The organism is Microbacterium invictum (assembly GCF_014197265.1).
In the GTDB taxonomy this organism is placed as follows: domain Bacteria; phylum Actinomycetota; class Actinomycetes; order Actinomycetales; family Microbacteriaceae; genus Microbacterium; species Microbacterium invictum.
In genome coordinates, this window is sequence record NZ_JACIFH010000001.1 from 166,966 (window position 1) to 223,237 (window position 56,272).

54 protein-coding genes, 1 tRNA gene and 1 other RNA gene (2 of these 56 running past the window's edge) are annotated in these 56,272 nt (G+C 70.9%); 32 read left to right on the plus strand and 24 right to left on the minus strand.

All coding sequences use genetic code 11. The annotated features are described in order from the left end of the window. Positions 1-400, plus strand: the 3' portion of a protein-coding gene (locus tag BKA10_RS00855) for an ABC transporter ATP-binding protein (protein ID WP_183498081.1). 776 nt of this gene lie to the left of the window's left edge; only the last 400 of its 1,176 coding nucleotides appear in the window; its start codon lies off the left edge, out of view; it ends in the stop codon at positions 398-400. A 27-nt stretch (positions 401-427) separates the two neighbouring features. Further along, on the plus strand, positions 428-1,027 hold the full coding sequence (locus tag BKA10_RS00860; protein ID WP_183498083.1) for a GNAT family N-acetyltransferase: 600 nt from the start codon (positions 428-430) through the stop codon (positions 1,025-1,027). Here the strand turns inward: BKA10_RS00860 and cydC are convergent. From cydC to BKA10_RS00880, 4 genes are all read right to left on the minus strand, one after another. Continuing rightward, complete coding sequence (gene cydC / locus BKA10_RS00865) at positions 1,020-2,681, minus strand: thiol reductant ABC exporter subunit CydC (protein ID WP_183498085.1); 1,662 nt, start codon at positions 2,679-2,681, stop codon at positions 1,020-1,022. The two genes, BKA10_RS00860 and cydC, sit on opposite strands and share 8 nt — an antisense overlap. Further along, a complete protein-coding gene (gene cydD, locus BKA10_RS00870) occupies positions 2,678-4,300 on the minus strand; it encodes a thiol reductant ABC exporter subunit CydD (RefSeq protein ID WP_183500986.1) in 1,623 nt (540 codons plus the stop codon). The genes cydC and cydD overlap by 4 nt, the downstream gene beginning before the upstream one ends. Before the next feature lie 147 nt (positions 4,301-4,447). Further along, complete coding sequence (gene cydB, locus BKA10_RS00875; RefSeq protein WP_183498087.1) at positions 4,448-5,482, minus strand: cytochrome d ubiquinol oxidase subunit II; 1,035 nt, start codon at positions 5,480-5,482, stop codon at positions 4,448-4,450. A 9-nt stretch (positions 5,483-5,491) separates the two neighbouring features. After that, positions 5,492-6,913 carry a cytochrome ubiquinol oxidase subunit I gene (locus tag BKA10_RS00880; RefSeq protein WP_183498089.1) on the minus strand — a complete coding sequence of 474 codons (1,422 nt, stop codon included), beginning with the start codon at positions 6,911-6,913 and terminating at the stop codon, positions 5,492-5,494. A 144-nt stretch (positions 6,914-7,057) separates the two neighbouring features. On the opposite strand from BKA10_RS00880, the gene moaA reads away from it, so the two are divergent. Both moaA and fdhD read left to right on the plus strand, forming a co-directional pair. Further along, positions 7,058-8,119 carry a GTP 3',8-cyclase MoaA gene (gene moaA, locus BKA10_RS00885; protein ID WP_183498091.1) on the plus strand — a complete coding sequence of 354 codons (1,062 nt, stop codon included), beginning with the start codon at positions 7,058-7,060 and terminating at the stop codon, positions 8,117-8,119. Between the two features lies 1 nt (position 8,120). Next, positions 8,121-9,032: a formate dehydrogenase accessory sulfurtransferase FdhD gene (gene fdhD, locus BKA10_RS00890; protein ID WP_183498093.1), complete on the plus strand. Its 912-nt coding sequence runs from the start codon at positions 8,121-8,123 to the stop codon at positions 9,030-9,032. A 38-nt stretch (positions 9,033-9,070) separates the two neighbouring features. Here fdhD and BKA10_RS00895 read toward each other — a convergent pair whose 3' ends face one another. From BKA10_RS00895 to BKA10_RS00905, 3 genes are all read right to left on the minus strand, one after another. Continuing rightward, positions 9,071-9,700, minus strand: coding sequence for an ArsR family transcriptional regulator (locus BKA10_RS00895; protein ID WP_183498095.1), 630 nt, complete (start codon positions 9,698-9,700; stop codon positions 9,071-9,073). A 116-nt stretch (positions 9,701-9,816) separates the two neighbouring features. Beyond that, positions 9,817-10,848, minus strand: coding sequence for an LLM class flavin-dependent oxidoreductase (locus tag BKA10_RS00900; RefSeq protein WP_183498097.1), 1,032 nt, complete (start codon positions 10,846-10,848; stop codon positions 9,817-9,819). A gap of 159 nt (positions 10,849-11,007) precedes the next feature. Further along, the gene (locus BKA10_RS00905) at positions 11,008-11,670 is read right to left on the minus strand and encodes a TetR family transcriptional regulator (protein WP_183498099.1); all 663 of its coding nucleotides are present in this window, start codon (positions 11,668-11,670) and stop codon (positions 11,008-11,010) included. 155 nt (positions 11,671-11,825) lie between these two features. Between BKA10_RS00905 and BKA10_RS00910 the strand changes: the two genes are divergently transcribed. After that, positions 11,826-12,836, plus strand: coding sequence for an SDR family NAD(P)-dependent oxidoreductase (locus BKA10_RS00910; RefSeq protein ID WP_183498101.1), 1,011 nt, complete (start codon positions 11,826-11,828; stop codon positions 12,834-12,836). Positions 12,837-12,946: 110 nt separating this feature from the next. Then, positions 12,947-13,591: an SDR family oxidoreductase gene (locus BKA10_RS00915; RefSeq protein ID WP_183498103.1), complete on the plus strand. Its 645-nt coding sequence runs from the start codon at positions 12,947-12,949 to the stop codon at positions 13,589-13,591. Between the two features lie 43 nt (positions 13,592-13,634). Here BKA10_RS00915 and BKA10_RS00920 read toward each other — a convergent pair whose 3' ends face one another. Beyond that, on the minus strand, positions 13,635-13,934 hold the full coding sequence (locus tag BKA10_RS00920) for a hypothetical protein (RefSeq protein WP_183498105.1): 300 nt from the start codon (positions 13,932-13,934) through the stop codon (positions 13,635-13,637). A 57-nt stretch (positions 13,935-13,991) separates the two neighbouring features. Here BKA10_RS00920 and BKA10_RS00925 point away from each other — a divergent pair, with 57 nt between their 5' ends. From BKA10_RS00925 to BKA10_RS00935, 3 genes are all read left to right on the plus strand, one after another. Then, a complete protein-coding gene (locus tag BKA10_RS00925; protein ID WP_183498106.1) occupies positions 13,992-15,068 on the plus strand; it encodes a DNA glycosylase AlkZ-like family protein in 1,077 nt (358 codons plus the stop codon). 85 nt (positions 15,069-15,153) lie between these two features. After that, positions 15,154-16,080: an SDR family oxidoreductase gene (locus BKA10_RS00930; protein ID WP_183498108.1), complete on the plus strand. Its 927-nt coding sequence runs from the start codon at positions 15,154-15,156 to the stop codon at positions 16,078-16,080. Continuing rightward, entirely contained in the window at positions 16,077-16,748 is a 672-nt protein-coding gene (locus BKA10_RS00935) for an esterase/lipase family protein (protein ID WP_183498110.1), read from the plus strand. Before BKA10_RS00930 ends, BKA10_RS00935 begins: the two co-directional genes overlap by 4 nt. A gap of 17 nt (positions 16,749-16,765) precedes the next feature. Here the strand turns inward: BKA10_RS00935 and msrA are convergent, their stop codons facing one another. Beyond that, positions 16,766-17,311, minus strand: a complete 546-nt coding sequence (gene msrA, locus BKA10_RS00940) for a peptide-methionine (S)-S-oxide reductase MsrA (RefSeq protein ID WP_183498112.1) — start codon at positions 17,309-17,311, stop codon at positions 16,766-16,768. 88 nt (positions 17,312-17,399) lie between these two features. Between msrA and BKA10_RS00945 the strand changes: the two genes are divergently transcribed. Beyond that, positions 17,400-18,521: an NAD(P)-binding domain-containing protein gene (locus BKA10_RS00945; protein ID WP_183498114.1), complete on the plus strand. Its 1,122-nt coding sequence runs from the start codon at positions 17,400-17,402 to the stop codon at positions 18,519-18,521. A 12-nt stretch (positions 18,522-18,533) separates the two neighbouring features. Here the strand turns inward: BKA10_RS00945 and BKA10_RS00950 are convergent, their stop codons facing one another. Continuing rightward, complete coding sequence (locus BKA10_RS00950) at positions 18,534-19,085, minus strand: OsmC family protein (protein ID WP_183498116.1); 552 nt, start codon at positions 19,083-19,085, stop codon at positions 18,534-18,536. Between the two features lie 105 nt (positions 19,086-19,190). After that, positions 19,191-19,556: a nuclear transport factor 2 family protein gene (locus tag BKA10_RS00955; RefSeq protein WP_183498119.1), complete on the minus strand. Its 366-nt coding sequence runs from the start codon at positions 19,554-19,556 to the stop codon at positions 19,191-19,193. A gap of 60 nt (positions 19,557-19,616) precedes the next feature. On the opposite strand from BKA10_RS00955, the gene BKA10_RS00960 reads away from it, so the two are divergent. Continuing rightward, positions 19,617-20,006, plus strand: coding sequence for a DUF3054 domain-containing protein (locus tag BKA10_RS00960; protein ID WP_183498121.1), 390 nt, complete (start codon positions 19,617-19,619; stop codon positions 20,004-20,006). A 37-nt stretch (positions 20,007-20,043) separates the two neighbouring features. Continuing rightward, complete coding sequence (locus BKA10_RS00965) at positions 20,044-20,823, plus strand: isocitrate lyase/PEP mutase family protein (RefSeq protein ID WP_183498123.1); 780 nt, start codon at positions 20,044-20,046, stop codon at positions 20,821-20,823. Between the two features lie 17 nt (positions 20,824-20,840). Here the strand turns inward: BKA10_RS00965 and BKA10_RS00970 are convergent, their stop codons facing one another. Together BKA10_RS00970 and BKA10_RS00975 are read right to left on the minus strand one after the other, a co-directional pair. After that, entirely contained in the window at positions 20,841-21,737 is an 897-nt protein-coding gene (locus tag BKA10_RS00970) for an ATP-grasp domain-containing protein (RefSeq protein WP_183498125.1), read from the minus strand. 23 nt (positions 21,738-21,760) lie between these two features. Further along, a complete protein-coding gene (locus BKA10_RS00975; RefSeq protein WP_183498127.1) occupies positions 21,761-22,801 on the minus strand; it encodes a lactonase family protein in 1,041 nt (346 codons plus the stop codon). A gap of 81 nt (positions 22,802-22,882) precedes the next feature. Here BKA10_RS00975 and BKA10_RS00980 point away from each other — a divergent pair, with 81 nt between their 5' ends. The 4 genes from BKA10_RS00980 to BKA10_RS00995 all read left to right on the plus strand — a co-directional run bounded on the left by BKA10_RS00980 (position 22,883) and on the right by BKA10_RS00995 (position 26,426). Next, positions 22,883-23,779, plus strand: coding sequence for a ribokinase (locus BKA10_RS00980; protein WP_183498129.1), 897 nt, complete (start codon positions 22,883-22,885; stop codon positions 23,777-23,779). A 60-nt stretch (positions 23,780-23,839) separates the two neighbouring features. Continuing rightward, on the plus strand, positions 23,840-24,331 hold the full coding sequence (locus BKA10_RS00985) for a bifunctional nuclease family protein (protein ID WP_183498131.1): 492 nt from the start codon (positions 23,840-23,842) through the stop codon (positions 24,329-24,331). A 45-nt stretch (positions 24,332-24,376) separates the two neighbouring features. Next, entirely contained in the window at positions 24,377-25,657 is a 1,281-nt protein-coding gene (locus tag BKA10_RS00990; protein WP_183498133.1) for a M18 family aminopeptidase, read from the plus strand. Between the two features lie 373 nt (positions 25,658-26,030). Further along, positions 26,031-26,426 carry a PIN domain-containing protein gene (locus BKA10_RS00995; RefSeq protein ID WP_183498135.1) on the plus strand — a complete coding sequence of 132 codons (396 nt, stop codon included), beginning with the start codon at positions 26,031-26,033 and terminating at the stop codon, positions 26,424-26,426. Positions 26,427-26,538: 112 nt separating this feature from the next. Here the strand turns inward: BKA10_RS00995 and BKA10_RS01000 are convergent, their stop codons facing one another. Beyond that, positions 26,539-26,742, minus strand: coding sequence for a cold-shock protein (locus tag BKA10_RS01000; RefSeq protein ID WP_183498137.1), 204 nt, complete (start codon positions 26,740-26,742; stop codon positions 26,539-26,541). Positions 26,743-27,402: 660 nt separating this feature from the next. Here BKA10_RS01000 and BKA10_RS01005 point away from each other — a divergent pair. Together BKA10_RS01005 and BKA10_RS01010 are read left to right on the plus strand one after the other, a co-directional pair. Continuing rightward, a complete protein-coding gene (locus BKA10_RS01005) occupies positions 27,403-28,620 on the plus strand; it encodes an MFS transporter (protein WP_183498139.1) in 1,218 nt (405 codons plus the stop codon). Between the two features lie 4 nt (positions 28,621-28,624). Next, entirely contained in the window at positions 28,625-29,353 is a 729-nt protein-coding gene (locus BKA10_RS01010; RefSeq protein ID WP_183498141.1) for an NUDIX hydrolase, read from the plus strand. 24 nt (positions 29,354-29,377) lie between these two features. On the opposite strand, the gene BKA10_RS01015 is transcribed toward BKA10_RS01010, so the two are convergent. Then, positions 29,378-29,554, minus strand: a complete 177-nt coding sequence (locus BKA10_RS01015; RefSeq protein WP_183498142.1) for a hypothetical protein — start codon at positions 29,552-29,554, stop codon at positions 29,378-29,380. A gap of 208 nt (positions 29,555-29,762) precedes the next feature. Between BKA10_RS01015 and BKA10_RS01020 the strand changes: the two genes are divergently transcribed. Beyond that, complete coding sequence (locus BKA10_RS01020) at positions 29,763-30,593, plus strand: serine protein kinase RIO (protein ID WP_183498144.1); 831 nt, start codon at positions 29,763-29,765, stop codon at positions 30,591-30,593. Between the two features lie 12 nt (positions 30,594-30,605). Here the strand turns inward: BKA10_RS01020 and BKA10_RS01025 are convergent, their stop codons facing one another. From BKA10_RS01025 to BKA10_RS01035, 3 genes are all read right to left on the minus strand, one after another. Then, positions 30,606-30,902: a DUF503 domain-containing protein gene (locus BKA10_RS01025; protein ID WP_183498146.1), complete on the minus strand. Its 297-nt coding sequence runs from the start codon at positions 30,900-30,902 to the stop codon at positions 30,606-30,608. Positions 30,903-30,972: 70 nt separating this feature from the next. Continuing rightward, positions 30,973-31,266: a hypothetical protein gene (locus BKA10_RS01030; protein ID WP_183498148.1), complete on the minus strand. Its 294-nt coding sequence runs from the start codon at positions 31,264-31,266 to the stop codon at positions 30,973-30,975. A 62-nt stretch (positions 31,267-31,328) separates the two neighbouring features. Further along, a complete protein-coding gene (locus BKA10_RS01035; protein ID WP_183498150.1) occupies positions 31,329-31,598 on the minus strand; it encodes a hypothetical protein in 270 nt (89 codons plus the stop codon). Between the two features lie 221 nt (positions 31,599-31,819). Between BKA10_RS01035 and BKA10_RS01040 the strand changes: the two genes are divergently transcribed. From BKA10_RS01040 to BKA10_RS01060, 5 genes are all read left to right on the plus strand, one after another. Further along, positions 31,820-32,278, plus strand: a complete 459-nt coding sequence (locus BKA10_RS01040) for an LpqB family beta-propeller domain-containing protein (RefSeq protein WP_183498152.1) — start codon at positions 31,820-31,822, stop codon at positions 32,276-32,278. Continuing rightward, the gene (locus tag BKA10_RS01045; RefSeq protein WP_308221563.1) at positions 32,275-33,909 is read left to right on the plus strand and encodes a DUF5671 domain-containing protein; all 1,635 of its coding nucleotides are present in this window, start codon (positions 32,275-32,277) and stop codon (positions 33,907-33,909) included. Before BKA10_RS01040 ends, BKA10_RS01045 begins: the two co-directional genes overlap by 4 nt. A gap of 112 nt (positions 33,910-34,021) precedes the next feature. Beyond that, on the plus strand, positions 34,022-35,635 hold the full coding sequence (locus BKA10_RS01050) for an HNH endonuclease signature motif containing protein (protein WP_183498154.1): 1,614 nt from the start codon (positions 34,022-34,024) through the stop codon (positions 35,633-35,635). Between the two features lie 301 nt (positions 35,636-35,936). Further along, positions 35,937-36,446, plus strand: coding sequence for a PadR family transcriptional regulator (locus BKA10_RS01055; RefSeq protein ID WP_372491437.1), 510 nt, complete (start codon positions 35,937-35,939; stop codon positions 36,444-36,446). 67 nt (positions 36,447-36,513) lie between these two features. Next, a complete protein-coding gene (locus BKA10_RS01060; protein WP_183500988.1) occupies positions 36,514-38,163 on the plus strand; it encodes an ABC1 kinase family protein in 1,650 nt (549 codons plus the stop codon). On the opposite strand, the gene BKA10_RS01065 is transcribed toward BKA10_RS01060, so the two are convergent. From BKA10_RS01065 to BKA10_RS01085, 5 genes are all read right to left on the minus strand, one after another. Next, positions 38,147-39,163, minus strand: coding sequence for an NADP-dependent oxidoreductase (locus BKA10_RS01065; RefSeq protein WP_183498158.1), 1,017 nt, complete (start codon positions 39,161-39,163; stop codon positions 38,147-38,149). The two genes, BKA10_RS01060 and BKA10_RS01065, sit on opposite strands and share 17 nt — an antisense overlap. 292 nt (positions 39,164-39,455) lie before the next feature. Next, a tRNA-Ser gene (locus BKA10_RS01070) sits at positions 39,456-39,540 on the minus strand. 27 nt (positions 39,541-39,567) lie between these two features. Further along, positions 39,568-41,793 (minus strand): transglutaminase TgpA family protein, encoded by a 2,226-nt coding sequence (locus tag BKA10_RS01075; RefSeq protein ID WP_241740025.1) that lies wholly within the window; start codon positions 41,791-41,793, stop codon positions 39,568-39,570. Positions 41,794-41,905: 112 nt separating this feature from the next. After that, positions 41,906-43,150 (minus strand): DUF58 domain-containing protein, encoded by a 1,245-nt coding sequence (locus BKA10_RS01080; protein ID WP_183498162.1) that lies wholly within the window; start codon positions 43,148-43,150, stop codon positions 41,906-41,908. An 11-nt stretch (positions 43,151-43,161) separates the two neighbouring features. Then, positions 43,162-44,205, minus strand: a complete 1,044-nt coding sequence (locus BKA10_RS01085; RefSeq protein ID WP_241740026.1) for an AAA family ATPase — start codon at positions 44,203-44,205, stop codon at positions 43,162-43,164. A gap of 102 nt (positions 44,206-44,307) precedes the next feature. Here BKA10_RS01085 and ffs point away from each other — a divergent pair. The 8 genes from ffs to BKA10_RS01125 all read left to right on the plus strand — a co-directional run bounded on the left by ffs (position 44,308) and on the right by BKA10_RS01125 (position 55,425). Continuing rightward, an RNA gene (gene ffs / locus BKA10_RS01090) (signal recognition particle sRNA small type) lies at positions 44,308-44,404 on the plus strand. A gap of 82 nt (positions 44,405-44,486) precedes the next feature. Next, on the plus strand, positions 44,487-46,628 hold the full coding sequence (pta, locus tag BKA10_RS01095) for a phosphate acetyltransferase (protein ID WP_183498164.1): 2,142 nt from the start codon (positions 44,487-44,489) through the stop codon (positions 46,626-46,628). After that, positions 46,625-47,848 (plus strand): acetate/propionate family kinase, encoded by a 1,224-nt coding sequence (locus tag BKA10_RS01100; protein ID WP_183498166.1) that lies wholly within the window; start codon positions 46,625-46,627, stop codon positions 47,846-47,848. The genes pta and BKA10_RS01100 overlap by 4 nt, the downstream gene beginning before the upstream one ends. Before the next feature lie 63 nt (positions 47,849-47,911). Beyond that, on the plus strand, positions 47,912-48,643 hold the full coding sequence (locus BKA10_RS01105; RefSeq protein ID WP_183498168.1) for an HAD family hydrolase: 732 nt from the start codon (positions 47,912-47,914) through the stop codon (positions 48,641-48,643). Positions 48,644-48,680: 37 nt separating this feature from the next. Next, positions 48,681-51,263: a glycoside hydrolase family 65 protein gene (locus BKA10_RS01110; protein WP_183498170.1), complete on the plus strand. Its 2,583-nt coding sequence runs from the start codon at positions 48,681-48,683 to the stop codon at positions 51,261-51,263. Positions 51,264-51,310: 47 nt separating this feature from the next. After that, entirely contained in the window at positions 51,311-53,902 is a 2,592-nt protein-coding gene (locus tag BKA10_RS01115) for a DNA polymerase III subunit gamma and tau (protein WP_183498172.1), read from the plus strand. 3 nt (positions 53,903-53,905) lie between these two features. Continuing rightward, positions 53,906-54,499 (plus strand): recombination mediator RecR, encoded by a 594-nt coding sequence (recR, locus tag BKA10_RS01120; RefSeq protein ID WP_183498174.1) that lies wholly within the window; start codon positions 53,906-53,908, stop codon positions 54,497-54,499. Beyond that, positions 54,499-55,425, plus strand: coding sequence for a DMT family transporter (locus tag BKA10_RS01125; RefSeq protein WP_183498176.1), 927 nt, complete (start codon positions 54,499-54,501; stop codon positions 55,423-55,425). Before recR ends, BKA10_RS01125 begins: the two co-directional genes overlap by 1 nt. A 69-nt stretch (positions 55,426-55,494) precedes the next feature. On the opposite strand, the gene BKA10_RS01130 is transcribed toward BKA10_RS01125, so the two are convergent. After that, positions 55,495-56,272, minus strand: partial view of a threonine/serine exporter family protein gene (locus tag BKA10_RS01130; RefSeq protein WP_183498178.1) — the 3' portion only. The gene runs 620 nt beyond the window's last position; only the last 778 of its 1,398 coding nucleotides appear in the window; its start codon lies off the right edge, out of view; the stop codon is at positions 55,495-55,497.

The window sequence follows — 56,272 nt, forward strand, 5'->3', positions numbered from 1 at the left end:
TCTCGCCGGGCTCAACCGGGTCGTCGGGCAGGGCGTGCGCGGAGCGTGGACCGACGATGACCGGCGCGTAGTGCTGCCGGGTGCGACCGCGGCATCCGTCCCCGACGGAGGGGGACTGGCTGCCGTCTTCCGCCCGTCCGCGGTGTCGGTGAGCCGCGTCGACGTGCCGTCGTGGACGGCCGCGCTGCGGGTGGAGCGCGAGCGCGCGCGGGTGCCGGGGGAGTGGCTGACGCGGATCGAGCGGCTCGAGCAGACCCCGTCGGGGGTGCGTGTTCACACCGCGACCCCCGCAGTGGTGGCCGAGGTCCCGGTCGAGGATGTCGCGGAGCTGGGTCTGGCGCCGGGGGTGCCGGTGCGGTTGCGGGTCGCTGCCGAGAATGTGCGGCTGCTGGCGATCTGAAGCGCATGCCGGTGCGAGAATATACGGATGGCCCGCATTCGTCCTTTCCACGCCGGTGACGAGCCCGCGCTCGCCGAGATCTGCCTGCGCACGGCCGCCGAAGGGTCCGACGCGACCGGTCTGCTCGAGGATGACGACCTCTGGGCTCACGTGTTCGTGCTGCCGTATGCGGCGCGGCATCCGGAGTTCGCGTTCGTTGTCGAGACCGATGACGAACGCCTGGTCGGGTACATCGTCGGAGTGCCCGACACTCGCGCGTTCGAGGACTGGTTCCACGACCAGTGGTGGCCGCGGTTCGCCCACCGGTGGCCCGAGCCGGCGGAAGAGCGCAGCCGGCAGGACGGGATCGTGCGGTACGCGTACGGGCGGCGCGGCGGTGCAGAACCCTACGGCGACGACCATCCCGCGCACCTGCACATCGACCTGCTGCCCGAGGCGCAGGGCCAGGGCTGGGGGCGCGCGCTCATCACCACGCTCACCGACGCACTGCGCGCCCAGGGCGTGACCGGCGTGCATCTGGCCGCATCGGTGGGCAACACCGGGGCGATCGCGTTCTACCCGCGGGTGGGGTTCACCCCGATCCCATCCCACCCCGGCGTGCAGGCCTTCGCCCTGACGCTCACCTGAGCCGCCCTGCGTCCAGGTGCACGGTGCGGTCCACCAGCGCGCCGGGCACCGCGACGTGCGAGATGAGCACGACGGCCTGATCGTCGCCGACCGCAGTCAGCAGGTCGGTCAGCAGGGCGGTGGATGCCGCGGGGTCCACGCCGGCGGTCGGCTCGTCCAGCACGAGCACAGGGAAGCCGTGCAGCAGCGCGCGGGCCAGCGCCAGGCGCTGCGCCTGACCACCCGAGATGAGGGCGCCGCGCTCGCCCACCCGGGCATCGAGCCCGCCCCGCTCGCGCAGCCAGCCGCCGAGGCCGACGCGCTCGAGCACGGCCTCCAGCTCGGCATCGCTCGCGGTGTCGCGCGCGAACAGCAGATTCTGCCGGATGTCCTCGTCGAACAGCATCGGGTGCTGCTCGCAGAGCCCCACGACGCGGCGGACCGCATCAGGCGACACTTCACGCACATCACGGGCGCCCACACGATACGTGCCGTCCACGTCGAGGAACCGCACGAGCACGTGCGCCAGCATCGTCTTGCCGGCGCCGCTCGACCCGGTCACGAGCACACGCTCGCCGGGAGCCACATCGAAGTCGACATCGTGCAGCGCGGGAGCCGCAGCCCCCGGCCACCGCGCGCTCACACCCCGCAGGTGCAGTCCGTCGCCGAGCTCCACGGCGGCGGCATCGGCGGTCACCGACTCGTCCGGCAGCTCGGGCGGCACCCGATCCGGCAGCGCCTCGGCGATCCGCTCGGCGGCCGCCCGCACCTGCCGCCACGATGCCGCGGCGAGCGGGACGGCGGCGAACACCTCGAACACCGCCATCGGCACCAGCACCACGACGGCGAGGGCGGGGGCGGTGAGCGCACCGGCATCCACCCCCGGCACGACGGCGAGCACCGCCAGCAACGAGGCGGCACCGGCGAGCAGCGACACGACGGCGCTCGACCCCGCCTGCGCGCCCGCCCGTCGCACGACGGCGCGTCGCAGGTCGGCATCGGCCTGAGCGATGCGCGACCGGCTGGCGTCGTCCGCGCCGTACGCGACCAGCACGTCGAGGCTGCCGAGGTGGTCGAGCACAGCATCGGCCAGCCGGCCCCGCAGCGGCGCGATCGCCCGCTCCGCACGCGATCCGGCCACCCAGCCCCACCCGGTTGCGACCACTGCCGCGGCCAGGAGGCATGCGAGCAGGGTGAGCGCGGCCGGCCACCAGACGATCGCGACCAGTACGAGCGCCCCCACGGCCACAGCCGTCGACGACACGAGCGGCAGGACGACGCGCAGCGGCAGGTTCTGCAGCTCGTCGACGTCGTCCACGAGCGCGCCGAGCATCGAGCCGCGGCGCGCGCGGGCCAGGCCGTCCGGTGCCAGCGGCACGAGCCGGCGGACGAGATCCGTGCGGGTGGATGCCAGCTGCCGCAGCGCCGCATCGTGACTGGCGAGGCGCTCGGTGTACCGGAAGGCGGCCCGCGCCAGCGCGAAGGCGCGCACCCCGACGACGGCCGCCGTGATGTACATGACCAGCGGCTGCTCGCTGGCCCGCACGATGAGCCACGCGCTCACCGCGAGCAGGGCGACCGCCGAGGCCTCGGACAGGAACCCCGATGCCGCGCCCGGCCAGAACCGGCGGGGGCCGGGCATGGCGCGGCGCAGCACGTCCGCGGCGGTCGTCATGCCGGCACCTCCGCGGTGAGGCGGACCACCCGGTCGGCGATCGCGCGGGCGGTCTCGCGGTGCGACACCAGCACGACGGTCGCGCCGGCGTCGGCGAGCGAGCGCACCGACGCCCACAGATCGGCCTCGGTGCCCGCGTCGAGCGCGGCGCTGGGTTCATCCAGCGCCACCACGGGGCCCAGGCCACGCAGGTGCCGGTAGAACGCCCGGGCCACGGCGACGCGCTGCGCCTGCCCGCCCGACAGACCGGACCCCTGCACGCCGAGTTCGTGTTCCGGGGCGAGCCCGCCCACCAGGGCGAGCTCGAGGGCGCGATCGACCAGAGCCGGATCGGGCGCGAGGTCACCGAGCGTGACGTTCGCGGCGACCGTGCCGGCGATCAGGCCCGGCTGCTGTCCCGCCCAGGCGAGCCAGGTCGCAGGGGTGAGGGTCCCGGCATCCACACCATCGAAAGTCGCGGTGCCGTCGAAGCCCGCCGCGCCGAGCAGCGCGGCGAGCAGGCTCGACTTGCCGGCGCCGCTGGGCCCTTCGACGAGCGTGACCGTCCCCGGCCGGGCGGTGAACGACACCGGCGGCAGGGTGCGGTCGCCGCGACGCACGCGCACCTCGCGCATCTCGAGCACACCATCGCGCGCGGGCGGTACGGCGGGGGCGGCGACCGTCGACTGGACGCCGGCCGCGGCGTCGAGCACCGCGAAGACGTCCTCGGTCGCGGCCACCCCTTCGGCGGCTGCGTGGAACTGCACCCCGACCTGCCGCAGCGGCAGATACGCCTCGGGCGCCAGCAGCAGCACGAACAGGCCGACGAACAGGCCCAGCTCGCCGTCGAGCAGGCGGAAGCCGATCGACACGGCGATGATGGCGACGGAGATCGATGCCAGGAACTCCAGTGCGAATCCCGAGAGGAACGACACGCGCAGCACGCGCATCGTCTCGCGCCGGTACTCGGTGGTCACGCGCTCGATCGAGCGCACGGCGCGGTGCTGGCGTCCGAACACCTTCAGCGTCGACAGGCCGCGGACGGTGTCGGCGAAGCGTGCGGCGAGCTGGCCGAGCGTGGCCCACTGGCGTTGCTGCACGGCGCGTGTCGCGACTCCGATGAGCGCCATGAACAGGGGGATGAGGGGGATCGTGAGCAGCACCGTGAGCCCCGAGATCCAGTCCTGCCACCACATCACGATCACGAGGATCGGTGTGGCGATGACGGTCTGGACCAGCTGCGGCAGGTAGCGGCCGAAATACGACTCGAGGGCATCGAGTCCGCGGCCGGCGACCACGGCGAGACGGGCGCTGTTGTGCGTCGCGAGCCACCCTGGACCGAGCGTGCCGACGGCGTCGATGAGGCCGGTCCGCAGTTGGGTCTGCACGCGGGCCGCGGCGCGGGAGGCGATCGATTCGCGCACCCACAGCAGCACCGCACGAAGGGCGACGACGCCGGCGAGGGGGAACAGGATGCCGGTGAGCTCACCGCCGGCGATCGCGGTGGTCACGGCGCTCGTGAGCAGCCACGCGAAGGCGACGATCGTCAGCGTCTGGGCGAACCCGATCGCCGCGATCGCGACGAAGAAGCCGCGCGACGCCCGGGCGTAGCGCAGGAGGCGGGGGTCGACGGGCCGCATGCGCTCGCGCGCGTCCGATCTGTCCGTTGCCACCATTCGATCCTGCCCCACCTGCTGGTCCGATCGCTCATCCGGCCGGAGATGCCGGCACACCGGCATCCATCGACACGAAGCGACGGATGAAGTCCTGCCCCGTCCCCGCCGCGGTCAGTGCGCGGGGGCGGCCTCTGCCTCCTCCATGCGGGAGCGGGTCACGCGCTTGCGGAACACCCAGTAGGTCCAGCCCTGGTACAGCAGCACCAGCGGCAGGAAGATCAGGGCGGCCCAGCTCATGATCTGCAGGGTGAGGTCAGTGCTCGACGCGTTCTCGATCGTCAGGCTGTTCGCCAGGTCCGGCGACGACGGCATGACGAACGGGAACAGGGCGAGCCACAGCGTCAGCACGGCGAAGACGATCGTCACGGCGCCCGACGCGAAGGCCTTGCCGTCGCGGTCGGCCCGGTTCAGCGCGACCGATGCGAGCAGCGCCAGCGCGGCGATCACGCCGCAGGCGATGACCGCCCACAGCAGCGGCGCTTCGCGGCCGGCGGCGATCATCACCGTCCAGATCACGGTGCCGGCGGCGAACACCACGGTCGGCACGGCCAGCTTCTTGGCCAGCGACTGGGCGTCGTCGTGCACCTGCCCATCGGTCTTGAGCCCGATGAAATACACCCCGTGCAGCCAGAACAGCAGCAGCGTCGTGACGCCCACCCACAGGCCGTACGGGTTCAGCAGCGTCAGCAGCGAGCCGGTGAACTCGTGGTCGGCATCCAGCGGCACCCCCTGCACGATGTTGCCCACGGCCACGCCCCACAGCAGCGCCGGCAGGACGGAGCCCCAGAAGATCATCCGGTCGAAGCCGCGCTTCCACTTCAGCGAGTCGCGCTGATGCCGGTACTCGAACGAGACGCCGCGCGCGATGAGCGCCAGCAGGATCACGAGCAGCGCGAGGTAGAACCCGCTGAACAGCGTCGCGTACCACTCCGGGAACGCGGCGAACAGGCAGGCGCCGGCGACGATGACCCACGTCTCGTTGAGGTCCCAGACGGGCCCGATCGTGTTGATCACCTGGCGCCTGGACACCTCGTCCTTGCCGAGGAACGGGAGCGACATGCCCACGCCGAAGTCGAATCCGTCGAGGACGAAGTAGCCGACGAACAGGATGCCGACGATGAAGAACCACAGGTATGCGAGATCCATGATGTCCTCCTAGTAGACCGTCGTCGACGTCGGGCTCGGGGCGTCCGCCTCGGGCGATCCGGGTTCGGGCAGCGGAGCCGGGCCCTTCTGCGCGGCCTTCAGGATCAGCCCGAACTCCACCACCGCCAGCGCCGCGTAGATCAGCGTGAACGCGATCAGCGATATCAGCACCGTCCACCCGGGCACGCTCGGCGAGACGCCGTCCTCGGTGAGCATGAGGCTGAACACGATCCAGGGCTGGCGGCCCATCTCGGTGAACACCCATCCGACCAGACTGCCGAGCAGGGGGAGTGGCGCGGCCCAGATCGCGATCTTCCACATCCAGGGCGCGACCGGACGCTTCGCGCTCTTGCGGGTGACCCACAGCCCGGCGACGGCGATCAGCGTGGAGGCGGCGCCGAGGCCGATCATCCAGCGGAACGACCAGTACGTGACCCAGATGATGGGCATGTAGTCGAACCCCGCGCCGAACTGCTGCTCGTACAGCACCTGCAGATCGTGCAGGCCCTCCACGCAGCCGTCGAACGAGTGCGTCGACAGGAACGACAGCAGATACGGCACCCGCAGCGACCACACCTCCGCCGTACCGTCGGGTGTGCCGATCGAGAAGAGCGAGAACGAGGCATCCGCCCCGCAGGCGGTATGCCAGAGCGCTTCGGCGGCGGCCATCTTCATCGGCTGCGTGTCGACCATCACGAGGCTCAGCTGGTCGCCGGACAGGGCGGTGAGACCGAACGTGATGATCGTGAACCACAGGCCGTACTTCAGCGACGAGCGCATCGTCTCGATGTGCTGGCCCCGCGAGAGATGCCAGGCCGAGACGGCGATCACCACCGCGCCGGCGAACATGAACGCCGCGAACAGCGTGTGCGGGAAGGCCGCGAGCACGACGGGATTGGTCAGCACCGCCCAGAAGTCCGTGAGCTCGACACGGCCGGCCTCGGCGTTGATCGTGTAGCCCACCGGGTTCTGCATGAACGCGTTGGCGGCGAGGATGAAGTAGGCCGACAGGGTCGATCCGAAGGCGACGGCCCAGATGGATGCCAGGTGCAGGCGCCGCGGCAGCCGGTCCCACCCGAAGATCCACAGGCCGATGAAGGTCGCCTCGAAGAAGAACGCGAGCAGCCCCTCGAACGCGAGCGGGGCGCCGAAGATGTCGCCGACGAAGCGCGAGTACGACGACCAGTTCATGCCGAACTGGAACTCCTGCACGATGCCGGTGACCACGCCCATCGCGAAGTTGATGAGGAAGATCTTGCCGAACAGCTGCGTCAGATGCAGCCACTTGACGTTGCCGGTCCGATGCCAGACGGTCTGGAAGATCGCGACAGTGAGAGCCATCCCGAGCGTCAGCGGGACGAACAGATAGTGGTAGAGGGTCGTCAGACCGAATTGCCACCGCGCCAGCAACAGAGGATCGAGAAAATCCACCGCGTGCTCCTTTCGACTGCCTGAAGGTCACCGTACTCAACCCCGTGGAATACGGTCCGGCGAGACGGCCGTACTTAATCCTTCCCCACCTTTCCCCGGTCCGGGTCGGCCTCTTCGCCGCGTGGCGCGGGTAGCCTCGAAGGCATGGTTGCCGTCCCGCTCGTCCTCACCCGTCGTGCCGACGTGCGTGGCGACGCGGATGCCGGGGCAGGCGCGGCACTGGTCGACACGTTCGGTCGCGTGCACCGCGACCTGCGGATCTCGCTCACCGACCGCTGCTCGCTGCGCTGCACGTACTGCATGCCCGAGCAGGGTAACGAGTGGCTGGCCCGCGACAGCATCCTGTCCACCGACGAGATCGTCCGGGTCGCGCGCGTGGCGGCCGATGCCGGCATCACCACGTTCCGGCTGACGGGCGGGGAACCGCTGCTGCGCACCGACATCGTCGAGGTGGTGCGCCGGCTTGCCGAGATCGAAGGCCCCGACGGGCCCGTCGCGATCGCGATGACGACCAACGGCATCCGCTTGCCCGGCCTTCTGCCCGGGCTCGTCGAGGCGGGCCTGCAGCGGCTGAACATCTCGATCGACACGCTCGACCGCGAGCGATTCCGCGAGCTCACCCGCCGCGACCGGCTCGACGATGTGCTCGAGGGCATCGCCGCGGCCGCCGCCTCGGGCCTGCGACCGCTCAAGCTCAACGCCGTCGCCATGCGCGGCGTCAACGACACCGAGATGATCGGCCTCGTCGAATTCGCGCTCGCACACGGTGCGCAGCTGAGGTTCATCGAGCAGATGCCGCTGGATGCCGGGCACACCTGGGACCGGACGTCGATGGTCACCCGCGACGAGATCCTCGAGGACTTGGCGACCCGGTGGGACCTCACCCCGGTCCCCGGTCGCGGGGGTGCGCCGGCCGAGCTGTTCCTCCTCGACGGCGGCCCGCAGGCGGTCGGCGTCATCGCATCGGTCACCGCCCCGTTCTGCGGCGACTGCGACCGCATGCGCCTGACCGCGGACGGTCAGCTGCGCAACTGTCTGTTCTCCACCAGCGAGTACGACCTGCTGCCGGTGCTCCGCGGCGACGGCGCCGATGCCGACGTCGACCGCGTCCTGCGCGCCTGCGTGCGCGGCAAGCTGCCCGGTCATGCCATCAACGATCCGTCGTTCCTGCAGCCGGCTCGCGGAATGAACGCGATCGGCGGATGACATGGGACGACTGACGGCCCGCGCCCCCGTCGTGAAGCTCTCGCTCGACGGGGCGAGTCGCCGCCGGGCCGACACCCTCGTCGTCGAGGAGCCGCTCGAGATCCGCGTCGGAGGGCGGCCGCTGACCGTGACGATGCGCACGCCCGGTCATGACGTCGAACTGGCGGCCGGCTTCCTCGTCTCGGAGGGTGTCATCTCGCACGGCGGCCAGTTCGCCGCGGCGGTCCACTGCGGCGGCCCGGGCACCGGCGGCCCGGGAGCGACTGGGACGGATGCCGCTGGCTCAGCGGTGGCCGGCCCGAGCCTGCGCGTGCTCGGCACGGCATCCGCCGACGGCAACACCTACAACGTCCTCGATGTCACACTCGCGCCCGGCGTCGCTCCGCCGGCGGCCGACCTGGCACGCAACTTCTACACGACCAGCTCATGCGGCGTGTGCGGCAAGGCCTCGATCGAGGCCGTGGCGACGGTGTCGTCGTACGACCTGTCGACGGACACCGTCGCCGTCGACCCCGGCATGCTGGTCGATCTCCCCGATCGGCTGCGCGCCGAGCAGGCGGTGTTCGACAAGACCGGGGGACTGCACGCGGCGGGCCTTTTCGACCTCACCACGGGCGAGATGCTCGTCGTGCGCGAGGACGTGGGCCGGCACAACGCCGTGGACAAGGTGGTCGGGTGGGCGGCTCTCAGCGACCGGCTTCCGCTGCGCGGGACAGCGCTGATGGTGTCGGGTCGCGCGAGCTTCGAACTCGCGCAGAAGGCGATCATGGCGGGCATCCCGATGCTGACCGCGGTGTCGGCGCCGTCGTCGCTCGCCGTGGAGCTGGCGGCGAATGCCGGGCTCACGCTCGTCGGCTTCCTGCGCGGCGACACCATGAACGTCTACAGCGGAGCCGAGCGCATCCGGATGTGACGCACGCCGACGCCGTGGGTCAGCACCGCAGCCGCGACCTACTGGGCGGGGCGCCCCGCGTGGCTGAGCAGCACGACGCACTCGGTCGGGTCGCACGACGGGCGGATGCCCTCGACGCGCAACGGGCCCCCTGCTTCGGTCAGCACGCCCTGCATGATGCTCAGGTGCACCTGGCACAGCACCTCGAGGTGTTCGGCCTGTGCCTGTGCCTGATGACACGGCGTCAATTCGAGCGAGAGGTCATCCTCATCGACGATCGGGTCGAAGCCCGAGTCGACGAGGTCGTCGACGATGGCGTCGAGCTGGTGCAGGGCCTCGGTGTCGAGGGTGATGGGGGTGGATGCCGGCATGACGCGCCGCATGAGGTCTCCGCGCTCGGCGGCGGCACGCACGCGACGGCGCTGCACCGGACTCGATGCCGCCGTGCCGTCGGCCGCGCTGTACAGCACGCGCGGGCGACCACGCGTGGTGCGGCGCTCGGTCACCGCGACCACGTAGCCCTCGTCGATCAGTCGCTGCAGGTGCTCACGCACCGTGTTGGCGTGCAGCCCGGTCGCCTCGGTCAGCTCGGCGATCGTGCGCTGCGGCCGCTGCTGCAGCAGATGCATCAGCTCCACTCGCGAGTAACTCGAGATCGCGCTGTACCCGGTCGCCTGAGCTGTGGTCATACCTCATATTATTCACGTTTCTCACGGCGACGCACGCAAGGTTGACCTTGGTCTACAAAGCCATCGCGCAGTGCGCGGTCGATCACTGTAGGTGCACGCGCGTGGACGCTCTCGCACTATGTGGTCGGGTTGGGCTTCCAGCCCAGCGCCGGGGCCACGTGCGTGGCGAACGACTCGACGACGCGCAGGTTGAACTCGACGCCCAGCTGTGACGGGATCGTCAGCATCAGGGTGTCGGCCGACATGACGGCGGCGTCCTGTTGCAGCTGCTCGACGAGCACGTCCGGCGCCGCGGCGTAGGTCTTGCCGAAGGTGGAGCGGAAGCCGTCGATGTAGCCGATGCCGTCGCCCTCCTGGCTGTGCCCGAAGTACAGCTCGTCTTCGGCCGTCGTGATCGGGAAGACCGACCGGCTGACCGAGACCCGGGGTGCGCCGGCATGACCGGCATCCTTCCACGCGGCGCGGAACAGGTCGATCTGCTCGGCTTGGAGGATGTCGAACGGCCGGCCGTCGGCTTCGGTCACGAGCGTCGACGACATGAGGTTCAGCCCCTGGCGTCCGGCCCACTCGGCGGTCTCGCGTGAGCCCGAGCCCCACCAGATCCGCGAGCGCAAGCCGGGGGAGTGCGGCTCGATGCGCTGCAGCCCGCTGCCGCCGCCGAAGGGACTCTCGGGGTCGCGCTCGGCGATGCCCTCGCCGTCGATCGCCCGCAGGAACAGCTCGGTGTGCGCACGTGCGATGTCCGCGCCACGCGGATCGGTCGCCCCGCTGTATCCGAACGCCTCGAACCCGCGCAGCACCGTCTCGGGTGACCCGCGGCTGATGCCCAGCGCGATGCGCTGATCGGAGATCAGGTCGAGCGCGGCAGCCTCTTCGGCGAAATAGAGCGGGTTCTCGTACCGCATGTCGATGACGCCCGTGCCCATCTCGATGTGCGTGGTCGTCGCGGCGATCGCCGCCAGCAGCGGCATCGGCGAGGCCTGTTGCCGAGCGAAGTGGTGGACGCGGAAGTAGACGCCGTTGACCCCGAGATCGTCCATGCCCTGCGCCAGGTCGATGGCCTGCTTCATCGAATCACCGGCGGTGAGCTCGCGCCCGCCGCCGAGGGGACCGTAGTGGCCGAACGAGAGCGTTCCGAAACGTTGCATGCTCGATGTAACCGCCCGCCGCCGCTCTCCATTCCGCCGCATGCGTCCGCCCGTCGCCACGCCGCGAGAGAACAACGGGCGGACGAGAGAACGGGCACCACCCGTTCTCTCGGCGGCGAGGTGTTCTCTCGCGGTCGGGCGTGTCCGGCGCCCCCGATGTCAGTGCGGCAGCCGCTCGATCGCCGTGATGAACGCGTCGAGGTCGAAATCGAGCTGCTCGTGGCCGAAGTTGTCGACCCGCGCGTCGACGAGGCGGCGCAGCGCGTCGTACTCGCCGCGGGCGTCGTCGAGCGCCCGCCGCAGCTCTTCGATCTGCGGGTGGCCGCCGGTGCGTCGCCCGTTGAGGGCGTCGCGGGCGAAGCCGGTGCAGATGGTGGCCAGCAGGTGCATCGACCGGCTCACGGTCACCGGTTCATACCCGGCTGCGAGCATGCGCTCCGCAACGGCCTCGGCCGGGCCGACGAGGGTGAGGTCGCGCTGGCTCGTGAACCGGAAGTGCTCGCTCCACGCTCCGATGTCGAGCAGGCTCTCGACCATCCCGTGGGCATAGGCGCGGCAGGCGTCCTGCCAGGTGGTCCCGAGCGTGACCTCCGCGTCGCCGAATCGGCGCCGGAACGCATCGAGCGCGAGGAGTTCGAACAGGCTCTGCCGGTCGGTGACGTGATGGTTGAGAGCCTTGCGGTCGACACCGAGCGCATCGGCGAGGGACTGCATGGTGAGCGTCTCGGGGTCCATGCCGTGAGCGGCCGCGATGATCCGGTCGAGGTCCAGTCCGGCGCGCGAGCCCCGTCCGCGCCGCGGGGGCTCCGGGCGTGTCGCCATGAGCCTCACCTCCCTCGATATTCACGGTCCCGGAGCATTGAGCTCCGGCATCCGGAAGCCTAGTATTTCCCGTACGGGAATATAGTTCCCGAGCGGGAACTCTGACCCGATGAACGTACTTCCGGGCAACCCCCGGGCAACCAAGGAGGGGACTCATGGCCGACAAGGCACTCACCGCCCAGAGCACGATCGGAGAATGGCTCGACAGCGAGATCGGCGGACCGATCGTCCGCGAATTGCTGGCAGCGTCCGGCGGCAGCGCCGAATCGCTCGCGCCGGTCCGCGGCCTGCCGCTGCAGCAGCTCGTCGCCCTGAGCCAGGGCAAGATGCCGCAGGAGGTCGTCGACGGCCTCGTGCTGAAGGCGAACGGCGGCGTCATGCCCGAAGACGCCGGCGAGTCCGGCTGGGTCGAGAAGATCAACCCGGGCCGCTTCGACGGCAAGACCCTCATCGTCACCGGCGCCGCCTCGGGCATCGGCAAGGCCACCGCCTCGCGCATCGCGCGCGAGGGCGGCCGTGTCGTCGCCGTCGACGTGTCGGCCGAGCGCCTCGAGCAGCTGAAGGCCGAACTGCCCTCCGCCGAGATCATCACCGTCGTCGGCGACATCACCGCGCAGGAGTCGGTGGACGCCATCGTCGCGGCCGCCGGCGACCGGATCGACGGTCTGGCCAACGTGGCCGGCATCAACGACGACTTCTCGCCGCTGGGCGAGACCAGCGACGCGATGTGGGACCGCGTCATGGGCGTCAACGTCACCGGCGCGTTCAAGCTGACCCGGGCGGTCCTGCCGGCGATGCTCGACGCGGGCAAGGGCTCGGTCGTCAACGTCACCAGTGAGGCGGGCCTGCGCGGCAATGCATCGGGCAACGCCTACACGACCAGCAAGCACGCCGTCGTCGGCATGACCCGCAGCGCCGCGTTCATGTACGGCCCCGCCGGCATTCGCGTGAACGCCGTCGCACCCGGGGGCGTAGCCACCGGCATCCCGTTCCCTCCGAACGTGTCGGCCACGGGCTCGGCGCGGCTGCAGCCTTTCCAGTCGGCGATCCCGACGCTGGCCACGGCCGAGCAGCTGGCCGCCTCCATCACGTTCCTGCTCTCGGACGACGGCGTCAACATCAACGGCGTCATCCTCCCGAGCGACGGGGGCTGGTCGGTCCAGTAACCGGCCGACCACTGCGGGGCGTCCCGGCTTCCCCCCGGCCTGGGCGCCCCGTTTTCGTTCCCTGCGGGAGTCTGCGTAGGCTCGGGAGTCCGACCGGAAGGAACACTCCCATGGCCCGCATTCTGATCTTCGGAGGACACGGAAAAGTCGCCCTCCAGCTCGCGCCGCTGCTCGTCGAGCGGGGTGTGCACGTCACGAGCGTGATCCGCAATCCCGATCACGAGGCCGATGTCGCCGCGACCGGGGCTGTCCCGCTGGTCGCCGACGTCGAGGTGTTCGACACCGAGCAGCTGACCAACCTCGTCAGCGCCAACGACGCCATCGTGTGGACCGCGGGCGCCGGCGGCGGCGACCCCGAGCGGACGTATGCCGTCGACCGCGACGCCGCGATCCGGTCGATGGATGCCGCGGTCGCCGCCGACGTGCGACGCTACGTGATGGTGTCGTACTTCGGGGCGCGCACCGACCACGGCGTCGCGCCGGACAACTCGTTCTTCGCGTATGCCGAGGCCAAGGCCGCCGCCGACGAGCACCTGCGCACCAGCGGCCTGGATTTCACGATCCTGGGGCCCAGCAGCCTCACCCTCGACGGGCCCACTGGGCGCATCGACACCACGGCCACGACGTCGGCGTCGGTGGCGCGTGCCGACGTCGCCGCGGTGATCGACGCGGTGCTGGCCGACGACTCGACGATCGGCCGCACGATCCGGTTCAACTCCGGCGATGTTCCGATCGCGGAGGCCGTCCGGCGCTGACACCCCGGCGTCACCACGGCGTCACCACGGCGTCACCACGGCGTCAGCGGTCGTGGCGCAGGCCCGTCTCGATCACGATCCGGCCGCCGGTGATCACACCCGGTCCGTCACCGGGGATCGGCGCGGGCGCGGGGGTGATCTGCTCGGCCTCCCAGATCGCCTGTGCTTCGGCGACCGAGGGTCGCCAGATCTCGTCCATGCCCATCAGTCCGCCCGATGAGTGCACGGCCCGCTCGCCACGCGCGCGGCGGCGGCGGGCGTCGATGGCGATCCAGACGAAGTACACGGGCAGAAGGCCCAGCAATGCGATGAATCCGACGACCACTGCACCGGCGGGTTCCATGGCCTCAGCGTACGTCGAGCGCGCGGCAGTGTCGCTGCCCGCCGGTACTCTCGACGCATGCACCGGTTGACCAGAGACCAGGCGCGCCGCATCGCTGTGCGTGCGCAGCTGCTCGATGCCGACCGGCCGGGCGACGTCGTCGAAGTCGCCGAGCAGATCGGGCCCATCAAGATCGACCCGACCGCGGTCATCGCTCCGTCGCAGCTCACGGTGCCGTGGAGCCGCATCGGGTGGTCGTTCGAGGCGGCGCAGCTCACCAAGGCGGTCGAAGACGACCGGCTGCTGTTCGAGCACGCCGGGCGCTTCTATCCGGGCACCTGGCTGCCGTTCGTGCGCGCCCGCCTCGGGCGTGGGCTCCTGTACCGGAGCACCATCTCGTGGCTCGACGCCAACGCACGCTTCCGCAAGGACGTGCTGGCGCGGGTGGAGGCCGACGGCCCGATTCTGGCGTCCGAGATCGATGACACGAGTCAGGTGGCAGCCGATAGCGACAGCGGCTGGCGCAGTTCGAACCAGGTTCCGCGCATGCTCGAAGTGCTCGAGCTCACCGGTGAGGTCGCCGTCGTCGGCCGCGTCGGCCGGCTGCGCCGGTGGGACCTGGCCGAACGGGCGCACCCCGATGTCCCGCGCATCGATGTCGAAGAAGCCGAGCGCATGCTGTCGAGGCGCCGGCTGCAGTGCTACGGCATCGCACGATCCACCTCCGCCTATGCCGGGGTGGGCCAGGCGGGAGAGCCGGCCGAGGTCGAGGGGAGCGAGTGGAAGTGGCGGGTGGACCCCGAGGCGATCGCCGCGCTCGACGACGACCCGGGCGGGCGCGTGGCGATTCTGAACCCCTATGACCGGATGCTGTACGACCGGCCGCGCCTGAGCGAGCTGTTCGAGTTCGACTTCGTGTCCGAGCAGTTCAAGCCCAAGGCGCAGCGGGTGTTCGGGTACTTCGCGCACCCGATCCTGATCGGCGACCGGTTCATGGGGCAGCTCGATGCCGCGCTGGACAAGAAGAGGGAGACGCTCGTGGTCTCCGCGATCCACGAGATGTTCCCCTTCGACGAAGAGGAACGCGAGATGGTCCACGCCGAGATCCGCGATCTCGGCGAGTGGCTCGGCGTCGAAGTCACCGGCCTGCGCTGATCCGGGGGCACAACCCCGACACGGCTGCGCGGCGCTGGCCGCAGGCGCTCGCCGGAGCTAGATTCGGCATACCGGAGGAGGTCGCATGGCGTGGGCCAGTCGAAGCGCGCGCACGGTCACCCTGCCCGACCTGCACGGCAACACGGCCCTCGTCACCGGGGCCAGTGACGGTGTCGGGCTCGAGATCGCCCGGGCACTCGCCGCCGCCGGGTGCGATGTGCTCATGCCGGTGCGCAACCGGAACAAGGGCGAGATCGCCGCGACCCGCATCCGCGCCTCGGCGCCTGACGCCGACCTTTCGCTGCTCGATCTCGATCTCGCGCGACTCGAGAGCGTCTACGCCCTCGCCGATCTGCTGTGTCAGGAGGCAGCGCCGATCGACGTGCTCGTGCTCAATGCCGGCATCGTGATGCTCGGCGACCGCGAGCGTCACGTGACCGAAGACGGATTCGAGCTGCACTTCCAGACGAACTACCTCGGCCATGTGGCGCTCACCCTCGGCATCCTGCCCCTGCTCGAGGCAGCTCGCGCCCGTGTGGTGGTGCAGTGCAGCCTGGCCGCCCGCGTCATCGGGCTCGAGCATCACGACCTGCAGCTCGAGGGGCGCTACACCGCGCTGCGGGCCTATGGGTCCTCGAAGGTCGCGCTGGGCCTGTTCGGCACCGAACTCGCGCGGCACACCATCGCACGACAGTGGGGGCTCACCGTCCACCTGTGCCACCCCGGCATCGCGCCGCGCACCGCCATCGCGCCGATCATCAGGCGCCGACACGAGCACGGTGTCCTGGGACTGGTGATGAACGGGATCGGCAACAGCCCCGAGCGGGCCGCGCAGCCGGCGCTGATGGCGGTGACGACCGCCGCCGAGCCACCCGCCATGTTCGCGCCCTCGGGGCTCGGTCAGCTCTCCGGCGCCGCCGCGCGGATCCGGACCCCGGCATCGATTTCGGACGGGCACGAAGGGGCACGCCTGTGGGACTGGACCCGCTCGGTGCTGCGGCCCGACCGATGAAGCCTCTGCGCATCGCACGGTGGTGGGCCAGCGACTACCTCTACGCCGGGTACGGGCAGGTGCGGGCGTTCCTCGACCGCCGCGACCCGTCCGAGCTGCGCACCGGTGACGCGCGTCCGGTCATCATCCTGCCGGGCGTGTGGGAGACGTGGGGGTTCCTGCGGCCGCTGATCGACGTGCTGCGCGCCGGTGGGCACCCTGTGCACGTGCTGCCCGCGCTGGGCCGCAACGGCCGCCCGATCCCGGCGACGGCCGAGGTCGTCTCCGCGTATCTCGCCGAGCACGACGTGCGCGATGTCGTCATCGTCGCGCACAGCAAGGGCGGGCTGATCGGCAAGTACGTCATGTCCCGACTCGACCCGGACGAGCGGGTGACCGCGATGGTGGCGGTGTGCACGCCGTTCGCCGGCTCCGCCTACGCGCGGTTCATGCTGGTGCCGAGCCTGCGGGCGTTCCTGCCGACCGACGCCACGACGTTGCAGCTGCTGGAGAGCCTCGAGGTCAACACGCGCATCACGACGGTGGCGGGAGTGTGGGATCCGCACATCCCCGCCGCGCACGAACTGGCCGGCGCGACGAACATCACGCTCGATGACGGCGGTCACTTCCGGCTGCTCGCCAGCCCCGAGGTGGCGCGCATCGTGCGCGACGTCGCGAGTCGGCCGTGAGCCCGCGGCCGGGGTGACTACGAGGCCGGGGCCTCAGCCCGCTTCGGCAGGACCCAGCCCGCCCGGGGGAAGTGGCACGTGTAGCCGTTCGGGTACTTGATCAGGTAATCCTGGTGCTCTGGCTCGGCCTCCCAGAACGGGCCCTCGGGCTCGATCGTGGTGACCGCCTTGCCCGGCCACAGGCCCGACGCGTCGACGTCGGCGATCGTGTCGCGGGCGACCCGCTCCTGCTCGGGGCTGAGGGGGAAGATCGCCGAGCGGTAGCTCGAGCCAATGTCGTTGCCCTGCCGGTCGCGCGTCGACGGGTCGTGGATCTGGAAGAAGAAGGCGAGGACGTCGCGGTACGTGGTCTGCGCGGGGTCGAAGACGATCTCGACCGCCTCGGCGTGGCCCGGGTGATTGCGGTAGGTCGCGTTCGCATTCTGCCCGCCGGTGTAGCCGACACGGGTGGACAGGATGCCCGGCTCGCGACGGATGAGGTCTTCCATTCCCCAGAAGCATCCGCCGGCGAGCACCGCCGTCTCGGTGCCGGGGGTGCGGGTGATGGTTCCGGTGTCGCTCATGCTGCCTGCTCCTGGGTCTGTCATAGGTGCTGCATCAACGGTAACGCGTCCGCGGAATGTCGCGGCCGGTCTCGGCGTTCTCCTCAGCATGAATTCCCGCCCGCGACCCGTCGACGTCGTCGTCATCGGTGCGGGGCAGGCGGGACTGTCCGCCGCGTACCATCTGCGTCGCCGCGGCGTGGCCCCGGCATCCGCATCACTCGGTCACGACAACCACCGGACGTTCGTCGTCCTCGATGCCAACCCGGCGGCGGGTGGGGCCTGGCAGCACCGCTGGGAGTCGCTGCGCATGGCGACGGTGAACGGCATCCACGAGCTTCCCGGTGCTCCCGTGCCGCCCGCCGATCCCGGGGCGCAGGCGCGCGAGGTCCTGCCGGCGTACTTCGGCGACTACGAGGACCGGTTCGACCTGCGGGTCGAACGCCCCGTCGCCGTGCACAGCGTGCGTCGCGAGGACGACGACCCGAACGGCCGGCTGCTCGTCGAGACCGACAATGGTGCGTGGAGCGCCCAGTTCGTCGTCAACGCGACCGGCACCTGGACCACGCCGTTCTGGCCGCGGTATCCGGGGCAGGAGCGCTTCCGCGGACGCCAGCTGCACGTCGCCGACTACGTGTCGGCCGACGAGTTCGCGGGGCAGCGCGTGATCATCGTGGGTGCGGGGGTGTCGGGTGTCCAGCTGCTCGACGAGATCTCGCACGTTGCCGAGACGACCTGGATGACCCGGCGCGAACCGCAGTGGATCGACCAGGAGTTCGACATCCCGACGCGCGTCGCCGCGATCGCCGGCATCGAAGAGCGCGTCCGGCAGGGTCTGCCGCCGGGCAGCGTCATCTCGGTCACCGGCATGCACTGGACGCCGTGGGCCCGGGCCGCCCAAGCGCGCGGCGTGCTGGTGCGGCACCCGATGTTCACGTCGATCGACGAAGCGGGGGTGTGGATGCCGGATGGCACCTTCCGCGCCGCCGACGCGATCCTGTGGGCGACCGGCTTCCGTGCCGCGCTCGATCACCTCGCCCCGCTGCGGCTGCGTGTGGCCGGCGGCGGCATCCGCGTCGACGAGTCGCGCGCGACGGACGAACGGCGACTCTTCTTGATCGGCTACGGACCATCGGCCTCGACGGTGGGCGCCAACCGCGCCGGCCGCGCAGCGGTCACCGCGATCGTCCGCGAACTCGCCGACGCGCCCGTGGCCGAGCGCGTGGCCTGACGGGCCGGCGAGTCAGGCCTTGACGACCACGGTCTCCACGGGCGTGGGGCTGGTGAACAGGTCGAGCACCGGGCAGTTCGCGTCGACGGCGGCGCGCAGCTCGTCGTAGCGCTCCGCGCTCTCGGGGCCGGACAGCTCGATGTGCAGCCGCACCGCGGTGAATCCCGCGCGCACCGCCGGGTCCTTGCCGAGCAGTCGTGCGGCGTCGAGGTCGCCCTCGGCGGTGATGCGGATGTCGTCGAACGGGATGCCCAGGACCTGCGCATAGAGCCGGTACACCACCACCTGGCATCCGATCAGGGCGCCCAGCGCGTACTCGACGGGGCTCGCGGCGACATCATCGCCGGCGAGCACCGCCGGCTCGTCCACGAAGAACTCGTGCCGCCCTGCCCGCACGCGCGTCGCGACCGAGCCTTCTCCGATCCCCTCGGCGCGGAAGGTGAGGTGCGAGGCCGTCCGGTCCGCATCGATCCGATCGCTCCAGGCCGCTCCCGCGCCGGTGAGGCGCGCGGCTCGCTCGTCGGCGGTGATGTCGGTCAGGGCAGAGGCCGTGAGAAGGGTCATGCCGCGACCGTATCGGGACGGTGAAGCGGATGCCGGGGCGCCGACATCCGCGGTCACACGCGGTCTCCGGGCGTCACGTGCGCGGACGCGACGTCACGTGGGTGCTCACTGCGGTGAGGCCGCCCGCTTTCGTGGCGTCATGTACCACTCGACGAACTTCTGCGCGCGCCCGTCGTCGGCGAAGTGGACCTCCCAGAGATTGCTGTACGTCTCGTGACCGGGGTACTCGACGCGGCCCGTGATGATGCCGAGCCGGTCGTCTTCGATCAGCACGTCGAGTTCGTACTCCGGCTCTGAGGGCTCGGGCTCGACCCACGCCGCGACGATCGCGTCGATGCCGCGTGCGGGTTCCGGGTCGTCGGGCCGGAACAGGTATTCCGCGTCGTCGGTGAAGATCGCCCGGACGTCGTCGGGGTTCTTCGACTTCCATGCGGTGATGTAGCCGTCGAGCCAGCTGCGTGTTCTGCTCATTGCACAGGTCTACCGCGCCGGGCGGGCAGATGCCAGGGGCGGGACCGCGAGAATGGAACCATGACCCCGCGTGCAACCCCGGCATCCCTCATCGGCAGTTTCGCGCTCGATGTCGTGCTGATCGTCGCATTCGCGGCCGCCGGCCGGTCGAGCCATGACTCCGATGTGCTCAGCGGGCTGTGGCAGACGGCGTGGCCGTTCCTCGCGGCGCTCGCCGCCGGCTGGATCGTCACCCGTGCGTGGCGAGCGCCCGCAGCGCCGATCCGCACGGGCGTCGGCGTGTGGGCGGTGACACTCGTGGGCGGGATGCTGTTGCGCATGGCATCGGGTCAGGGCACGGCGCCGCCGTTCATCATCGTCGCGGCACTCGTGCTGGGCGCCGCCCTCGTGGGCTGGCGCGCGATCGCGTACGCGGCGGCGCGGCTGCGGAGGCGGACGACGGTCGACTAGCGTGTGTGCGACTCCCGGGCGAGGCTACGGTGGAGCTATGACCACTCAGGCACAGCGAGCCCAGACCCTGTCCGCCCTGCACGCCGCGCCGGAGATCCTCCGGGTCGTCAACGTGTGGGATGTCGTATCGGCGAAGGCGGTCATCGCCCTGCCGGAGACGAAGGCGATCGCCACCGCCGGGCACTCGATCGCCGCGACGTTCGGGTATCCGGATGGCGAGAACATTCCCCTCGAACTCGTGCTCGACATGGTCGGACGCATCGTGGAGGTCGCCGGTGATCTGCCCGTCACCGCCGATCTGGATGCCGGATTCGGCGACGCCGGCGAGACCGTGCGCCGCGCGATCGGTGTCGGCGTCGTGGGTGCGAACGTCGAAGACCGGCTGAAGCCGCTGGCCGACTCCGTCGCCGCGGTCGAGGCGATCGTGCGTGCGGGGGAGTCTGAGGGCGTGCCGTTCGCGCTGAACGCGCGGACGGATGCGTTCGTGCGTGCCGGCGACCGGCCCGTCGAGCAGTCCATCGCCGATGCGATCGAGCGCGGGCGCGCCTACCTCGATGCGGGTGCGGACGTCGTGTTCGTCCCCGGGGTCCTGAACGCCGACGTCACCCGTCAGCTCGTCGAGGGCATCGGCCAGCGCAAGGTGAGCGTGATCGGCTTGCCCGGTGCTTTGAGCGCCGCGGAGTACGAGGCACTGGGCGTCGCGCGGATCTCCTACGGGCCGACGACGCAGCGCGTCGCCCTGACCGCGCTGCAGGATGTGGCGAAGAGCCTGTATGCCGACGGTGTGATCCCCGAGGGCACGCGCGCGCTGAACTGACCACAGCGGGGTGCCGTTCAGTGCACCGCCGCGCGCAGGATCGCATCCACCACGGCGTCGGTCGCGTGCGGTGCGACGTGCAGGTTGAGGGCCGGCTCGATCAGCTCGACCTCGAGCACGACGAGCCCGAACTCCGCGGAGTCGACGATGTCGATGCGGGCATACAGCGGCATCGCCTGGCCGGTCGTGGCGCACACGGCATCCATCACCTCGGCAGCGAACGCACGCTCGGCCTCGGTCGTCTCCACCGGTTCGGGATGCTCCACGTACACGCCGCCGATCAGCCCGCCGCCGGCCTCGAGCAGCGCGCCCTTCGCGATCGCGTGCGTGTGCCGGCCCTCGATCGAGTACAGCGCCTTCTCACCGCCGGCGCTGAGCTCGGTGACCTCGGGCTGGATCATCGCGACACCGCCACCGGCGATGATGCGCTCGGCGAGGCGCAGCGCCGCCGGGTCGGCCGCATCGAACAGCCCCGTGTCGCGGGCGCCGGCCGAGACCGCCGGCTTTACGACGACGCGGCGATCCGTCCACGCGGACAGCGCTGCGAGGACATCAGCGGCCGTGCGGCCGTATTGCGTCGGGACGGCGCGGATGCCGGCGAACTCGAGGTCGCGCAGATACTGCTTGTCGAGGTTCCACCTCACGAGTGCGGGGGAATTCACCACGCGCGTCGCGGACTCGGCGCGGTCCAGCCACGCCTGGAACTCGTCCGGCCGGTCGGGATAGTCCCACGGCGACCGGAGGACGAGCAGGTCGTACGGCGCGAGGTCGGCGGTCGAGTGCCACACGACGGCTTCGGCGGGCGCGCCGCGGGTCTCCAGCGCGGCGAGCAGGATGGGCGTGTCGTGGTCGGGGTCATCGGCGGCATACGCGTCGGTGACGACGATGCCGATCCGCGGGGTCGAGTCGGTCACAGTCGGTGCAGGGCGGCGCCCGGTCAGGCGAACCGGACCCAGTTGGCACCGCGGCCGGTCTCGGCCTGCCGGCGCAGCTCGAGCCGGCTACCGTCCACGGCGTACAGCGAGACGGTCGTCGACTGCTCGCCCGCCGCGATCAGCCAGGCGCCGTCGGGGCTGAGCGCGAACCCGCGCGGCTGCGGCTCGGTGACGGTGAACGTGTCGGGGGCCGTGAGCGAACCGTCCGCGGCGACCGCGACGGCCCCGAGAGTGCTCTCGGTGCGCTCCGACGCCCACAGCCGGCGTCCGTCGTCGCCCCAGTGCAGGTCCGCGCCCCAGATGAAGTGGTTCGCGCGGGGGTCGGCCCCGAACTCGCTGTGCCCGAGGCCCTTCGACGGGTCGTGGGCGGGGGCGGAGCCGCGCAGGGTGAGCGTGCCGGTGGCGGTGTCGCGCGCGTAGTGCAGCACGTCCGCCGAGAACTCGGTGAGGACGTACACGGCGTCCTGCGCCTCGTTCAGCACGAGGTGGCGGGGTCCGCTGCCGGCCGGCGCGGCCACGGTCTCGGGGTCGAGCGGAGTGAGGCGCATGTCGTCGGCGACGGCGTACTGGGCGACGAGGTCCGCACCGAGCGAGACGAAGTAGGCGAACCGCCCGTCCGCGCTCGGCAGCACCGAGTGCAGGTTCGGGAACTCGATCTGCGACACCGGTGCCCCCACCACGCCGTCGACGATCGGTGCGCTGATGCCGTAGCCGCCCCCGTACGACGCGCCGAGCAGGCCGGCGCCGTCGTGGGTGAGGGCGAGGTAGTTCATGCCGCCGGCGGGGAGGTCGAGCCGGTCTGCCACGGTGAGCGCGCCGGTCTCGCGGTCGAGGGAGAGTGTCAGGATGCCGGGGGCTTCGCCCGCGCCGGCGCCTTTCACCGCGGCGTGGACCAGGTTGCGTGAGCGGTCGATCGCGAAGTTCGAGCACCCGGTGAGGCCTTCGGTCACGGCGATGCGCTCCAGCGCGCCGTCGGTGAGTCGGAAGGTGCTGATGGTCCCGTCGCCCGAGTTGGCGACGAGGGCGAGTGTCGAGTCGGTCATCCCTCGATCGTACGGCGCGCGGGGGACGCGACGGCCTCCGCGGTCGGCCGGCGCTGGACGCCGAGCGGCACAATGGGAGCCATGGCAACAGCGCGCGTCCTCGTCTTCGGGTCGATCAACGCCGACACGACTCTGCGCGTGGAGCGCATCCCCCTCGTCGGCGAGACCGTCGTCGCGCACGACGTCCAGTACGCGTCGGGTGGGAAGGGAGCCAACCAGGCGTACGCGGCCGCGTGCACCCGGCCCGGCGTGGCGGTGCTCATGGCCGGTGCGATCGGCGACGACGCGCGCGGTGCGCAGATGCGCGATGAGCTCGCGGCGGCCGGTGTCGACGTCTCGCTGATCCGCGAGGTGGACGGCCCGTCGGGAACGGCGCTGATCACCGTGGATGCAGACGGCGGCAACGTCATCGTCGTCGCGCCCGGCGCGAACCACCGCTGGGAGACCCGGCCCGAGGTGCCGGTCACCGCAGGTGACGTCGTCGTGCTGCAACTCGAACTGCCCTTGGACATCGTCGAGCACGTCGCGCGGACGGCTCACGCAGCGGGCGCACGGGTCGTGCTCAACGCCGCCCCCGCCACTCCCGGAGCCGAGCGGCTGCTGCCCCTCGTCGACTGCCTCGTCGTCAACGAGCCCGAGGCGACGGCACTCCTCGCCCAGGTGGACGTGGAACTGCCGGTCCTCGGCGCGCGCCTCGACCTCGACATCGTCATCACGCGGGGCGCCGACGGCGCCTCGGTGCTCCGTCGCGGAGACGCCGAGGTCCGTCTCCCGGCGTTCCCGGCCGAAGCGGTCGACACAGTCGGCGCCGGTGACGCGTTCGTCGGCGCGCTCGCTGCAGCCCTCGCCGCCGGCGACGACCTGCTGGCAGCCGCGCGGCGTGGGGCGGCGGCCGGGGCGCTCACCGTCTCGGTGGCCGGAGCCCGGCATCCACAGCTCTCGGGCGACCTCGTCGACGACCGGCTGAACCAGCGCTGACCGCCCGCCCCCGACCTCTGTCTACGATGGAACCGATCCGCGCGGCGGAGGGAGGCTTTCATGGTCCAGGTTCGCGTGGCCGGCGTCGCACTCGATGCGACCGGCCAGCACGTCATCCTCTTGAAGCCGGTCGACGCGCTCCCGGGTGAGGGCACGATCGTGCCGATCTGGATCGGGGCGCAGGAGGCCACCTCCATCCTCATCGCGGTAGAAGGCGCCGTCGCCCCGCGCCCGCTCGCGCACGACCTCATGATGTCGCTGCTGGAGACCCTCGGCGCGAGTGTCGAGAAGGTCGAGGTCACCCGCATCGACGGGGGCACCTTCTACGCCGAGATCACCCTGTCGTCGCTGTCCGGCATCCGGGTCGTCGATGCGCGACCCTCGGACGCGGTGGCCCTGGCCTCACGCGCGGGAGCGCCCATCTGGGTCGCCGACGCCGTGTTCGCCGATGCCGGTGTCCCCGACGTCATGGCGGCTGAAGAGACCGAAGAGAACCTCGCCGAGTTCAAGGACTTCCTCGATCATGTCGACCCCGACGACTTCAAGGAGTGACGACGTCGCGAACTACGATCGAAGGATCACCCGAGGAGGTCCTTCGTGCCCGCTGACGCACTCGCCCATGCCGCCGATCTCGCCGATTTCGTCGCGGCGTCCCCGTCGAGCTTCCACGCTGCCGCCGAGGTGGCGCGTCGACTCGTGGATGCCGGATTCACCACGCTCGGCGAAGACGCGGCTTGGCCCGACCAGCCCGGCGGCCGGTTCGTCGTGGTCCGCGACGGCGCCGTGCTCGCCTGGGTCGTGCCCGGGGGAGCGACCGCAGCCACCGGCATCCGGATCTTCGGTGCGCACAGCGATTCACCGGGCTTCAAGCTCAAGCCGCAGCCGACCACAGGCAAGCTGGGGTGGCTGCAGGCCGGCGTCGAGATCTACGGCGGCCCGCTGCTGAACTCGTGGCTCGACCGGGAGCTCGTGCTCGCCGGCCGGCTCGTGCTCGACGACGGGTCGACCGTGCTGGCCGACTCCGGCCCGCTGCTGCGCCTGCCGCAGCTGGCGATCCACCTCGACCGCGAGGCGAACAACGGCCTCGCCCTCAACAAGCAGGCTCAGACGCAGCCGGTCTGGGGGCTCGGCGAGTCGGAGTCGGCCGATCTGCTGGCCGAGCTCGCGGGCTCGGCGGGGGTCGATGCCGCGCGCATCCGCGGCTACGACATCGTGACCGCCGACGCCGCCCGCGGGCTGGTGTTCGGGCACGACGATGTGTTCTTCGCCTCCGGACGGCTGGACGATCTGGCATCGGTTCACGCGGGCGTCGTCGCGCTCGCCGGCGCCGCCGACGGATTCGACGCCGATCACATCGCCATGCTCGCCGTGTTCGACCACGAGGAAGTCGGGTCGGGAACCCGGTCGGGTGCGGCCGGGCCGTTCCTGGCGGACGTGATCGAGCGCATCCAGCTCTCGCTCGGCGCCGACCGCGAGCAGCAGCTGCGCGCGCTCGCGGCGTCGTGGTGCGTCTCGAGCGATGTCGGCCACTCGGTGCACCCGAATTACGCCGACAAGCACGACCCGGTCGTCCAGCCCGTGCTCGGCTCGGGCCCGATCCTGAAGATCAACGCCAACCAGCGCTACGCGACCGACGCCGTCGGCGCCGCAGCCTGGAACGGATGGTGTGCGGATGCCGGAGTCTCGAGCCAGGAGTTCGTCTCCAACAACACCGTGCCGTGCGGCTCGACGATCGGGCCGATCACCGCGACCCGGCTGGGCATCCGGACCGTCGACGTCGGCATCCCGATCCTGTCGATGCACTCGGCCCGAGAGCTCGCCGGCGTCAGCGATCTGTGGGACCTGACACGCGTCGCGGCCGCCTACTTCACGCGCTGAACCCGGGACCTCGGGATCTTGAGTTGGCGCTCGCGTCGGGTATGCGGCGATATACCCGTTCGGCGCGCCAACTGTGGCGGCGCCCGGGGTCGTGAGTTGGCGCTTGCGTCGGGTATCAGGGGATATACCCGTTCGGCGCGCCAACTGTGGCGGCGCCCGGGATCGTGAGTTGGCGCTTGCGTCGGGTATCAGGCGATATACCCGTTCGGCGCGCCAACTGTGGCGGCGCTCGGGATCTTGAGTTGGCGCTCGCGATCGCGAAGGGGCTCGCCGAGATCGAGGCTCCGCGACCCACCGGGCCGATCGGTCAGTCGGTGCCGGTCTGACCGCGCAGGCACTGGGGAACGTCGGTGCGCAGTGGCAGGATCGGCGCATGACCCGCTTCGCGATCGACGCGCACACTGCTGTCCGGCTCGTCAGGGACGAGCGCACCCTGAATGGGGCGCATGCCCTGGTCGGCCCGGCGATCCTCCGCTCGCATGCGATGGCGGCACTGTACCGGGAGGTGCGAGCTGGGCGGCTCGATGAGGCTGAGGGGCGGCGCGTGCTCGAGGGCATCGCCGCGCTGAAGATCCGGCTGCTCGGCGACCGCGTCTCGCGTTCGAGCGCGTGGAAGATCGCCGCCGGGCTGGACTGGGACGACCCCGCACCCGCGGAGTACCTGGCTGTCGCCGTGCTGCAGGCCGATGCTCTCATCACCGATGATCCCGTGCTGATCGCAGGGGCGGGCGAGCTGGTGCGGGCGCAGTACGACGACCTGTTCCGCTGAGATCCGTTCGCACGGACTGCAGCGGGGTGTTGTCGTCAGCGTGCGGCGAACGGTTGCCGCACGCGGGTGCCGCGGGGAGGACCCGTGAGTCCTCCCCGCGACGGTGCGGCTCTCAGAGCGCGCGGATGTTCGTCGCCTGCGGGCCCTTCTGGCCTGCTTCGGTGTCGAACTCGACGCGCTGGTTCTCTTCGAGGTTGCGGTGTCCCGAGCCGGCGATCGCGCTGAAGTGCGCGAACACGTCGGCGGAGCCGTCGTCGGGTGCGATGAACCCGTAGCCCTTGTCGGAGTTGAACCATTTGACGATGCCGGTGGCCATGACGTCATTCCTTCTTGTTCTGGGACCACGCGAGTGATCCGGGTGTCCGCGGCGACGGCGCCGCCGCGAAGTCGAGCGCACCAGATGGGTGCGGGAGAGTGAGTCCGGGCTGGATGCCGGAATGAGCAGCACGGCCGGCGCGAGCGCCTGATCCGGCGTGACTGCCGGGCCGGACGCGAGTGCGGACCGGGCGCCGACGAGCGAGGCGTGAACGCCGCGGCTGACACTGTGGTGGTCGAACAGCTCGAACGAGCCGTTGCCGAGATCAACGGTGAAGCCGGCGAACTCGCCGGCGCGGGTGGCGACATGGACGTCGTGGTCGGATTGGCGCCAGAGCAGGGAAACAGGACGAACGGTGGAGAGTGGAGCGAGGGTGATGATGGTTCGATTCTAGGGTGGACGCCTGAGACGGCGCCAGGGCCGAGGCAAAGATTGCACTCAGAGAGGCCCTGCAGGTCCGGCTGTGCGGAGCGCAGCTCTGCGTTCATGAGCCAGACCTGAGTACAGCCTAGCGTGTGTTTGCGCCGGTCAGGACCACGAGGTGCGAAACGGCGCGTAGAATGAGAGGTTTGCGCGCCGCCGGGCGTGCCGCACGAGTGCAACTACCTGCTTCCGGAGCAAGGCGGCACGTGAGAACGAGCTGACTGTTCCGGAGGTCATATGGCGCACTCGCCCACGCAGCACACGATCATCCAGCAGACGGGCTGGGGCTACTTCCCGATCGCGTTCATCGCCCGTCTTCCGTTCGCGATGATGGTCGTCGGCGTGCTCACCCTCGTCGTCTCGGCGACCGGCTCGGTCAGTCTCGGCGGCCTCACTTCGGCCGCGGTCGGCGTGGGTGTGGTCATCGCCGGCCCGGCGATCGGCATCGCCGTCGACCGCTACGGACAGCGCGCGATCCTGGTGCCGGTGGGCCTGGTCAACGGCATCCTGCTCGCCGTCTTCCCTTTCGTCGTCCTGAACGAGATGACGGATGCCGTGATCCTGGCCACCGGGCTCGCCATCGGCCTCAGTGCTCCGCAGGCGGCGGCCATGTCGCGCAGCCGGCTGATGGCGATCGTGCGCGATCGCATCGCGATCATGCGGCAGCCGCGCACGATGTCGCGCATCATGTCGTACGAGTCCGCAGCCGACGAGACCGCGTTCGTCATCGGTCCGTTCCTGGTCGGCATCTTCGCCGCCTTCATCGCCCCCTGGGCGCCGATCGCGATCGCCGCCGGGCTGAGCTTCGTGTTCGTGACGGCTTTCGCGCTGCACCCGACCGGGCGGGTCGCCGCCGCGGGCAGCCGTGCCCACCAGGAGCGCGCACCGCTGGGCGATGTGCTGCACACCCGCGTGCTGATCCTGGTCGCCGCGACGTTCGGCGTCGGCCTGTTCTTCGGCACCACGCTCACCTCGCTGACCGCGTTCGCGAAAGTCCACGGCGACGAGGCGCAGGCGGGCATCCTCTACGGGCTCATGGGCATCGGGTCGGCCGCGCTCGCCCTCGCCGTCGTGCTGCTGCCCCCGCGATTCCGGCAGCGGTGGAGGTGGCTGGTGTTCGCGGCCCTGCTGACGGCCTCGGCGGCCGGATACGCGGCATCCACCGGTCTCGGCATGGTCACGATCATGCTGCTGATCATGGGTCTGGGCGTCGGCCCGACCCTGGTCACGCTGTTCAGTCTCGCCGGCGACCGCGCCCCGCTCGGGCGCGAGGCGACGACGATGACGCTGGTCACTTCGGCGCTGACACTGGCGCAGGCACTGGCATCGGCGGTGACCGGCGCGGTCGCCGAGAACGTCTCGCTCGGCGCCGCGATGGCACTGCCCGTCGTAGCCGCCGCGTTCGTGCTGCTGTGCGGCGTCGTCAACGCGGCCATGGAGCGCCGCGTAGCCTGAAGGAATGTCTGCCGTGCGTCCCGACCGATCCGCCGAAGACGCGCGCGCGCAGTTGGCGGCACTGGCTGAGTCGGCCGCCGACGGCGCGGGGATGGCGGCGTGGACCGGCCTTCCGCCGGCGGTCAACACCCGTCCCGCCGCCGTGCTGATCCTGTTCGGCGTGCTCGACACCGTGCCCAGCGACCATGACGGCTCGGTCGTGTCGCGTGCGCTCGACGTGCTGCTGCTCGCGCGGGCGACCACGCTGCGCTCGCACCCCGGGCAGGTGGCGTTCCCCGGCGGCCGGGTGGATGCCGGTGACGCCGACCCGATCGCCGCCGCGCTGCGCGAGGCGCAGGAGGAGACCGGGCTCGATCCCGCCGGCGTCGAGGTGCTCGGCTCGCTCGGCGACGTGTCACTCGCGTTCTCGGAGCACCAGGTGACTCCGGTGCTGGCGTGGTGGCAGCGGCCGTCACCGGTGGGCGTCGTGGACGAGGCCGAGTCGTCGGACGTGTTCCGCGCGCCCGTGGCCGACCTGCTCGACCCGGCGAACCGCGGTGTGACGGTGATCCGTCGCGGCGGTCAGGAGTTCCGCGGCCCGGCGTTCGTCGTCGGCGACCACCTCGTCTGGGGCTTCACCGCGATGCTGCTCGACGCGCTGTTCGACCGCCTCGGCTGGACCGTGCCCTGGGACCGCGATCGCGAAGTGCCGCTCGCGGTGCCCGGTGCCGACGACGGCGATCACGGGCGGTGACCCGCCCGGCCGTGTATGCCGAGGTCACTGGTCGCATTCGCAGATGTGGTTGAACGAGACCACCTGATCGCCCTCTTCGGGGCAGGCCCATGCCTCGGCCTCGGCGCGGTCGGCGAATCTGCGACCCGCCAGGCGGCCGTTGGCCATCAGGACACTGAACTCGATCTCTTCTCGCGGGTCGGTCCACGTCGTGCTGCCCATGCGAACCTCCTGATCTCAGTGTAGGTTCGGGCATCGACGCCGGGAAGGCCGGCGTGTACAGTGACCCGGAGACACCGGCATCCGCTATCGGATGCCCTTCCAGGAAGGAGCCGGACATGACCGTCTTTGTCGTGGGTTCTCATCCTTCCCACACCGAGGTCGCCCGCTGACGCATCGAGGGTGACCTCCCTTCCTGGAGATCATCCTCATGAACGATCGACGCACTTTCGCGTCCGCTTTCGACCTCTCGCCGGACTCGCTCGACGAGCCCGGCCCCGATCAGCGCTGGTCGACGTGGCCTTCGAGCATGCCGACCGAACGCGGGCCCGAGCCGCGCCCGGACTGGCTCGTCACCGCCGCGGCTGCGTGGGACACCGAGCTGGGCATCGTCAAGACCGGTAAGGAGGCCGATGTCTTCCTGCTCGAGCGCGCGATTGCGGGGGAGAGTGGATGCCGGTTGGCGGCCAAACGGTACCGCAGCACGCAGCACAGCGACTTCCACCGGTCGGGCCGGTACGAAGAGGGCCGGCGCATGGAGAGCTCGCGGGACGGCCGGGCCGTGCAGAAGAAGTCCGCATACGGGCGCGCCGTGGCCGCCGGGCACTGGGCGATCAGCGAGTTCGACGCGCTGTGCCGGGCGTGGGATGCCGGTGTCGCGGTGCCGTATCCCGTGCAGATCAGCGGCACCGAGATCCTGATGGAGTTCGTCGGCGACGACCGCACGGCCGCGCCCCGGCTCGCGCAGACGCGCCTGCGCGGGGCCGAGCTCGCCGACCCGTTCGACCAGGTGCGCGCCGTCCTGCTGGCATTCGCCCGCGGTGGATTCGTCCACGGCGACCTGTCGGCGTACAACCTGCTGCTGCACCACGGGCGGGTCGTGGTGATCGACCTGCCGCAGGTGGTCGACATGGCCTTCAACCCGTCAGGAGCCGACTTCCTGCACCGTGACGTCGTGAACGTGTGCACCTGGTTCGCCCGGCGCGGGTTCGAGGCGGACGCCGAAGCGCTGTTCGCCGACGTGCTCGCGCAGCTGTGGTGAGACCCGGCCGCTTCAGTCTTCGCTCGAGTGCACGCCGCGCCGGCTCGACAGCAGCGTGACCTCGGGATGCTCCTCGGCCAGCAGTCGCTCAGCGCGGTCGAGCACGTCGCGCATGTGCGTCGCGTCGGCGGCGACGACCGAGATGCCGATGGTGGTGCGACGGTGCAGCTCGTGCGCACCGACTTCTGCGACCGCGACTTCGGTTCGCCGGCTCACGTCGGCCAGCAGGGGGCGCAGCACGCTGCGCTTCTGCTTCAGCGAATGCACGTCGCCCAGCAGCACGTCGAACTCGATCCATCCGATCCACATCGGGTCGAGTCTGGCATGTGGACCATGTCTGCGGGGGTGCCGGCACGGCGTGCATGGAGTGGACCACCGTTCAGCGCACGGCGGTGCTGATCGCCCACGGGGCGTGTGCCCGCGCGACCGGTGCGACACCGGCATCCATCGCCAGCAGAGTGGCGGTCGCGCTCGTGGTGAGCACGATGCCCGCGAGGATGAACGCGGCTGACATCGCATAGCCGGCTCCCGGCAGCACGCTCGCCTGGCCCGCCGGGAAGCCGGAGCCGAGCATGTACTCGGTGAGCGGGTTCACGACGACGATGAGTCCGAGTGCGCTGAGCGCGATGCTCCCGGCCAGTCCCCAGCACACGCGAACAACACGTATCCCCATGTTCGGTCCCCAGCCGTCCCCCGCTGATGAGCATAGGGGACGCGGGATCAAGCACGACGTGCCTAGCGGCCTGATCCGACTCCATCCCGCGGCAGCGTCGGCTCGACCGGGTGAGGGGCCAGCGGCTCGTCCGGGTTCGGCGCGAGTGGCTCGTCGGGATACGGCGGGGTGGGCTCTTCCGGCGTGACCGGCGTGACCGGCGTGACCGGCGAGTCCGGCACCGGCGACTGCGGTTCGTCGGGCGTGGGCGGCTCAGCGGGGCCGGGGGGAATCTCGCCCGGCGCAGGGGGCATTTCTCCGGGCATCGGAGAGGGGGAGTCGGGGAAGGTCATGGCTGGTCCTCACGTGAGATCGGGCATCGGGCGATGCGTTCCGTCAGCCTCTGCGCGGGCGGCCGCACCGGCGAGGGGCTTGACGGGCGGGCCCTCGATCGAATAGCGGCGCACGATGCCGACGGTGCGTCGTCCCCACTCGCTGTCTGCAGCGCGTTCTCGATGTGCACGCCGGTCCCGCAATGCTGGCTCCGGGCGTGCTTCACCGCCATGATGTCGATATGGACACCGCCAGCGGCAAACCGGACCGCACATTGCTCATCGTGATCGGCGTCGTGGCGGCGCTCGTGATCATCGCGCTCATCGTCGTCTTCACGCGCGGGGAGCCGGCACCCCTGGATGAATCGACACCCGAGGGCGTCGTGCAGCGCTACACCGCGGCTGTCCTCGACGGCGATGACGAGGCGGCTCTCGGCTACCTCGTCCCCGAGGTCGCCGACGACTGCGAGAGCACCCAGCCGGGTCTGTCGGACGACGTGCGCGTCACACTGGCATCCACCACCGAACGAGACGACACCGCCGACGTGACGGTCACGATCTCGGAATCCTCCGGCGGTGGGATCTTCGGCACCTCGGAGTATCAGTACGACGTGGAGTTCACCCTGGTGCGCACCTCGTCGGGCTGGGCGATCGAGACCACGCCGTGGGAGTTCGCGATCTGCGTGGAGTCGACCCCGTGAGCGCCGCGACACCGGACTCCGCAGCCGTGGGCACCCCGGCATCCACCCCTCAGCGAGGCGCTCAGGGCACCGTGCGCCGGGTGATCGTCTTCATCCTGTTGTTCGTCCTGGTGACCATCGCCGCGATGGGCGTGAGCGGGCTGCTCGGCCGGCTGTTCGAGACGCGTCCCGAGTTCGACTTCGGCATCGGTGGCCTCGCGCTGTCGCTGGCCTTCACCCTCGTCGGCGGACCGCTCGCGCTCGTGCTGTGGTGGTTCACCTGGCGCCGGCTCGACGGACCCGATCGCTCATCGGTGGCGTGGGGTCTCTACCTCGCGGCAATCTCGTTCGTCGCGCTCGTCACCTTCGCGACGTCGCTGCTCGGGATGTTCTCCGACCTCATCGGCGGACGCTGGTCGCCCGACTCGCTGGGTACCGGCATCGCCTGGCTCGCCGTCTGGATCGCCCACCGCTGGATGTGGGCGCACCCCCGCAAGAGCCCGCTCCGGCTGACCACCGTGCCGATCGTGCTCGGCGCGGCATATGGCCTCGGCGTCGTGGTGTCCGGCGCGATCCGCACCCTCGCGAGCCTGTTCGACGAGGCGATCATTCCGGCCCAGGTCCAGCTCGGCGATCCGTGGTGGACCACCGCGCTGCAGGGGCTCGTCTGGTTCGCCGGCGGCGCGCTCGTCTGGTGGTGGCACTGGATGCGCGACAGGGCACGCGGCTTCACCGGCGGGTTCGCCGACGTCATGCTCGTCCTCACCGGCGTGCTCGGCGCGGGCGCGGTGACCCTCGGCGGCGTGGGGACGGCCGTGTACATCGGCCTGCGCGCCGCGTTCGACCGCACCGATCCGTGGCCCGAGCTCCTCGACCTGCTGGGCCTGGCCATCGCGGCGGCCGGCGTGGGGGCGATCGCATGGCTGTACCACCGGCGCGTCGCGCGCGAGCGGTCCGAACTCACGCGCAGCGCGACCCGGCTCGTCGAAGCGGGGCTCGGTCTCATCGCCGCGGCATCCGGAATCGGCGTCATCGTCAATGCCCTCCTCGCCGCGCTCACCGCACCGCTCGCCGGGTCCGACGCGCGCACGCTGCTGCTCGCCGGCATCGCGGCGCTGGTCGTCGGCGCGCCGGTCTGGTGGGTCGCGTGGCGACCTCTCGAACCGGTGATGGATGCCGGTGCCGTCGCCCGTCGCGTCTTTCTCGTCGCGGTGTTCGGCGTCAGCGCCGTGGTCGCGATCATCGCGCTGCTGGTGGTCGGCTATCGCGTCTTCGAATTCAGCCTCGACGGCGGCGGCACCGCGCTCATCGAGCGCATCCGCGCGCCGTTCGGCCTGCTGCTGGCGACGGCCCTGGTCGCCGGGTACCACTTCGCCGTCTGGCGGCGCGACCGGGCCGCGGCGCCGGCTGTTGCCCACGTGCGGACGATCGACCGCGTCGTGCTCGTCGCCTCGGGCGATGCGGGTGCACTCGCGGCGGCCATCGAGGCGGCGACGGGGGCGTCGGTCGCCCGCTGGGCGCGTGCGGACGCGGCGGACAGCGCGATATCTGTGGATGCCGTGGTCGCCGCCCTCAGCGGCGTCAGCGCGCATCGCGTGCTCGTGCTGACCGGCCCGGCCGACCGGGTCGAGGTGGTCCCGCTCGCGGACTGAGACGCGCTGGGGGATGTCTACAGCCTCCTCCACAATCGATGTACGAGACTGGCTCCCCACAGATACCATCTCAGTTCGAACGTATGTCTGAGCATGCTGGCATGCTGTATCTATGACCTTCCTCGCCGAGTTGATCGAGAAACTGCAGGCCGTCAGCGGCCATGCCGAGCTCGACGTGGCACCCGGCGAGCTGCTGGAAGCGCTGCGTGGACTCGATGACGACGCGGTCATCGAGCTGGTGCACGAGGCCGCCGAGATCGGGTCGTGCGTCGAGCGCCTGAAGGTTGTCGGTGCGGCGGTCATCGCCGAACGATCGGCCGCGCCGCACGGCGGGCTGTCGGGGCGGCGGGGGTTCCGTACGCCGGTGCAGCTGGTGCAGGACATCACGGGCGGCACGCGCCATGAGGCGTCACGGACGATGCGGGTGGGGTCGTCCCTGCTCGACGACGTGCCCGCCGAGGGCGAGGAGGTGCGGCCCGGTGGCGAGGAGGTGCCGCCGGGTGGTGGGGTGCCGCCGGGTGGCGAGGGGCCGCCGGTGCAGCTCGAGGAGCCGGTCTTCATCTGGCACGCGGAACTGCGCGAAGCCATGCTCGCGGGCACGCTGTCGACGGCGGCGCACGATGCGATCCGCCGTGGACTGGGCGAGCCGGCCGCGGCCGATCGCGCCGATGAGGTGTGGGCCCTCGCCGCGCGTCAGCTCATGGAAGAGGTGAGGGGCATCGCCGTCGAAGAACTCGGCAGTCGCGCGCGTGCGGTGCGCGACGCGCTCGACCCGATCGGGGCCGAAGAGCGCTTCGCGCAGCGGTTCGCGAACCGGTCGTGGCGCCGGTGGACCGATGAGCACGGCGTCCGTCATGCGCATATCGTCTACGACGACGAGATGGGTGCGTGGGTCGATGCGCTCATGGATGCGGCGCTGCGTCCGCGCCGGGGCGGGCCGCGGTTCATGACCGATGCCGAGCGTGCGCAGGCCGAGTCGCTCGAGGGCGACCCGCGCACCAACGACCAGCTGACCTACGACCTCATGGTCGACGTGATCCGCGCCGGGGCGCTCGCATCTGCTGAGGATGTGTTCGGGTCCCGGCAGCCGGGCGTTCGCATGGTCGTGGTCAAAGACATCGTGGGTCCGCGTGACCCGTTCGGCCGTCTCCTGGCCACCGCGCACCTCGAAGACGGCGGCGACGCGCTGCCCGGCTCGGTGCTCGAGGCGAAGCTCTGCGACACCGGAAGCCGCGAGATCACGGTCGATTCCTGCGGGAACCCGCTCGACCTCGGGCGAGAGAAGCGGCTGTTCACGTCGTCGCAGCGACTCGCATTCGCGATCCGCGACGGAGGGTGCATGTGGCCGGGCTGCGAACGGCCGCCCCTGTTCTGCGAGGCGCACCATTGCACGCCGTGGGCGGAGGGCGGCGCCACCGACGTCGACGCGGGGATCCTGCTGTGTCGTTTCCACCACCTCCTGCTGCACAACGGAGGGTGGCGCATCACTCGCGAGGGGTTTGACACCGGTCCGGAGTTGGGACCATTCATCCTGCACTCTCCCACCGGGGAGAAGATCGTCCTGAAGTCGAAGTCGCCGCTGCGCTGGGCGTGGAATCCGCCGCCGGATCGATGCGGCTGGCGCTCGCCGCCGGTCCCGGCGACGGAGCGACGGCCGGAACAGTGGCCGGAGGCGGTGTCGGAGCCGCCGACAGGGCAGGTGTGCGTTCCCGTGCTCGTGGAATGACCCTGGCGCCATCCTCGTGACATGACCACCTGAGCGATGTATCGTTATGTATCGCTAGATATGTCGCTGGGCATCTCGCGCGTGGGCGAAGGAGGTCGTCATGGACGGATTCGGTGGACAGGGCTTCGGCGGGCAGAGCTCCGGCGGACAGGGATTCGGCGGGCAGGGCTCGGGCGGACAGGGATTCGGCGGGCAGAGCTCGGGCGGGCAGAGCTCCGGCGGACAGGGATTCGGCGGCCCGGGTTTCGGTGGCACAGGTTTCGGCGGGCAGGGTTTCGGCGGACCGGGCGCAAGCTGGCCGGTGGCCGGGCTGCGCGAAGCGATGGACCAGCTGCGCGGCATATTCGACCCGCGCGGCAGCGGCAGCGGCACGCGCATGGGGCGAGGCGACGTCCGCGCCGCGATCCTGACGTTGCTGGCCGAGAGGCCGATGCACGGCTACCAGGTCATCCAGGAGATCGAGCAGCGCAGCGGGGGAGCGTGGAAGCCGAGCCCCGGGTCGGTGTATCCGACACTGCAGCTGCTGGCCGATGAGGGCCTGATCAGCGTCGAGGAGGCCGGTGGCCGCAAGACCTACTCGCTCACCGATGAGGGGCGGGCTGTGGCGGATTCCGAAGGAGCCACGCCCTGGGAGTCGACCGCGCGCAGCTCGGACGGACCCCACTCGATGGCCCTGCCGAAGGCCGGCGCCGAACTCGCGCAGGCGGCCATGCAGGTCGGTCGCTCGGGCACGCCCGAGCAGGTCGAGCAGGCCGTGGCCGTGCTCGAGGAAGCGCGCCGCAAGCTCTATTCGATCCTCGCCCAGGACTGACCGGGTGCGCCCGGCGCCCGGACAGCCCGGGCTCACCACGACCGCCCGCGCGCGCTACCGCCGCATCATGCGGTTCGCCGCGCGGCACATGCTGCAGGCGTGGTGGTTCGAGCTGTTCCTCCCGCGCCTCGGGTTCGGCGCGCTCGCCGCGCGCGGACGCCCCACTCGCATGCAGGCCATCGCCCGCCGCTTCCACGTCCTCGCCGTCGACCTGGGCGGTCTCATGATCAAAGTCGGCCAGTTCATGTCGTCACGTCTCGACGTGCTGCCGCCCGAGATCACGGACCAGCTCGCCGGACTCCAGGACGAGGTCCCGCCCGTCGGCTTCGACGCCATCCGCGCGCTCACCGAGGCCGAACTCGGCGTTCCGCTCGACACCGCGTACGCATCCTTCGACCCGCAGCCTCTGGCAGCGGCATCCCTCGGTCAAGCGCATCGCGCACGGCTGGCCGATGCCGACGCGCAGATCAGCGGATTCGCTGAGGTCGTCGTGAAGGTCCAGCGGCCGGGAATCGATGAGATCGTCGACGTGGATCTGTCGGCACTGCGGCGCGTGGCGCGCTGGCTGAGTCGCGTCGACCTGGTCTCACGCCGCGTCGATACGCGCGCGCTCGTCGAGGAGTTCGCGGTCACCAGTCTCGAGGAGATCGACTATCTGCACGAGGCCGCGGCGGCGGAGCGGTTCGCGCAGAACGTCGCCGGCGACGCCCGCGTGAATGCGCCCGAGGTCGCCTGGGAGCGGACCACCCGCCGCGTGCTGACTCTGCGCGATGTGACGGCCATCAAGATCAACGACGTCGACGCGTTGCGCGCCGCCGGCATCGACCCGGCAGATGTCGCGCGTGACTTCGCCGCCGTTATGTTCGACCAGCTGTTCGTCGACGGGTACTTCCACGCCGATCCGCACCCGGGCAACATCTTCGTCACCCCGCATGCACCGGGGATGGATGCCGGGGATCGGGCATGGTCGTTCACGTTCATCGACTTCGGGATGATGGGCGAGATCCCGGCCACGCTGCGGCGTGGCCTGCGACGGGCGATCATCGCCGCCGCCGCGCGAGACGGCGCGGGGCTGGTTGCCGCGATCCAGGAGGTCGGTGCGCTGCTGCCTTCGGCGGACACCGCCGAACTCGAACGCGCCATGACGCAGCTGTTCGCCCGGTTCGGCGGCATGGGCTTCGCCGAGCTGCAGCGAGTCGATCCCCGGGAGTTCCGCGACTTCGGCGTCGAGTTCGGCGACCTCGCCCGGTCGATGCCGTTCCAGCTGCCCGAGAACTTCCTCCTGCTCGTCCGCGCGGTCTCCCTCACCTCGGGGATGTGCAGCGCGCTCGACCCCGGATTCAACATCTGGGACGCCGTCGAGCCCTACGCTGCCAAGCTCCTGCGCGACGAAGGCGGCAACTCACTGCGCGATCTCGGGTCGCGTGCGCTGGCGACGGTCACCTCGGCCGTCAGCCTGCCGCAGCGGTTCGACGAACTGGCATCCCGCATCGAAGACGGTCGCATCGCCGTCAACAGTCCCCGCCTGGATCGGCGGCTCACGGTGCTCGAACGCACCGCGCGCCGGGTCGTGTCGGCGATCCTGTTCGCCGCCCTGCTGATCGGCGGCATCCTGCTGCGTGAGACGGATGCCGTCTTCGGCGCCGTCCTGATGTGGGCGTCGGCCGTGCCCCTGCTCCACGCCGTCTTCGCCGGCTGGATCAATCGGGGTCGCTGAGCCGCACCAGCATCTTGCCGACGTTCCTGCCCTCGAACAGCCCGAGCAGCGCATCGGGGGCGTTCTCGAGACCGTCAACCACCGTCATCGGCGCCGGGAGCGACCCGTCTCGCAGCCATCCCGACGCGAGTTCGATCCACTCCGCGAACAGGTCGTAGTGGTCGAGCACGATGAAGCCCCGCATCGTCAGGCGTTTGGTCACGATGAGCGAGAGGTTCGTCGGCCCGGGTTGGGGACGCTCGGCGTTGTACTGCGAGATGGCTCCGCACATCGCCACCCGGCCGCCCACGTGCAGGGACGACAGCGCGGCTTCGAGATGCTCGCCGCCGACGTTGTCGAAATACACGTCGATGCCCTCGGGCGCAGCAGCCTTGAGCGACCTGCGGACGGGGCCGGCCCGGTAGTCGAAGCCGGCGTCGTATCCGAGGTCGCCGGTCAGGCGAGCGACCTTCTCCGGTCCGCCGGCCGATCCGATCACCGTCGATGCCCCGAGGTGGCGGGCGACGCGTGCGGCGGTCACGCCGACGGCCCCGGCGGCGCCGGAGATGAACACGGTCTCGCCGTCGGCCACGCGTGCGATGCGTGTCAGTCCGACGTACGCGGTGAGGCCGGTCAGGCCGAGGACGCCGAGGTGGTGCTCGGGGTCCGCGAGGCTCGCGTCGATGACCCGCACCTCATCCTCGCCGAGCACCGCGTGGTCGCGGAAGCCCCGGGAGTGCAGCACGACCTGCCCCTCGGCCACGGTGTCCGAGCGCGAGGCGACGACGGTGCCGACGGCGGGAGCATCCATCGCCGCGCCGAGTGGGAACGGCGGCACGTAGGACGCGGCGTCGCGCATGCGACCGCGCATCGCCGGGTCGACCGACATCCAGTCGTTGCGCACGAGCACCTGACCGCGTTGGAGCTCATCCAGATGGACCTCGACGAGTGCGAAGTCGTCGGGCTGCGCAAGCGCGTCCGGACGGTGGACGAGCCTGATCTCGCGACTGGTCGTGGGCATGGAGGTCCTCTTCGTCGGGGGCGGTCGTGTGCCACTCTGCGACGCGTGCGGCGCCGGTGTGCTGACTCCAGAGCGTGTATTCGACGGCGGCCGGTGGCGACACGAACTCGAGCCCGGACCGGTGTGGACGGTCTCCTGGGAGAGGAGGACACCCGTGGCCGGGTCGAGGATGAGGATGTGGTTCATCGCGAGCAGCCAACAACGAGAGCCCGGCCGATGGCCGAGCTCTCGTTCATGAAAGTCGCTTATGTCGCGACTCATATGTCACCTATGACGCGACTCATCACAAGGGCGGAGGATAGGGGATTCGAACCCCTGAGGGCTTGCACCCAACACGCTTTCCAAGCGTGCGCCATAGGCCACTAGGCGAATCCTCCAGGTCCCGCGAGCGGGCCGAAGACAGTCTACCTGGTGGCGGCCGGGGCAACCGACGGCAGGCCCGGCCGCTGTGCGATGGCCGAACCCGGGCGCACGACGAGCGACCGCGGCAGCAGCAGAGCGCCCCGGCGCACGTGGGCGGGTGCGGCCGCGAGCAGTCCGCGGCGCACGATCACGGCATCCATCCCCGCATCCGACGAGTCCGGAGCCGTGCGGGCATAGTTGGCGTACTCCACCGCCGCCACCAGGCGCCCCACGGCGTCCGCCGGGGCTCCGTGTCTGCGCACCAGCCGGGCACCGAACGCGCGGGGTGACTCGGCGCCGGGGACCGAGATGCCCAGGTCGATTGCGACGTCCTGCACGAGTCGCCAGGCCGCGCTCACGTCTCCCGCCCGCGCGCGTCCGCGCAGCACTTCGAACCGCACGCGTCCGGCCGCCCCCGGGATCACTCCTGCCACCAGCGCGATCGCAAGTGCCATGAGGTAGGGCGCGGGGTCCACGGGCGCCGAACCGGGCCCGGCGCCCCCCGCCTCCGGCCCGTCCTGGTCGTCGAGCGGGGCGGCCGAACCGGTGGGGTTCGGGCTCGCGCTCGGGGCCGGGCCGCTGATGTCCTCGCCGCCGTCGTCCGGCACGGCGGATGTCTCGGGCAGGAAGCTCGTCGGCACGCCCAGGCTCTTGGTCGGCTCGAAGGGCACCCACCCGATGCCCTCGAAGTGCACTTCGGGCCAGGCATGCAGCATGCTCGTCGAGACCGAGGCGACGCGCTCGCCGTCGACCACATCGTTGGTCATGGTTCCGGGCAGGAAGCCGATGACGATGCGCGAGGGCATGCCGAGGGTCCGCGCCATCAGCGCGAACGACGAGGCGAAGTGCACGCAGTAGCCCTCGCGCACATCGAGGAACTCGGCGACGGCGTCGGCTCCCGTGCCGTCGAAGCCCGCCTGCACGGGGGAGAACAGCGAGTACGAGAACGAGGGCCCTCGGAACCACGACTGCAGGGCGATCAGCCTGTCGTAGTCGTTGCCGGCTTCCGCGGTGACCTCGATCGCGGTCTCGCCGATGATCGGAGGCATGTCGCCGGGCAGGCCGAACACGTCTGAGTCGGTGTTGGCCATCGTGGCGTCGGCCGCGCGGATCTGCTCGCGCGTCGGTCGCGGCAGATGGCTCACGACCACGTAGTTCTGCCCCTGCGTCGTGCTCTGCGCGGTGACGACCGTGCGATTGGCGGCCACGGCCCGCCAGAAGCCACCGAGCCCCTCGATCGACACTGCGGGGTAGGGGACCGGCAGCCGCGCCGATGCCAGCTTGTCGATCTCGATGGTCGTCCGGTACTGCGTGATCCGCACGTCGTCGTCCACGTTCATCGGGCCGAACGGCGCCGACTGCTCCAGATCGACCGAACGGTACCGATCGGGCTTCCACACCTCGCCGTCGAACGACGACAGCGTCGCCGCGCGCAGGTACGGCGTCGACGGCGCATTGGTGTGCACCCGCAGAACCTCCATGTCGGCCGGCTGGCGAAGGTCCTTGCCGAGTTCGAGCGTCGCGTCGATGGATGCCACGCCCAGCCCCGTGCCCGATCCGGCCGTCGCCGGGGGCAGCGTGGGGGTCGTCAGCACAGTGAGGGCGATCGCCGCGGCGCCGATGCTCGCGGCCATGGCCGTCACTCCGGCCCCGGCGCGTGCCCCGGCCGGTGACGGTGCTTCGCGGGTCCGTGTCTCGGCCCGGATCAGGTAGAGGATGGATGCCGCCAGGAACACGAACGAGATGACGCTGTCGTCGCTGGGCACCGCGATCGAGGGGATCAGCCAGACCGCGACCAGGGCGACGGCCGCCAGCAGCGGCATCCGCGCCGTCAGCACGACGTGATCCAGCGCGATCGTCAGCGCGCCGAGGGCGGTGACCACGATGAACGTGACAGAGCGGGTCGGCTCGAGCGGCGACACCCCCAGCAGGATCTCGTTCGCGGCCACCTGCACGATCACGGGCGTCTCGCCGAACGACTCGAAGCTCGGGATGAACCCGAGGATCGCCGTATCGCGCAGATACACCACGGTGACCACCGCGACCCAGAGCGCGATCTCGATCAGGGTGACGGCCAGCCCCGGCACCCGAAGACGTCGCGCCGCGTAGCCGACGCCCAGCAGAAGCGCGGCGAACGCGATGACCCCCGCCACCCAGCCGCCGGGGGCGATGACGCCGGTGAGCGGGGCGAGGGCTGCGACGATCGCCACGAAGAGCCCGATCGTCAACCGGGTCTCGCCGCGTCGCGCGGACGAGCCCGGCGCGGACGAGTCCGGCGCGGACGAACCCGGCGCGGACGAGCCCGGCGCGGGTGACGCCGTCGCGGGCGCAGCCGCCGCACTACGAGACGACATGATCGGCCTCCCGGTCGATCGCCGCGATCCACGCGTCGGACAGGTCGCTCTCCACGCTGATCGCGGCGGCGCGCCAGCCGGCCTCAGCCACATGCGCGAGGGCCTGACCTTGCGGGCTCACGGTAAGCAGGATCGGCAGCGTGCTGTGGTGGACCAGGGGCATCAGGGTCTCGGCATCCGCTTCATCGAAACGTCCCGTGATGACCACCAGCGGGCCGGTCGTGGTGCCCAGGAACAGGTGGACGAGGTCTTCCAGCGTCCCCTCGCGGCGCGCGGTCAGCGATGCGAAGGACACCGCCATCTCGTCGACGGCGGCGTGGTCCTCGCTGTCGATCCGCTCGACCAGCTGCGACCCGTCGATGTCCATGACGGTCACGACGTACCCTTCCGACGACAGTCGCGCGACCGCCGAGGCGCAGGCCGACACCGCGGCCTCGAACCCGGGGTCCTCACCGGGTGTCACCAGCGACTCGGGAGCGTAGCGGCGCACGCCGCGGTCGAAGACGACCGTCGCCTCGGGGGTCGACTCCTGCTCCTCCTGCCGCACCATGAGTTCGTCGCGGTGCGCGCTGGCCCGCCAGTGGATGCGCCGCATCGAATCGCCCGGCACGTACATGCGCGGAATGAGGTTGTCGGCACCCTGGCCGAGCTCGTTGGTCTCGGAGTGCAGGCTGCCGCCGACGCTGCCGGGCAGCTCGTCGAGCGCGCCCAGATCGATCACGGCGGGCGTGACGGTCAGCGGCACCGGGTCGCCGATGACGTGGCGCCGCCGCGCGAAGCCGAACGGGTCGGTCGAGGTCACCGACAGGGGTCCGACGGGACGGATGCCGCGGCGCTCGGCCTGCACGACGTAGTCCAGCTCGACGCGCTGCGCCCCCGATCCGAGCCCCGAGCCGAGCGCGGGGAACTCGCCCTGCGCGGCGCCGTGCAGGCCCGGCGCGAGCTTGTCGCTCCACTTCGCCTGGGCGCTGGGCAGCGGCGCGCGGATGTCGACCTGCACGCGCACGTGTGTCTCGCCGCCCGCCGGCGCGACGTCGGGGCGGAAGGCGCGCGTCACCGTCTCGGTGCGGCGCACGAGGTACAGGATGGCCAGACTCGCCGCGACGACGGCGAACAGCAGCACGCTCACGTAGAGCAGCTCGGTCAGGTGCAAAGCGTGCGCGAGGATGAAGCACAGGATGCCCAGCAGCACCGCGCCGGTGCCCCTCGCTGTCAGCGGCCACACCCTCATCGCATCATCCTTCAGCGGGTGGCGACGGGAATCCGCACCGAGCCGGTGATCGACTCGAGGATCGTGCTGATCGCCTCGGCGGCCGACCGGCCGCGGGCCAGCCCCGACCCGCGCGCCGCGATGACGCGGTGGGCGAACACGGGCTGGATGAGGGTCGCGACATCGTCCGGGATCACGAACTCGCGCCCGTCCAGCGCGGCCCACACCTTCGCGGCGCGCACGAGCTGCAGGGTCGCGCGCGGGCTCGCGCCCAGGCGCAGGTCGGGGTGCTGACGCGTCGCACGGGCCAGCGCCACGGCGTACTCCTCCACCGCGGGGGAGACGTGCACGCTCCGCGCCCAGCGGATGAGATCGCGCACCCCGGCGGCTCCGACCACCGGCGTGACCGCATCGAGCGGATTCACCACATCGCGCTGACGCAGCATGAGAGCTTCGTTCGCGGCATCCGGATACCCCATCGAGATGCGCATCATGAACCGGTCGCGCTGCGCTTCGGGCAGGGCGTAGGTGCCCTCCATCTCGAGGGGATTCTGCGTGGCCACGACCAGGAACGGGTCGGGGAGGGCGTGCGAGGTGCCGTCGACGGTGACCTGGCCCTCTTCCATCGCCTCCAGGAGCGCCGACTGCGTCTTGGGGGAGGACCGGTTGATCTCGTCGGCGATGACGATGTGCGCGAAGATCGCTCCGGGCTTGAACTCGAACTCGCGATCGACGGGGTTGTAGACGCTCACCCCGGTGACATCGCCCGGCAGCAGGTCGGGGGTGAACTGGATGCGCCGCACCGTCGCCTCCACCGAGGCGGCCAGCGCCCGCGCGAGCATCGTCTTGCCGACGCCGGGGACGTCCTCGATGAGGATGTGCCCCTCGGCGAGCATGCACACCAGGGCCGAGCGGACGGCGGCGGGCTTGCCGTCGATGACCCGCGAGACCGAGTCGATGATCTTCCCGGTGGTCGCCGCGAACGCGTCGGGGCCCAGGCTGCGGGTCTGCGGGAGGGGAGCGGGGGGCCGCGGCGGCACCGGCGGTGGCATCAGTGGTGTGCTGTCGTCCGGCATCGGGCCCCCTGGTCGAGAGTCGGCAGGGGGCGTCGTCGCATCCCCATGGATAGATGCTAACCCGGCGAGTGGATGCCGGTGCCTGAGAGTCCGGTAGACTGGCAGAGCTCTCCGCGAGGCGGCATCCAGGCCAACTCCCCCAGGACGGAAACGTAGCAAGGGTAACCGGGCTCTGCCGGGTTCGCGGAGAGTCTTTTTTCTGCCCGGACGCCTGGCCGGCGGCGGGCTTTTGCCCGGCTCCGCACCTACCCGCCGGTTCACCGCCGCCATAGGCTGGGCGGGTGGCGCAGAGCATCTACATCACGTCAGCCGAGGGGCACTCGGGCAAGTCCACCATCGCGCTGGGCGTGCTCGACGCGCTCAGCCACGCGACCCCGCGCGTGGGGGTGTTCCGGGCGATCGCGCGCTCGACCGAGGAGACCGACTACGTCCTCGAGATGCTGCTGGACCACGACGGGGTCGACCTCTCCTATGAGGAGTGCATCGGCGTCACGTACGACGATGTGCGCGCGGATCCCGAGGCCGCGCTGAGCACGATCGTCGAGCGTTACAAGGCGGTGGAGGCGCAGTGCGACGCGGTGGTCATCGTGGGCAGCGACTACACCGACGTGGCCAGCCCGGCCGAGCTCGGCTACAACGCGCGCATCGCCGCGAACCTCGGCGCACCGGTGCTGCTGGTGGTCGGCGGCCGCGCCGCACAGGACCAGCCCGAGCAGCTCGGCACCACGATCCCGCGGGCCGCGAGCCAGGTCGGGCAGATCACCGACCTCGCCCTGGCCGAGCTCGCGCACGGCCGCGCGCAACTGCTGGCCGTCGTGGCCAACCGCGCCGACCCCGAGCACCTCGAGGAGACCGTCGCGGCGATCCACCGCGCCGTGCGCGACGCGCAGCCGGCGACAGCCGACACCGAATCGTCGGTGCCGGTGTGGGCGATCCCCGAGGACCGCTACCTCGTGGCCCCGTCGATCCGCGGCATCATGCGCTCGGTCGAGGGGGAGCTGCTCCAGGGCGACCCGGCGCTGCTGACCCGCGAAGCGCTCGCCGTGGTCGTGGCCGGCATGTCGATGAACAACGTGCTGCCGCGCCTGATCGAGGGCGCGGCCGTGGTGATCGCCGCCGACCGCACCGACGTGCTGCTGGCGACGCTCCTGGCAAACGCCTCGGGCACGTTCCCGTCGATCTCGGGCATCGTCCTCAACGGCCCGTTCGACCTGCCGTCCGACGTGAAGCGTCTCATCGACGGCCTCGACTCGACGGTGCCGATCATCACCACGACACACGGCACGTACGAGACGGCGCTGCGCGTCATGCGCACCCGCGGGCGGCTCGCCGCCGACTCGCAGCGACGCTACGACACGGCGCTCGCCCTGTTCGAGACCCACGTCGACACCGACGAGCTCATGCGCGCGCTGGGCGTCGCCCGCGCGACGGTCGTCACCCCGCTCATGTTCGAGTACCAGCTCGTCGAGCGCGCCCGCTCCGCGCGCAAGCGCATCGTGCTGCCCGAGGGCGACGACGACCGCGTGCTGCGCGCCGCGGCCACCGTGCTCACCCGCGGCATCGCCGACCTGACCATCCTGGGCGAGCCGGCCGAGGTGCACGCCCGCGCCGTGGAGCTGGGCATCGACCTGACCGGCGCCGAGGTGCTCTCACCCTTCGACGAGATGCACGTACACCGCTTCGCGGAGACGTACGCGCAGCTGCGCGCCCACAAGGGCGTCACGTACGAGCGGGCCGCCGACACCGTCACCGACGTGTCGTACTTCGGCACCATGATGGTGCACCTGGGCCTCGCCGACGGCATGGTCTCCGGGGCCGTGCACACCACGGCGCACACGATCCGGCCCGCGTTCGAGGTCATCAAGACCAAGCCGGGCACCTCGGTGGTCTCGTCGGTGTTCCTCATGGCCCTCGCCGACCGGGTGCTCGTCTACGGCGACTGCGCCGTCATCCCCGATCCGACCAGCGAGCAGCTGGCCGACATCGCGGTGTCGTCGGCGGCGACCGCCTCGCAGTTCGGCATCGAGCCGCGCGTCGCGATGCTGTCGTACTCCACCGGGGAGTCGGGCTCGGGCGCCGACGTCGACAAGGTCCGCGCCGCCACCGCGCTCGTGCGCGAGCGCGCCCCGCAGCTGCTGGTCGAGGGCCCCATCCAGTACGACGCGGCCGCCGATGCCGCCGTGGCCCGCACGAAGCTGCCCGAATCCGCCGTGGCAGGCCGGGCGACGGTGTTCATCTTCCCCGACCTCAACACCGGCAACAACACGTACAAGGCCGTGCAGCGCTCGGCCGGCGCCGTCGCGATCGGCCCGGTGCTGCAGGGGCTCAACAAGCCCATCAACGACCTGTCGCGCGGTGCGCTCGTCGAGGACATCGTCAACACCATCGCCATCACGGCGATCCAGGCACAGGGAGCTGCATGAGCGCCGTTCTGGTCATCAACAGCGGATCGTCGTCCTTCAAGTACCAGCTGATCGACCTCGACACGGCGTCGCCGCTGGCGAGCGGACTGGTCGAGCGCATCGGGCAGGACATCGGGGCGGCCAAGCACACCGTCATGCTGGGCAAGGCCGAGGGTCCGTCCGTGACCGCGACGGATGCCACCTACCGGCAGGAGCTGCCGATCCCCAGCCACACGGCCGGCTTCCAGGTCATGCTCGACGCCTTCGCCGCGCACGGTCCGTCGCTCGAGGAGTACGCGCCCGTCGCCGTCGGCCACCGGGTCGTTCAGGGCGGTGCTCGCTTCTTCGAGCCCACGCTGATCACGGACCTCGTCGAGATCAACATCGATGAGCTGTCGGTGCTCGCCCCGCTGCACAACCCCGGAGCCCTGCAGGGCATCCGTGCCGCCCGCACCGGCTTCCCCGACGTGCCGCACGTCGCCGTCTTCGACACCGCCTTCCACCAGACCATGCCGCCCGCGGCATACACCTACGCGATCGACAAGCGGACCGCCGCCAAGCACCGCATCCGCAAGTACGGCTTCCACGGCACGAGCCACAAGTTCGTCAGCGAGGCGGCCGCGGACTTCGTCGGGCGCCCGAACGCCGAGCTGCGCCAGATCGTGCTCCACCTGGGCAACGGCGCCTCGATCACCGCAATCGACGCCGGTCGGTCGGTGGACCACTCGATGGGGCTCACCCCGCTCGAGGGCCTGGTGATGGGCACCCGTTCGGGCGACCTCGACCCGTCGGTGCTGCTCGTCCTCTCCCAGCGTGAGCACCTGGCGCCCGAGCAGCTCGACGCATTCCTGAACACCCGGAGCGGGCTGAAAGGCCTGGCCGGGGTCTCGGACATGCGCGACATCGAACAGCGCCGCGCGGACGGCGACGCCGACGCCGCGCTGGCCTTCGACGTCTACATCCACCGGCTGCGCGCCTACCTCGGCGCCTACCTGGCCCAGCTGGGCGGGGCAGACGTGATCTCGTTCACCGCGGGGGTGGGCGAGAACTCGCCGACGGTCCGTGCGGCGGCGCTCGAGACGCTCGGCTACGCCGGCGTCGTGCTCGACCCCGAGCGCAACGCGTCAACCGACCGCGGCGCCCGTGTGATCTCCACGGACGACTCGCCGGTCACGGTGCTCGTCGTGCCGACCAACGAAGAACTCGAGATCGCGCGGCAGACGGTGTCGGTGGCCGGGTGAACTCCGGCATCCCCTTCTCTCGATCGATACCTGCGCGTCACACAGCACAGTTACGCTGAAACGGTGACAGCGGACGAACTCCCCGACCTGACGACCTACGACGGCGTCCTCTTCGACCTGGACGGCGTGCTGACGCCCACGGCCGAAGTGCACATGTCCGCCTGGCAGGCGATGTTCACCGAGCTGTTCGCCGACTGGGGGGTCGAACCGGCTTATGCCGAGCGGGACTACTTCCTCTACCTCGACGGCAAGAAGCGGTACGACGGCGTCGCGGCCCTGCTGCGCTCGCGCTCGGTCGAGGTGCCGTGGGGTGACCCGTCCGATCCGCCGACGGCCGACACGGTCTGCGGCATCGGCAACCGCAAGAACACGGCGTTCCAGCGGGTGCTCGACGAGGTCGGCATCGCGCCGTACCCGGGCTCGCTCGCGCTCATCGACGTGCTGCAGACCGCCGGTGTGCCGATCGCCGTCGTGTCCAGCTCGAAGAACGCCGTCGAGGTGCTCACCGTCGCCGGCATCCGCGACCGGTTCCCGGTGGTCATGGACGGCGCGGTCGCCGAGCGCGACCACATCCCCTCCAAGCCCGCACCCGACATGTTCCTCGAGGCGGCCCGCATGCTGGGGGTCGACCCCGCGCGCAGCGCCGCCGTCGAAGACGCGCATTCGGGCGTGCAGTCCGCCGCCGCAGCCGGGTACGCCCTCGTGGTCGGCGTCGACCGCGGCGCCGGCGCCGACATGCTGACCGCCGCCGGCGCACACGTCGTCGTCGACGACCTGGCGGCCTTCGTCGAGTAGACCCGCCCACCGACCCCCCTCCCGAGAGGAGCCCCCAGTGGATCGTGACCGTTTTCCCGCAGACCCCTGGCGACTCGTCGAGACCCGGCAGTCCATCGAGGACGTCGGCCTCACCGAGACGCTCTTCGCGCTCGGCAACGGCTACCTCGGCATGCGGGGCAACCCGCCCGAAGGGCGTCACGCGCACGAGCACGGCACGTTCATCAACGGCCTGCACGAGACCTTCCCGATCCGTCATGCCGAGCAGGCCTTCGGATTCGCCGAGACCGGCCAGACCATCATCAACGCGCCCGACGCGAAGATCATGCGCGTGTACGTCGACGACGAGCCGCTCGCGTTCGACGTCGCCGATTTCCGCGAATACGAGCGGGTGCTCGACATGCGGCGCGGGGTGCTCACCCGGCACATGCGCTGGATGACCCCCAGCGGCAAGGACGTCGTCGTCGATCTCGAGCGGATGGTGTCGTTCGAGGAACGGCATCTGGCCGTCATGCGGGTGAGCGTCACGGTGCTCAACGCCGATGCCCCGGTCGTGATCAACTGCCAGCTCGTCAACCGGCAGGACGGTGAGGACGTCTACGGCGGCATGGCGCCGCACGCGTCGGCGCCCACCGCGCCGGCCGCCTTCGACCCGCGCAAGGCCGAGGCGATCGACGAACGGGTGCTGCAGCCGGTGGAGTACTGGCAGGAGGGTCTGCGGTCGGTGCTGTCCTACCAGGTCACGCGCTCCGGCATGACCGTCGCGGTCATCGCCGACCACGAGATCGACACCGCGAACGAGTACACCGCGCGCACGCTGATCGAGCCCGACATCGCCAAGAACGTCTTCCGCGTGCAGGCGAAGGCGGGCGTGCCGGTCACCGTGACCAAGTTCGTGAGCTATCACAGCTCGCGCGGCGTGCCCGCCCGTGAGCTCGTCGACCGCGGGCGCCGCACCCTCGACCGGGCCCGCGTCGAAGGCGTCGAGTATCAGTTCGAGGAGCAGGAGGCGTGGTGCCGCGACTTCTGGGAGCGCTCCGATGTGCAGGTCGCCGGCGATGACGCGCTGCAGCAGGCGATCCGGTGGTGCCTGTTCCAGCTCGCGCAGGCCACCGCTCGTGCCGACGGGCGCGGAGTCCCGGCCAAGGGGCTGACCGGTTCGGGGTACAGCGGCCACTATTTCTGGGACACCGAGGTCTACGTCCTTCCGTTCCTGACCTACACGACTCCGCACTGGGCGCGCAACGCCCTGCGCATGCGGTACCACATGCTCCCCGCCGCCCGCCGTCGCGCCGCCCAGCTGAACGAGGCCGGTGCCCTGTTCCCCTGGCGCACGATCAACGGCGAAGAGGCCTCGGCGTACTATGCGGCCGGCACCGCGCAGTACCACATCAACGCCGACGTGAGCTTCGCCGTCGGCAAGTACGTGCGCGCGACCGGCGACATGCGCTTCCTGTACACCGAGGGCGTCGACATCCTCGTCGAGACCGCCCGGCTGTGGGCGACCCTCGGCTTCTGGCGCGTCAACGAGGACTCCGCCGAGGTATTCCACATCCACGGCGTGACCGGACCCGACGAGTACACGACCGTCGTCAACGACAACCTCTTCACCAACGTGATGGCGCGGTTCAACCTGCGTGCCGCGTCGCGCGTCGTGCGCGAGATGGCGGACCGGGCGCCGGACGAGTACCGGGCGATGATGCAGCGGCTCGACCTCGACCCGGCCGAGGCGGACGCCTGGGATGCGGCAGCCGACGCGATGCACATTCCCTACAGCGAGGGCCTCGGCATCCACCCGCAGGATGCGGTCTTTCTCGAGAAGGAGGTCTGGGACCTCGAGAACACGCCGGCCGAGCAGCACCCTCTGCTGCTGAACTTCCATCCGCTGGTGATCTACCGGTATCAGGTGCTCAAGCAGGCCGACGTGGTGCTGGCGCTGTTCCTGCAGGGCAATCACTTCACCGCCGAGGAGAAGCGCGCCGACTTCGATTACTACGACCCGCTGACCACGGGGGACTCGACGCTGTCGGCGGTCGTGCAGTCGATCCTGGCCGCCGAGGTCGGCTACCGGGAGCTGGCGCTCGAGTATTTCCACGAGGCGGCGTTCGTCGATCTCGAAGACCTGCACCGCAACACCTCCGACGGGGCGCACGTGGCATCCGCCGGCGGCGTGTGGACGGCCCTCGTCAGCGGGTTCGGCGGCATGCGCGACCACGGCGGCGATCTGAGCTTCGATCCGCGATTGCCGGCCGAATGGCCGTCGCTGTCGTACAAGCTGCGGTGGCGAGGGATGCAGCTGGATGTCACCGTCACCGCCACGGAGATCACCGTCGCCGCCGAGCGCGCCGAGCACGGCGAGACGGAGGAGCCCCGCGACGACGTGGACTTCGCCGTCCGCGGCGAGATGCACACGGTGCGGGCCGGCGAGTCCGTCTCGGTGCCGCTGGACGGGCAGGGGCCGATACTGACCGGACGCCCGACGCTGAGCGACATCGGCGACGCGATGCGCGAGGACGGCACGCGACTGTCGGCGTCGGTGCCGGTCTCGACGGCGACCACCGGCATCCCGATCATCAGCGGGATCATCCCGGTCGTGAGCGGGCAGCCCGTCGAGGAGGGCAACCTCGGCGTCGACTCGTGAGCCGAGCCGCCGGGCGCGGTGTCGGCGGCACGCCGTAGTCTGTCAGGGTGACCACTGCTCTGTACCGCCGCTACCGCCCGGAGACCTTCGGCGAGATGATCGGGCAGGCGCAGGTCACCGATCCGCTGATGACCGCGCTGCGCAGCGACCGCGTCGGCCACGCCTACCTGTTCTCGGGTCCGCGCGGGTGCGGCAAGACGACCTCGGCGCGCATCCTGGCCCGGTGTCTCAACTGCGCTCAGGGACCCACCGACACCCCGTGCGGCACGTGCGACAGCTGCGTCGAACTCAGTCGCGGGGGCGGCGGTTCGCTCGACGTCGTCGAGATCGACGCGGCCAGCCACAACGGCGTCGACGATGCCCGCGACCTGCGCGAGCGCGCGATCTTCGCGCCGGCGCGCGACCGGTTCAAGATCTTCATCCTCGACGAGGCGCACATGGTCACGGCGCAGGGTTTCAACGCCCTGCTCAAGCTCGTCGAAGAGCCGCCGGAGCACGTCAAGTTCATCTTCGCCACGACCGAGCCCGAGAAGGTCATCGGCACGATCCGCTCACGCACCCACCACTATCCGTTCCGGCTGGTCGCCCCGGGGCCGATGCTCGAGTACGTCGAGCAGCTGTGCGTGGCCGAGGGCGTCCAGGTCGAGCCGGGGGTGCTGCCGCTCGTGGTGCGCGCGGGCGGCGGGTCGCCGCGCGACACCCTGTCGCTGCTCGACCAGCTGATCGCCGGATCCGATCCGTCGACGGACTCCACGCAGGCCGTGGTCCGCTACGAGCGCGCCGTCGCGCTGCTCGGCTACACGCACGCCGAGCTGCTCGACGAAGTGGTCGACGCGTTCGGCGCCCGCGATGCCGCGGCGGCGTTCTCCGCCGTCGACCGTGTCGTGCAGACCGGTCAGGACCCGCGGCGCTTCGTCGACGATCTGCTCGAGCGCCTGCGCGACCTGATCATCGTCGCCGCCACCGGTGAGGGCGCGAGCGCCGTGCTGCGCGGCATCCCGGCCGACGAGCTGGAACGCATGGGCGCCCAGGCCTCTGTATTCGGGACCGACCGGCTGTCGCGCATCGCCGACCTGGTGGTGGCGACTCTCGACGAGATGACCGGTGCCACGAGCCCGCGGCTGCAGCTCGAGCTCATGGTGGCCCGCGTTCTTGCGGCGACGGATGCCGGTGCCGCGGCGCCCATCGCCGGGGCACCGGCTGCGGTGGCACCGGGAGCGGTAGCACCGGGAGTGCCCGCGACGCCGGTACCCCGCGCGCCGCAGCCGGCGCCGGCCGCTGGAGCGCCCGCGGCGGCTGATCCCGGACCGGGGCGCCCGGCGTCGTCGGCTGCGCCTGTGTCGACCGCTCCGCCGGCCCCCTCCGTGTCGCCGAGCCCGTCCGCCCCTGCGGCCGCGGCACCGACCGGCGCAGCCGGGACGGCCGCCACATCCGGACCAGCCTCATCCGCTTCCGTGCCCCCCGAACCGCCCCGCGCGGACGTCGCGGCCGGCCCGGGCGCGGCCGCTCCGCCATCGACCCCGGCCGCACCGGCCGTGCCGAGCGGGCCGATCACGCTGCCGCAGATGCGCGACGCCTGGCCTGAGATCCTCAACCGGCTCGAACCGGTGAGTCGGACGTCGTGGATGATCGCGAGCGCCGCGCGCCCCGTCGCCTACTCCGACGGCGATGTGCTGACGCTGTCGTTCCAGAGCCAGGCCGATGTGGCCGGATTCAAGAAGCTCAACGCCGGCAAGGGGCCCAGCGAAGACCTGCGCGGGGCGATCCAGTCGGTGCTCGGCGTACGCGTGAAGTACATGGCGCGGCACGATGCCGAACCCGCGCCCTCTGCTGCCGGTTCGCACCGCGGCGGACCGGGCGGCGGCGACCAGCCGGCCGACCCACGCGCAGAGGAGCCCTCCTCAGGCCCGAGCAGCGCGCCGGCAGCCGGTCCTGACAGCGACCCGGCAACCGACCGGGGAGCAGCAGCACCCCCCGCCGCGTCGGCTCCGGCGCCGGACGCCGGTCCGAGGCCAGGCGCCCGTCCGATGCCAGACCCCGGTTCAGCGTCTGACGCCGGTCCGACACCAGACCCCGATTCAGCGTCTGACGTCGGTCCGACACCCGACCCCGGTTCAGCGTCTGACGCCGGTCCGACGCCAGACCCCGGTCCAATGCCAGACCCGGGTCCGGCGCCGTCTTCCCGTCCCGGACCGGCCTCCGGGCGTCCGGCACCCGCCTCAGGACCGCGTCCTGCACCTGCCGTGGCGGCGCCGGTCACCGAGTGGGCCGTCGCGGCGATTCCCACCGACGATCCCACCGGGCCGCAGGCTGCCCAGTTCGCGGTCGACGACGAGCCCGAGGAAGCGGCATCCACCCCGCTGCGCACTCTCACCGCTCAACGCGAGGGCGACATCCTCACCGTGCCCGAACCCGGGCCCTACGACGATGACGACGCCCCGCCGCCGCCCGAGGACATCGACGCACCGGTGCCCCCGCGGGCGCCCGTCGTGGTCGAACGTCCCGTCGCACCGAATACTCCGGCGCGACCGGCGCGCGGACCCGGGATCGAACGCGTCGGCGAAGCCGTCGTGCGTCAGATGCTGGGCGCCACCTTCATCCGCGAAGAGCCCTACACACCCCCGACGAGGTTCAACTAGCCCATGTACGACGGCATCGTCCAGGATCTCATCGACGAATTCGGGCGCCTTCCGGGCATCGGCCCGAAGTCGGCGCAGCGCATCACGTTCCACATCCTGCAGACCCCGACCTTCGACGTCTCGCGGCTGTCGCAGCTGCTGGGCGAACTGCGCGAGCGGGTGCGGTTCTGCGAGGTCTGCGGCAACGTGTCCGAGCAGGACCGCTGCGCGATCTGCCGCGACCCGCGCCGCGACGAGAGCCTCATCTGCGTGGTCGAGGACGCCAAGGACGTCGCGGCCATCGAGCGCACCCGCGAGTTCCGCGGCCGCTACCACGTGCTCGGCGGGGCGATCAGCCCGATCGCGGGCATCGGGCCCGACGACCTGCGCATCACGCAGCTCATGCAGCGACTCGCCGACGGGACGGTGCAGGAGGTGATCCTCGCCACCAACCCGAACCTCGAGGGCGAAGCGACCTCCACCTACCTCAGCCGTCTGCTGCACACCCTCGAGATCCGTGTCACGCGGCTCGCATCGGGCCTGCCCGTCGGCGGTGACCTCGAATACGCCGACGAGGTGACACTCGGCCGCGCCTTCGAAGGACGCCGCAGCGTCTGATGGCCGCCGTCTCGGGACGCGCCTGGCTGCTCTACGCGGCGATGGCCGTGCTGTGGGGCATCCCGTACCTCTTCATCAAAGAGGCCGTCGAGAGCTATTCGCCGGCCGCGGTCGTCGCCGGACGCACGCTGCTGGGGGCGGCGATCCTGCTGCCGATCGCGATCCACCGGCGCGCGCTGCGGCCGGCACTGCACCTGTGGCCGTGGGTGCTCGCATTCGGCGCGATCGAGATGGCCGGTCCGTTCTTCCTGCTCAGCCACGCCGAGCAGACGATCCCCTCCGGGATCACCGGCCTGCTGGTGGCCACGGTGCCGCTGTTCGCCGCGATCATCGCGCTCCTGCGCGGCGACCGGTCGGCGTTCTCGCCGCTGCGCGCACTCGGCCTGCTCATCGGCTTCGGGGGAGTGGCCGTCACTGTCGCCGGTCCCGGTCTGGCCATCGGGACCGACCCCGCGGCGCTGTTCGCGGTCGGCGAGGTTCTGCTGACGGCGGTGCTCTACGCCATCGCCCCGTTCATCATCGCCACCAAGCTCAAGGACGTGCCGTCCATGGGCACGATCGGCCTCGCGCTGCTGGTGATCGGCCTGGTCTACCTGCCCCTCGCGCTGGCGACCCAGCACGAGATCCCGACGGTGCGCAGCACGGTCTCGCTCGTCGCCCTCGGCGTGCTGTGCACGGCCGTCGCCTTCATCGGCTTCTTCGCCCTCATCCGTGAGGTCGGGCCCGTCCGGGCGCCGCTGTTCACCTACGTGAACCCCATCGTGGCGATCGGGCTGGGCATCGTCATCCTGGGTGAGCAGCTCACGCCGGGGCTGCTGCTGGGCTTCCCGCTCGTCATCGTCGGATGCTGGCTGGCCGCCACCGGCGGACAGCTTCGCCGTCGGCCCGCACCGGACATGCCCGCGGGAGTGCCGCCGGTCGCGTGATCGACGCCGCGCGCCAGCCGGGTGCGAGACGGCGATGGGCCCGTCTGGACGGCGTCCGCGGCTGCGGGATCAGGCCCGCACGTGGGCACGGGCGCGCCGCACCCCGCCCAGCGACGCGCGCAGGGGCTGTCCGAGGTAGATGCCCAACGACGCCCCGACCGCCAGCGCGATGCCGACCGTGGCGGCCAGCGTCAGCGTCGTGAACCCGGCCAGCAGGACTGCCGTGTCCTCACCGGACTCCACCACGCTCAGCAAGCCCCGGAACACCGCGGCACCGGGCACCATCGGCAGGATCGCCGCGGTCGTGATCGCCACCGACGGCACGTGCAGCCGGAACGCGAGCATGACGCCGACGACGCTGCCGAGGAACGCGCCCACTCCGCTCGCCGCGGCGACGTCGAACCCGAGCGCTGTGGCGGCCAGGTAGCCCGACCAGGCCACGAGGCTCAACAGCAGACTGACCACGATGATGCGCGAACGAGCGCCGTTGAACACGGCGACGGCCACGGCGATGATCGCAGCCCCCAGGAACTGCAGGGGGACCGGGCCCAGCGGAAGCGTCTCGCTGGGCGGCGCCATGGGCAAGCCGATCACCCGGGCCGTCTCGAGTCCGATCAGGATGCCGAGGACCACGCCCAGCGTCTGGGTGACGAGCTCAAGGATGCGTCCCATCGCGGTCAACGCGAAACCGTCGATCGCATCCTGCGCCGCGCCGACGACGGTGAGCCCGGCGAGCATCAGGACGATTCCGGATGCCACGATCACCGACGGTCGGATGCCATCGGCCGGCGGCCATCCCGTCAACTGCAGCAGTGGCGACAGGGCCGCGACCATCGTCAGCACGAAG

Bases quoted from the DNA above. Each gene is read 5' to 3' on its own strand.
- BKA10_RS01040 (WP_183498152.1), top strand. From the start codon at position 31,820: ATGGACACCGCCAGCGGCAAACCGGACCGCACATTGCTCATCGTGATC.
- BKA10_RS00920 (WP_183498105.1), bottom strand. From the start codon at position 13,934: ATGGAACCCGCCGGTGCAGTGGTCGTCGGATTCATCGCATTGCTGGGC.
- BKA10_RS01060 (WP_183500988.1), top strand. From the start codon at position 36,514: ATGCGGTTCGCCGCGCGGCACATGCTGCAGGCGTGGTGGTTCGAGCTG.
- cydD (WP_183500986.1), bottom strand. From the start codon at position 4,300: ATGCGGCCCGTCGACCCCCGCCTCCTGCGCTACGCCCGGGCGTCGCGC.
- BKA10_RS01010 (WP_183498141.1), top strand. From the start codon at position 28,625: ATGTCTGCCGTGCGTCCCGACCGATCCGCCGAAGACGCGCGCGCGCAG.
- BKA10_RS00985 (WP_183498131.1), top strand. From the start codon at position 23,840: ATGGTCCAGGTTCGCGTGGCCGGCGTCGCACTCGATGCGACCGGCCAG.
- BKA10_RS00945 (WP_183498114.1), top strand. From the start codon at position 17,400: ATGAATTCCCGCCCGCGACCCGTCGACGTCGTCGTCATCGGTGCGGGG.
- BKA10_RS01065 (WP_183498158.1), bottom strand. From the start codon at position 39,163: ATGCCCACGACCAGTCGCGAGATCAGGCTCGTCCACCGTCCGGACGCG.
- BKA10_RS01025 (WP_183498146.1), bottom strand. From the start codon at position 30,902: ATGTGGATCGGATGGATCGAGTTCGACGTGCTGCTGGGCGACGTGCAT.
- BKA10_RS00980 (WP_183498129.1), top strand. From the start codon at position 22,883: ATGGCAACAGCGCGCGTCCTCGTCTTCGGGTCGATCAACGCCGACACG.
- BKA10_RS00910 (WP_183498101.1), top strand. From the start codon at position 11,826: ATGGCCGACAAGGCACTCACCGCCCAGAGCACGATCGGAGAATGGCTC.
- BKA10_RS01085 (WP_241740026.1), bottom strand. From the start codon at position 44,205: ATGCCGGACGACAGCACACCACTGATGCCACCGCCGGTGCCGCCGCGG.
- BKA10_RS01020 (WP_183498144.1), top strand. From the start codon at position 29,763: ATGAACGATCGACGCACTTTCGCGTCCGCTTTCGACCTCTCGCCGGAC.
- BKA10_RS00900 (WP_183498097.1), bottom strand. From the start codon at position 10,848: ATGCAACGTTTCGGAACGCTCTCGTTCGGCCACTACGGTCCCCTCGGC.
- BKA10_RS01015 (WP_183498142.1), bottom strand. From the start codon at position 29,554: ATGGGCAGCACGACGTGGACCGACCCGCGAGAAGAGATCGAGTTCAGT.
- BKA10_RS00960 (WP_183498121.1), top strand. From the start codon at position 19,617: ATGACCCCGCGTGCAACCCCGGCATCCCTCATCGGCAGTTTCGCGCTC.
- BKA10_RS00995 (WP_183498135.1), top strand. From the start codon at position 26,031: ATGACCCGCTTCGCGATCGACGCGCACACTGCTGTCCGGCTCGTCAGG.
- BKA10_RS01080 (WP_183498162.1), bottom strand. From the start codon at position 43,150: ATGAGGGTGTGGCCGCTGACAGCGAGGGGCACCGGCGCGGTGCTGCTG.
- BKA10_RS00895 (WP_183498095.1), bottom strand. From the start codon at position 9,700: ATGACCACAGCTCAGGCGACCGGGTACAGCGCGATCTCGAGTTACTCG.
- BKA10_RS01100 (WP_183498166.1), top strand. From the start codon at position 46,625: ATGAGCGCCGTTCTGGTCATCAACAGCGGATCGTCGTCCTTCAAGTAC.
- moaA (WP_183498091.1), top strand. From the start codon at position 7,058: ATGGTTGCCGTCCCGCTCGTCCTCACCCGTCGTGCCGACGTGCGTGGC.
- BKA10_RS00935 (WP_183498110.1), top strand. From the start codon at position 16,077: ATGAAGCCTCTGCGCATCGCACGGTGGTGGGCCAGCGACTACCTCTAC.
- fdhD (WP_183498093.1), top strand. From the start codon at position 8,121: ATGGGACGACTGACGGCCCGCGCCCCCGTCGTGAAGCTCTCGCTCGAC.
- BKA10_RS01005 (WP_183498139.1), top strand. From the start codon at position 27,403: ATGGCGCACTCGCCCACGCAGCACACGATCATCCAGCAGACGGGCTGG.
- msrA (WP_183498112.1), bottom strand. From the start codon at position 17,311: ATGAGCGACACCGGAACCATCACCCGCACCCCCGGCACCGAGACGGCG.
- BKA10_RS00930 (WP_183498108.1), top strand. From the start codon at position 15,154: ATGGCGTGGGCCAGTCGAAGCGCGCGCACGGTCACCCTGCCCGACCTG.
- BKA10_RS01125 (WP_183498176.1), top strand. From the start codon at position 54,499: ATGGCCGCCGTCTCGGGACGCGCCTGGCTGCTCTACGCGGCGATGGCC.
- cydC (WP_183498085.1), bottom strand. From the start codon at position 2,681: ATGACGACCGCCGCGGACGTGCTGCGCCGCGCCATGCCCGGCCCCCGC.
- BKA10_RS00905 (WP_183498099.1), bottom strand. From the start codon at position 11,670: ATGGCGACACGCCCGGAGCCCCCGCGGCGCGGACGGGGCTCGCGCGCC.
- recR (WP_183498174.1), top strand. From the start codon at position 53,906: ATGTACGACGGCATCGTCCAGGATCTCATCGACGAATTCGGGCGCCTT.
- BKA10_RS00975 (WP_183498127.1), bottom strand. From the start codon at position 22,801: ATGACCGACTCGACACTCGCCCTCGTCGCCAACTCGGGCGACGGGACC.
- BKA10_RS00915 (WP_183498103.1), top strand. From the start codon at position 12,947: ATGGCCCGCATTCTGATCTTCGGAGGACACGGAAAAGTCGCCCTCCAG.
- BKA10_RS00950 (WP_183498116.1), bottom strand. From the start codon at position 19,085: ATGACCCTTCTCACGGCCTCTGCCCTGACCGACATCACCGCCGACGAG.
- cydB (WP_183498087.1), bottom strand. From the start codon at position 5,482: ATGGATCTCGCATACCTGTGGTTCTTCATCGTCGGCATCCTGTTCGTC.
- BKA10_RS00860 (WP_183498083.1), top strand. From the start codon at position 428: ATGGCCCGCATTCGTCCTTTCCACGCCGGTGACGAGCCCGCGCTCGCC.
- BKA10_RS00965 (WP_183498123.1), top strand. From the start codon at position 20,044: ATGACCACTCAGGCACAGCGAGCCCAGACCCTGTCCGCCCTGCACGCC.
- BKA10_RS00925 (WP_183498106.1), top strand. From the start codon at position 13,992: ATGCACCGGTTGACCAGAGACCAGGCGCGCCGCATCGCTGTGCGTGCG.
- BKA10_RS01035 (WP_183498150.1), bottom strand. From the start codon at position 31,598: ATGACCTTCCCCGACTCCCCCTCTCCGATGCCCGGAGAAATGCCCCCT.
- BKA10_RS01050 (WP_183498154.1), top strand. From the start codon at position 34,022: ATGACCTTCCTCGCCGAGTTGATCGAGAAACTGCAGGCCGTCAGCGGC.
- BKA10_RS00955 (WP_183498119.1), bottom strand. From the start codon at position 19,556: ATGAGCAGAACACGCAGCTGGCTCGACGGCTACATCACCGCATGGAAG.
- BKA10_RS01000 (WP_183498137.1), bottom strand. From the start codon at position 26,742: ATGGCCACCGGCATCGTCAAATGGTTCAACTCCGACAAGGGCTACGGG.
- BKA10_RS01030 (WP_183498148.1), bottom strand. From the start codon at position 31,266: ATGGGGATACGTGTTGTTCGCGTGTGCTGGGGACTGGCCGGGAGCATC.